The sequence below is a fragment of the Klebsiella sp. GW_Kp182 genome (genome assembly GCF_040062275.1).
Classification (GTDB): domain Bacteria; phylum Pseudomonadota; class Gammaproteobacteria; order Enterobacterales; family Enterobacteriaceae; genus Klebsiella; species Klebsiella michiganensis.
This window is the reverse complement of sequence record NZ_JBEAFQ010000072.1, coordinates 1-56,462: the sequence shown is the minus strand read 5'-3', so window position 1 is coordinate 56,462 and position 56,462 is coordinate 1. Positions and strand designations below refer to the sequence as shown.

At 57.1% G+C, this 56,462-nt stretch carries 57 protein-coding genes and 1 pseudogene (1 of these 58 running past the window's edge); 30 read left to right on the top strand and 28 right to left on the bottom strand.

Features of this window, described 5'->3' with window-relative positions; all coding sequences use genetic code 11:
• From yqaB to ABLU88_RS26835, 5 genes are all read left to right on the top strand, one after another.
• Positions 1-295 carry the 3' portion of a fructose-1-phosphate/6-phosphogluconate phosphatase gene (yqaB, locus tag ABLU88_RS26855; RefSeq protein ID WP_014226508.1) on the top strand. The gene continues 272 nt to the left of window position 1, outside the view, so only the last 295 of its 567 coding nucleotides appear in the window; the start codon falls outside the window, past its left edge; the stop codon is at positions 293-295.
• Positions 292-720, top strand: a complete 429-nt coding sequence (locus tag ABLU88_RS26850) for a YqaA family protein (protein WP_025107289.1) — start codon at positions 292-294, stop codon at positions 718-720. Before yqaB ends, ABLU88_RS26850 begins: the two co-directional genes overlap by 4 nt.
• A gap of 66 nt (positions 721-786) precedes the next feature.
• Positions 787-2,343, top strand: a complete 1,557-nt coding sequence (gshA, locus tag ABLU88_RS26845) for a glutamate--cysteine ligase (protein WP_025107290.1) — start codon at positions 787-789, stop codon at positions 2,341-2,343.
• A gap of 165 nt (positions 2,344-2,508) precedes the next feature.
• Positions 2,509-3,024, top strand: a complete 516-nt coding sequence (gene luxS, locus ABLU88_RS26840; RefSeq protein WP_004104795.1) for an S-ribosylhomocysteine lyase — start codon at positions 2,509-2,511, stop codon at positions 3,022-3,024.
• 54 nt (positions 3,025-3,078) lie between these two features.
• The gene (locus ABLU88_RS26835; RefSeq protein ID WP_014839297.1) at positions 3,079-3,846 is read left to right on the top strand and encodes a helix-turn-helix transcriptional regulator; all 768 of its coding nucleotides are present in this window, start codon (positions 3,079-3,081) and stop codon (positions 3,844-3,846) included.
• On the opposite strand, the gene leuA is transcribed toward ABLU88_RS26835, so the two are convergent.
• The 14 genes from leuA to ABLU88_RS26765 all read right to left on the bottom strand — a co-directional run bounded on the left by leuA (position 3,825) and on the right by ABLU88_RS26765 (position 18,496).
• The gene (leuA, locus tag ABLU88_RS26830; protein WP_025107291.1) at positions 3,825-5,501 is read right to left on the bottom strand and encodes a 2-isopropylmalate synthase; all 1,677 of its coding nucleotides are present in this window, start codon (positions 5,499-5,501) and stop codon (positions 3,825-3,827) included. The genes ABLU88_RS26835 and leuA overlap by 22 nt on opposite strands.
• A gap of 144 nt (positions 5,502-5,645) precedes the next feature.
• Positions 5,646-7,184, bottom strand: coding sequence for a multidrug efflux MFS transporter permease subunit EmrB (gene emrB / locus ABLU88_RS26825; RefSeq protein ID WP_004123984.1), 1,539 nt, complete (start codon positions 7,182-7,184; stop codon positions 5,646-5,648).
• Positions 7,185-7,199: 15 nt separating this feature from the next.
• Positions 7,200-8,372 carry a multidrug efflux MFS transporter periplasmic adaptor subunit EmrA gene (emrA, locus tag ABLU88_RS26820; RefSeq protein ID WP_049082122.1) on the bottom strand — a complete coding sequence of 391 codons (1,173 nt, stop codon included), beginning with the start codon at positions 8,370-8,372 and terminating at the stop codon, positions 7,200-7,202.
• 132 nt (positions 8,373-8,504) lie between these two features.
• A complete protein-coding gene (mprA, locus tag ABLU88_RS26815) occupies positions 8,505-9,035 on the bottom strand; it encodes a transcriptional repressor MprA (protein ID WP_004104785.1) in 531 nt (176 codons plus the stop codon).
• Between the two features lie 91 nt (positions 9,036-9,126).
• Positions 9,127-9,462 (bottom strand): L-valine transporter subunit YgaH, encoded by a 336-nt coding sequence (gene ygaH, locus ABLU88_RS26810; RefSeq protein WP_009652550.1) that lies wholly within the window; start codon positions 9,460-9,462, stop codon positions 9,127-9,129.
• Positions 9,452-10,198: an AzlC family ABC transporter permease gene (locus ABLU88_RS26805; RefSeq protein ID WP_048260163.1), complete on the bottom strand. Its 747-nt coding sequence runs from the start codon at positions 10,196-10,198 to the stop codon at positions 9,452-9,454. Before ABLU88_RS26805 ends, ygaH begins: the two co-directional genes overlap by 11 nt.
• Before the next feature lie 278 nt (positions 10,199-10,476).
• On the bottom strand, positions 10,477-11,472 hold the full coding sequence (proX, locus tag ABLU88_RS26800; RefSeq protein WP_014226500.1) for a glycine betaine/L-proline ABC transporter substrate-binding protein ProX: 996 nt from the start codon (positions 11,470-11,472) through the stop codon (positions 10,477-10,479).
• A gap of 62 nt (positions 11,473-11,534) precedes the next feature.
• Positions 11,535-12,599, bottom strand: a complete 1,065-nt coding sequence (gene proW, locus ABLU88_RS26795) for a glycine betaine/L-proline ABC transporter permease ProW (protein WP_004853456.1) — start codon at positions 12,597-12,599, stop codon at positions 11,535-11,537.
• Positions 12,592-13,794 carry a glycine betaine/L-proline ABC transporter ATP-binding protein ProV gene (gene proV / locus ABLU88_RS26790; RefSeq protein WP_014226499.1) on the bottom strand — a complete coding sequence of 401 codons (1,203 nt, stop codon included), beginning with the start codon at positions 13,792-13,794 and terminating at the stop codon, positions 12,592-12,594. The genes proW and proV overlap by 8 nt, the downstream gene beginning before the upstream one ends.
• A 345-nt stretch (positions 13,795-14,139) precedes the next feature.
• On the bottom strand, positions 14,140-15,102 hold the full coding sequence (gene nrdF, locus ABLU88_RS26785; protein ID WP_014226498.1) for a class 1b ribonucleoside-diphosphate reductase subunit beta: 963 nt from the start codon (positions 15,100-15,102) through the stop codon (positions 14,140-14,142).
• A 10-nt stretch (positions 15,103-15,112) separates the two neighbouring features.
• A complete protein-coding gene (gene nrdE, locus ABLU88_RS26780; RefSeq protein WP_025107292.1) occupies positions 15,113-17,257 on the bottom strand; it encodes a class 1b ribonucleoside-diphosphate reductase subunit alpha in 2,145 nt (714 codons plus the stop codon).
• Entirely contained in the window at positions 17,230-17,640 is a 411-nt protein-coding gene (gene nrdI, locus ABLU88_RS26775) for a class Ib ribonucleoside-diphosphate reductase assembly flavoprotein NrdI (protein ID WP_025107293.1), read from the bottom strand. The genes nrdE and nrdI overlap by 28 nt, the downstream gene beginning before the upstream one ends.
• Positions 17,637-17,882: a glutaredoxin-like protein NrdH gene (gene nrdH / locus ABLU88_RS26770; protein ID WP_004853449.1), complete on the bottom strand. Its 246-nt coding sequence runs from the start codon at positions 17,880-17,882 to the stop codon at positions 17,637-17,639. Before nrdH ends, nrdI begins: the two co-directional genes overlap by 4 nt.
• A gap of 182 nt (positions 17,883-18,064) precedes the next feature.
• Positions 18,065-18,496, bottom strand: coding sequence for a carboxymuconolactone decarboxylase family protein (locus ABLU88_RS26765; protein ID WP_004853446.1), 432 nt, complete (start codon positions 18,494-18,496; stop codon positions 18,065-18,067).
• Positions 18,497-18,583: 87 nt separating this feature from the next.
• Here ABLU88_RS26765 and ABLU88_RS26760 point away from each other — a divergent pair, with 87 nt between their 5' ends.
• Positions 18,584-19,942, top strand: a complete 1,359-nt coding sequence (locus ABLU88_RS26760; RefSeq protein WP_057173705.1) for a PLP-dependent aminotransferase family protein — start codon at positions 18,584-18,586, stop codon at positions 19,940-19,942.
• 63 nt (positions 19,943-20,005) lie between these two features.
• Here the strand turns inward: ABLU88_RS26760 and ABLU88_RS26755 are convergent, their stop codons facing one another.
• The gene (locus ABLU88_RS26755; RefSeq protein WP_004123945.1) at positions 20,006-20,332 is read right to left on the bottom strand and encodes a DUF883 family protein; all 327 of its coding nucleotides are present in this window, start codon (positions 20,330-20,332) and stop codon (positions 20,006-20,008) included.
• 149 nt (positions 20,333-20,481) lie between these two features.
• Here ABLU88_RS26755 and ABLU88_RS26750 point away from each other — a divergent pair, with 149 nt between their 5' ends.
• The gene (locus ABLU88_RS26750) at positions 20,482-20,832 is read left to right on the top strand and encodes a DUF2002 family protein (protein WP_004123942.1); all 351 of its coding nucleotides are present in this window, start codon (positions 20,482-20,484) and stop codon (positions 20,830-20,832) included.
• Between the two features lie 41 nt (positions 20,833-20,873).
• Here ABLU88_RS26750 and alaE read toward each other — a convergent pair whose 3' ends face one another.
• Positions 20,874-21,323, bottom strand: coding sequence for an L-alanine exporter AlaE (gene alaE / locus ABLU88_RS26745; RefSeq protein ID WP_014839290.1), 450 nt, complete (start codon positions 21,321-21,323; stop codon positions 20,874-20,876).
• Positions 21,324-22,028: 705 nt separating this feature from the next.
• Here alaE and stpA point away from each other — a divergent pair.
• Positions 22,029-22,430, top strand: coding sequence for a DNA-binding protein StpA (gene stpA / locus ABLU88_RS26740; RefSeq protein ID WP_014839288.1), 402 nt, complete (start codon positions 22,029-22,031; stop codon positions 22,428-22,430).
• Between the two features lie 46 nt (positions 22,431-22,476).
• Here stpA and ABLU88_RS26735 read toward each other — a convergent pair whose 3' ends face one another.
• From ABLU88_RS26735 to ABLU88_RS26725, 3 genes are all read right to left on the bottom strand, one after another.
• Positions 22,477-22,656 (bottom strand): hypothetical protein, encoded by a 180-nt coding sequence (locus ABLU88_RS26735; RefSeq protein ID WP_014226493.1) that lies wholly within the window; start codon positions 22,654-22,656, stop codon positions 22,477-22,479.
• Between the two features lie 91 nt (positions 22,657-22,747).
• Positions 22,748-23,269 carry a rhodanese family protein gene (locus ABLU88_RS26730; protein ID WP_014226492.1) on the bottom strand — a complete coding sequence of 174 codons (522 nt, stop codon included), beginning with the start codon at positions 23,267-23,269 and terminating at the stop codon, positions 22,748-22,750.
• Between the two features lie 9 nt (positions 23,270-23,278).
• Complete coding sequence (locus tag ABLU88_RS26725) at positions 23,279-23,578, bottom strand: metalloregulator ArsR/SmtB family transcription factor (protein ID WP_014226491.1); 300 nt, start codon at positions 23,576-23,578, stop codon at positions 23,279-23,281.
• A 182-nt stretch (positions 23,579-23,760) separates the two neighbouring features.
• Here ABLU88_RS26725 and ABLU88_RS26720 point away from each other — a divergent pair, with 182 nt between their 5' ends.
• Complete coding sequence (locus ABLU88_RS26720; RefSeq protein WP_025107295.1) at positions 23,761-24,357, top strand: phosphatase PAP2 family protein; 597 nt, start codon at positions 23,761-23,763, stop codon at positions 24,355-24,357.
• Positions 24,358-24,370: 13 nt separating this feature from the next.
• On the opposite strand, the gene ABLU88_RS26715 is transcribed toward ABLU88_RS26720, so the two are convergent.
• Complete coding sequence (locus ABLU88_RS26715) at positions 24,371-26,158, bottom strand: sigma-54-dependent Fis family transcriptional regulator (RefSeq protein ID WP_025107296.1); 1,788 nt, start codon at positions 26,156-26,158, stop codon at positions 24,371-24,373.
• 249 nt (positions 26,159-26,407) lie between these two features.
• On the opposite strand from ABLU88_RS26715, the gene ABLU88_RS26710 reads away from it, so the two are divergent.
• From ABLU88_RS26710 to ABLU88_RS26680, 7 genes are all read left to right on the top strand, one after another.
• On the top strand, positions 26,408-27,928 hold the full coding sequence (locus tag ABLU88_RS26710) for an aldehyde dehydrogenase family protein (protein ID WP_025107297.1): 1,521 nt from the start codon (positions 26,408-26,410) through the stop codon (positions 27,926-27,928).
• A gap of 664 nt (positions 27,929-28,592) precedes the next feature.
• The gene (locus ABLU88_RS26705) at positions 28,593-29,189 is read left to right on the top strand and encodes a fimbrial protein (protein WP_014226488.1); all 597 of its coding nucleotides are present in this window, start codon (positions 28,593-28,595) and stop codon (positions 29,187-29,189) included.
• Between the two features lie 163 nt (positions 29,190-29,352).
• Positions 29,353-30,012, top strand: coding sequence for a molecular chaperone (locus tag ABLU88_RS26700; RefSeq protein WP_033836968.1), 660 nt, complete (start codon positions 29,353-29,355; stop codon positions 30,010-30,012).
• A gap of 28 nt (positions 30,013-30,040) precedes the next feature.
• Complete coding sequence (locus ABLU88_RS26695) at positions 30,041-32,575, top strand: fimbria/pilus outer membrane usher protein (RefSeq protein WP_348838611.1); 2,535 nt, start codon at positions 30,041-30,043, stop codon at positions 32,573-32,575.
• 48 nt (positions 32,576-32,623) lie between these two features.
• The gene (locus tag ABLU88_RS26690) at positions 32,624-33,688 is read left to right on the top strand and encodes a fimbrial protein (protein ID WP_049069001.1); all 1,065 of its coding nucleotides are present in this window, start codon (positions 32,624-32,626) and stop codon (positions 33,686-33,688) included.
• A 135-nt stretch (positions 33,689-33,823) separates the two neighbouring features.
• Positions 33,824-34,618, top strand: coding sequence for a CatB-related O-acetyltransferase (locus ABLU88_RS26685; RefSeq protein WP_014226484.1), 795 nt, complete (start codon positions 33,824-33,826; stop codon positions 34,616-34,618).
• A 35-nt stretch (positions 34,619-34,653) separates the two neighbouring features.
• Complete coding sequence (locus tag ABLU88_RS26680; RefSeq protein ID WP_004853415.1) at positions 34,654-35,427, top strand: transporter substrate-binding domain-containing protein; 774 nt, start codon at positions 34,654-34,656, stop codon at positions 35,425-35,427.
• Positions 35,428-35,466: 39 nt separating this feature from the next.
• On the opposite strand, the gene ABLU88_RS26675 is transcribed toward ABLU88_RS26680, so the two are convergent.
• Positions 35,467-36,387: a LysR substrate-binding domain-containing protein gene (locus ABLU88_RS26675; protein WP_224384776.1), complete on the bottom strand. Its 921-nt coding sequence runs from the start codon at positions 36,385-36,387 to the stop codon at positions 35,467-35,469.
• 145 nt (positions 36,388-36,532) lie between these two features.
• Between ABLU88_RS26675 and ABLU88_RS26670 the strand changes: the two genes are divergently transcribed.
• The 11 genes from ABLU88_RS26670 (at position 36,533) to ABLU88_RS26620 (ending at position 46,725) form a co-directional block, all read left to right on the top strand.
• Positions 36,533-37,309 carry an SDR family oxidoreductase gene (locus ABLU88_RS26670; RefSeq protein WP_025107304.1) on the top strand — a complete coding sequence of 259 codons (777 nt, stop codon included), beginning with the start codon at positions 36,533-36,535 and terminating at the stop codon, positions 37,307-37,309.
• A gap of 63 nt (positions 37,310-37,372) precedes the next feature.
• The gene (locus ABLU88_RS26665) at positions 37,373-38,566 is read left to right on the top strand and encodes an MFS transporter (protein WP_014839275.1); all 1,194 of its coding nucleotides are present in this window, start codon (positions 37,373-37,375) and stop codon (positions 38,564-38,566) included.
• Positions 38,567-38,971: 405 nt separating this feature from the next.
• Complete coding sequence (locus ABLU88_RS26660) at positions 38,972-40,366, top strand: cytochrome c peroxidase (protein ID WP_348838608.1); 1,395 nt, start codon at positions 38,972-38,974, stop codon at positions 40,364-40,366.
• 7 nt (positions 40,367-40,373) lie between these two features.
• Positions 40,374-41,015, top strand: coding sequence for a cytochrome c biogenesis heme-transporting ATPase CcmA (gene ccmA, locus ABLU88_RS26655; protein WP_348838628.1), 642 nt, complete (start codon positions 40,374-40,376; stop codon positions 41,013-41,015).
• Positions 41,015-41,671 carry a heme exporter protein CcmB gene (gene ccmB / locus ABLU88_RS26650; RefSeq protein WP_086074038.1) on the top strand — a complete coding sequence of 219 codons (657 nt, stop codon included), beginning with the start codon at positions 41,015-41,017 and terminating at the stop codon, positions 41,669-41,671. Before ccmA ends, ccmB begins: the two co-directional genes overlap by 1 nt.
• Positions 41,672-41,768: 97 nt before the next feature.
• Entirely contained in the window at positions 41,769-42,506 is a 738-nt protein-coding gene (locus tag ABLU88_RS26645; protein WP_025107308.1) for a heme ABC transporter permease, read from the top strand.
• Positions 42,503-42,706 (top strand): heme exporter protein CcmD, encoded by a 204-nt coding sequence (gene ccmD, locus ABLU88_RS26640; protein WP_032750932.1) that lies wholly within the window; start codon positions 42,503-42,505, stop codon positions 42,704-42,706. The genes ABLU88_RS26645 and ccmD overlap by 4 nt, the downstream gene beginning before the upstream one ends.
• Complete coding sequence (ccmE, locus tag ABLU88_RS26635) at positions 42,703-43,182, top strand: cytochrome c maturation protein CcmE (RefSeq protein ID WP_025107310.1); 480 nt, start codon at positions 42,703-42,705, stop codon at positions 43,180-43,182. The genes ccmD and ccmE overlap by 4 nt, the downstream gene beginning before the upstream one ends.
• A complete protein-coding gene (locus tag ABLU88_RS26630) occupies positions 43,179-45,116 on the top strand; it encodes a heme lyase CcmF/NrfE family subunit (RefSeq protein ID WP_348838604.1) in 1,938 nt (645 codons plus the stop codon). The genes ccmE and ABLU88_RS26630 overlap by 4 nt, the downstream gene beginning before the upstream one ends.
• A complete protein-coding gene (gene dsbE, locus ABLU88_RS26625) occupies positions 45,113-45,670 on the top strand; it encodes a thiol:disulfide interchange protein DsbE (protein WP_014226473.1) in 558 nt (185 codons plus the stop codon). The genes ABLU88_RS26630 and dsbE overlap by 4 nt, the downstream gene beginning before the upstream one ends.
• A complete protein-coding gene (locus ABLU88_RS26620) occupies positions 45,667-46,725 on the top strand; it encodes a cytochrome c-type biogenesis protein CcmH (protein WP_348838601.1) in 1,059 nt (352 codons plus the stop codon). The genes dsbE and ABLU88_RS26620 overlap by 4 nt, the downstream gene beginning before the upstream one ends.
• On the opposite strand, the gene ABLU88_RS26615 is transcribed toward ABLU88_RS26620, so the two are convergent.
• The 7 genes from ABLU88_RS26615 to speB are packed head-to-tail and all read right to left on the bottom strand — an operon-like array spanning position 46,722 to position 53,645.
• Positions 46,722-47,654, bottom strand: a complete 933-nt coding sequence (locus ABLU88_RS26615; RefSeq protein ID WP_014839264.1) for a glyoxylate/hydroxypyruvate reductase A — start codon at positions 47,652-47,654, stop codon at positions 46,722-46,724. The genes ABLU88_RS26620 and ABLU88_RS26615 overlap by 4 nt on opposite strands.
• Before the next feature lie 5 nt (positions 47,655-47,659).
• Complete coding sequence (locus ABLU88_RS26610; RefSeq protein WP_004853394.1) at positions 47,660-48,388, bottom strand: class II aldolase/adducin family protein; 729 nt, start codon at positions 48,386-48,388, stop codon at positions 47,660-47,662.
• Positions 48,389-49,909, bottom strand: coding sequence for an amino acid ABC transporter permease/ATP-binding protein (locus ABLU88_RS26605; RefSeq protein ID WP_348838597.1), 1,521 nt, complete (start codon positions 49,907-49,909; stop codon positions 48,389-48,391). It abuts the gene before it with no gap.
• A 24-nt stretch (positions 49,910-49,933) separates the two neighbouring features.
• A complete protein-coding gene (locus tag ABLU88_RS26600) occupies positions 49,934-50,737 on the bottom strand; it encodes an ABC transporter substrate-binding protein (RefSeq protein WP_348838626.1) in 804 nt (267 codons plus the stop codon).
• A 9-nt stretch (positions 50,738-50,746) separates the two neighbouring features.
• Positions 50,747-51,823: a 2-oxoglutarate and iron-dependent oxygenase domain-containing protein gene (locus tag ABLU88_RS26595; RefSeq protein ID WP_009652534.1), complete on the bottom strand. Its 1,077-nt coding sequence runs from the start codon at positions 51,821-51,823 to the stop codon at positions 50,747-50,749.
• Positions 51,824-51,835: 12 nt separating this feature from the next.
• Positions 51,836-52,684 carry a TIM barrel protein gene (locus ABLU88_RS26590; protein ID WP_348838593.1) on the bottom strand — a complete coding sequence of 283 codons (849 nt, stop codon included), beginning with the start codon at positions 52,682-52,684 and terminating at the stop codon, positions 51,836-51,838.
• A gap of 10 nt (positions 52,685-52,694) precedes the next feature.
• A complete protein-coding gene (gene speB / locus ABLU88_RS26585; RefSeq protein ID WP_014226466.1) occupies positions 52,695-53,645 on the bottom strand; it encodes an agmatinase in 951 nt (316 codons plus the stop codon).
• Positions 53,646-53,761: 116 nt separating this feature from the next.
• On the opposite strand from speB, the gene ABLU88_RS26580 reads away from it, so the two are divergent.
• From ABLU88_RS26580 to ABLU88_RS26570, 3 genes and pseudogenes are all read left to right on the top strand, one after another.
• Positions 53,762-54,673: a LysR family transcriptional regulator gene (locus tag ABLU88_RS26580; protein ID WP_004135102.1), complete on the top strand. Its 912-nt coding sequence runs from the start codon at positions 53,762-53,764 to the stop codon at positions 54,671-54,673.
• 296 nt (positions 54,674-54,969) lie between these two features.
• Positions 54,970-55,374, top strand: a complete 405-nt coding sequence (locus ABLU88_RS26575) for a hypothetical protein (RefSeq protein ID WP_064379418.1) — start codon at positions 54,970-54,972, stop codon at positions 55,372-55,374.
• A pseudogene (locus ABLU88_RS26570) lies at positions 55,371-56,462 on the top strand (cell envelope biogenesis protein TolA); the annotation flags it as partial. The gene ABLU88_RS26575 and the pseudogene ABLU88_RS26570, both read left to right, overlap by 4 nt.

Genomic DNA, 56,462 nt, shown 5'->3' with positions numbered 1-56,462 from the left:
GCTGATTGAAGTGGTTAAAGAGTGGCACGGTCGTCGTCCGATGTCAGTCGGTACCGGCAGCGAGAGCGCCGTTGCTGAAGCGCTGCTGGCCCATCTGGGCCTGCGTCACTACTTCTCGGCGGTGGTTGCCGCCGATCATGTCGCCAACCATAAACCCGCTCCTGATACTTTCTTACTCTGCGCTGAGCGCATGGGCGTTGCGGCGGAAAAATGCGTGGTCTTTGAAGATGCGGACTTCGGTCTGCAGGCGGCGAAGCGCGCCGGAATGGATGCCGTGGACGTGCGATTGTTGTGAGCGACGCGCTGTCGCTGATATCGCTGTTTGCCAGCAGCTTTTTAAGCGCCACGCTGCTTCCCGGTAACTCGGAAGTGGTGTTGATCGCCATGCTTCTGGCGGGAGTGAGTCAGCCGTGGTTACTGGTTTTAATAGCAATAATCGGTAATAGCCTTGGAGGGGTAACTAACGTTATTCTGGGGCGCCTGTTTCCGCTGCGCAAGACATCGCGCTGGCAGGAGAAGGCGACCGGCTGGCTGAGGCGTTACGGCGCGGTCACGCTATTATTAAGCTGGGCGCCTGTTATAGGCGATTTGCTGTGTTTACTGGCGGGATGGATGCGCATTTCCTGGGGACCAGTGCTCTTTTTTTTATGCCTTGGCAAAGCATTACGCTATATCGTCATTGCGGCGATAACGCTTCAGGGCATGACGTGGTGGCACTAATTGGACTGACGGTTCAACCATTACAATTATGCTAATTCAAACGATTTCGACAGGCGGGAGGTCAAATTGATCCCGGACGTATCACAGGCGCTGGCCTGGCTGGAAAAAAATCCGCAGGCGCTGCAGGGTATTCAACGTGGTCTTGAACGCGAAACGCTGCGCGTCAACGCTGACGGCACGCTGGCCACTACCGGTCATCCGCAGGCACTGGGTTCAGCGCTGACTCATAAATGGATTACCACCGATTTTGCCGAAGCTTTGCTGGAATTTATTACGCCGGTTGATGGCGATATCCAGCATATGCTCACCCTCATGCGCGATGTTCATCGCTATACCGCACGCCATATTGGCGACGAGCGGATGTGGCCGCTGAGCATGCCTTGCTATATCGCGCCCGGCCAGGATATTGAACTGGCGCAGTACGGTACCTCTAATATCGGCCGCCTGAAAACGCTGTATCGCGAAGGGCTGAAAAATCGCTACGGCGCGCTGATGCAAACCATCTCCGGCGTGCACTATAACTTCTCGCTGCCGATGGCTTTCTGGCAGGCTAAGTGCGGCGTTGAGGATGCTGAAAGCGGTAAAGAGGCGATTTCCGCGGGCTATTTCCGCTCCATTCGCAACTATTACCGTTTTGGTTGGGTTATTCCATACCTGTTCGGCGCCTCTCCGGCGATCTGCTCATCGTTCCTGCAGGGCAAACCGACGGCGCTGCCGTTTGAGAAAGCCGGCAACGGCATGTACTACCTGCCTTATGCGACCTCGTTGCGTCTGAGCGATCTGGGCTATACCAATAAATCGCAAAGCAATCTCGGAATTACGTTTAACGATCTCTACGAGTATGTGGCAGGATTGAAGCGGGCGATTAAAACGCCTTCCGAAGAGTATGAAAATATCGGGCTGGAGAAAGACGGTAAGCGTCTGCAAATCAACAGCAACGTGCTGCAGATCGAAAACGAGCTGTACGCGCCGATTCGCCCGAAACGCGTGACCCGCAGCGGCGAAACGCCTTCCGACGCGCTGCTGCGCGGCGGTATTGAGTACATTGAAGTTCGCTCCCTGGATATCAATCCGTTCTCACCGATTGGCGTTGATGAGCAGCAGGTGCGTTTCCTCGATCTGTTTATGGTCTGGTGCGTGCTGGCCGATGCGCCGGAGATGAGCAGCGACGAGCTGCTGTGCACGCGCACCAACTGGAATCGGGTGATTCTGGAAGGCCGTAAGCCGGGCCTGACGCTGGGTATTGGCTGCGAAACCGCTCAGTTCCCGCTGGCTCAGGTCGGCAAAGATCTGTTCCGCGATTTACGCCGCGTGGCGCAAACGCTGGATAGCATCCACGGATGCCAGGCCTATCAGCAGGTCTGCGATGAGCTGGTCGCCTGCTTCGATAACCCGGAATTAACCTTCTCGGCGCGCATTCTGCGTTCTATGCTTGAAGAGGGGATTGGCGGTACCGGCAGAGAGCTGGCCGATCGGTATCGGACGATGCTGCGCGAAGAGCCGCTGGAAATTTTAAGCGAAGCGGATTTTGTCGCCGAGCGTGAAGCATCGGTACAGCGTCAGAAGAAGGTGGAGGCGGCGGATAGCGAGCCGTTTGAAGCGCTACTGGCGAGGCACGCGTAGTTTTACGAGCCGTAAAAAAGAAAACGGCCACATCACTGTGGCCAAACTTTCATCTCTGATTCAGGGATGATGATGATAATAAATGCGCGTCTTTCATATACTCAGACTCGCGGCCTCAAAAAGAGTTCATTTTATTTTAAAAAAAATCACTATCGGAGGTGAAGAATGCCGTTGTTAGATAGTTTCACAGTCGACCATACCCGAATGGAAGCGCCTGCGGTGCGTGTCGCGAAGAAAATGAACACGCCTCACGGCGATGAAATCACCGTTTTCGATCTGCGATTCTGCGTGCCAAACCAGGAAGTGATGCCGGAAAGAGGCATTCACACCCTTGAGCACCTGTTTGCCGGCTTCATGCGCGATCACCTGAACGGCAACGGTGTGGAAATTATCGACATCTCTCCGATGGGCTGCCGCACCGGGTTCTATATGAGCCTGATCGGTACGCCGGACGAGCAGCGCGTCGCGGATGCCTGGAAAGCGGCGATGGCCGACGTGCTGAAGGTGAAAGATCAGAATCAGATCCCGGAGCTGAACGTTTATCAGTGCGGAACCTACACCATGCACTCGCTGGAGGAAGCTCAGGAAATCGCTCGCCATATTATTGAGCGCGATGTCCGCGTCAACAGCAACGATGAGCTGGCGCTGCCGAAAGAAAAACTGCAAGAACTGCACATCTAGTGCTTCTGCCACGGCCCGGCGAACCGCGTCGGGCCGCTACTCCCTGACGCCGCGATGTCGACGACTTTAACCTTCAATTTTCAACACCGTTCTCTGGTGCCTTTTGCCCATGATTACGCCCATGGCGATAGCGAACCCTGGCATCAGCACGATTGCGCCCAGCTGCTGCATATCCTCAGCGGCGTGGTGCGGGTGGAAACCGCGCAGGGTTATTGGGTTGTGCCGCCGGGGCGTGGCGTCTGGCTGCCCGCCGGTACGCCGCATACCCTACGGGTGACCGGCGTCGCGGCCGCGCGAACCCTGTTTATCGATCCCCTTGCCCGGGCCGATCTCCCCTCATCCTGCCAGATAGTCCAGGTGACTCCGCTGCTGCGTGAACTGATCGTCGCGTCGCTGACGCTGGCGGAATCCTACGCGCCGGGCAGCCGCGATGAACGCATTTACGAACTGATCCTCGATGAAATTCGCGGCATGGCAGTGCTGCCGTTTGGCCTGCCGGAGCCGCAAAGCGAAGCGCTGCGCCGTTTATGCCAGAAGGTAAGAGAAGCGCCCGGCGAACCCTGGAGCAGCGCCGAGGCGGCGAAGGAGAGCAGCATGAGCGAGCGCACGCTGAATCGTCATTTTCAGCAGCAGACCTCGCTCACCTGGAGCGAGTGGGTGCGCCGGGCGAAGCTGATGGAAGCGCTGGTTCGCCTGGCACAGGGGCATTCGGTACTGCGGGTGGCGCTGGATCTCGGCTACGGCAGCCATAGCGCTTTTAGCGCCATGTTTCGCCGGGTGATAGGCGTTGCCCCCAGCGACTACTTCCGCTCGCCGGCGTAATGGCCTGCGCTCATCGCATTGCACAACGCCTGCAGCGAGGCGCGCGCCACGTCGCTATCAATTCCTACCCCCCAGCGGCTGTCGCCATTCGGGAAGACGCAGCGAATATAGGCCACTGAACGGCTGTCGCTACGTTCGCCGAGGGTGTGTTCATGATAATCTTTAATCACGATGTGTTGGTTTAACAGGCCGCTCAGCCCGCTGGCGGCGGCGGACAGCAGGCCGTTGCCGCGGCTCTGCAGTCGTCGCGTTTCACCGGCGATGCGCAGGGTCGCCTGCAGAGAAAGCTGGCCGTCCTGCTGGCTATCGCTTTGGTAATCCAGCAGCGCAAGCGGCGGCTGGGGCAGAAGTCCGTAGCGGGCGCGAAACAGCTGCCACAGCGCGTTCTGGGTCATCTCTTTACCATGCGTATCGGTTTCGTGCTGAACGTGCAGGCTAAAATCCTGCTGCAGCGCGCGCGGCAGCTTCAGGCCATGATTCTGCTCAATCAGCCACGCGCTGCCGCTTTTACCGGACTGGCTGTTGACGCGGATCACCGCCTCGTAGCTACAGCCGATATCCTGCGGGTCGATGGGCAGATAGGGCATTTCCCAGCGATCGCCGGGCCGGCGGGCATCGAACCCTTTTTTGATCGCATCCTGATGCGAGCCGGAAAAGGCGGTATAGGCGAGGCTTCCCGCCCACGGGTGGCGCGGATGAACCGGGATCTGGTTGCAGCTTTCGACAATTTCGACCACCCGGTTCATCTCGGAGAAGCTGAGCCGGGGATCGACGCCCTGGCTGTAGAGATTCATCGCCAGCGTCACCAGACAGACGTTACCGGTGCGTTCGCCGTTGCCGAACAGGCAGCCTTCGACGCGGTCGGCGCCGGCCATCACCGCCAGCTCCGCGCTGGCGACGCCGGTTCCCCGGTCGTTATGCGGATGGACGCTGATGCACACATCGGCGCGGCGCGAGAAGTGACGACAAAAATACTCAATTTGATCGGCATAAACGTTAGGCGTGCTCACTTCTACCGTCGCGGGCAGATTGATAATCATCGGCCGTTCGGCGCAGGGTTGCCAGATTTCCGCCACCGCTTCGCAAATCTCCAGCGCGAATTCCGGCTCGGTGAAGCAGAAGGTTTCCGGGGAATACTCGTATTGCCAGCGGGTCTGCGGCTGCTGTTCGCACTGCTGGCGGATAAGCCGGGTGGCGCGGGTCGCCAGCTCGACCACCTGCGCTTTGTTCATTCCAAAAACCAGCTCGCGGAACAGCGGAGCGGTGGCGTTATAGAGGTGAACGGTGGCGCGGTGGGCATCGCGCAGCGATTCGAAGGTCCTGAGGATTAAATCTTCCCGCGCCTGGGTCAGCACCTGAATCGTCACATCCTGCGGGATACGCCGTTCTTCAATCAGTTGACGCACAAAGTTGAAATCGGTTTGCGAGGCCGAGGGAAATGCCACCTCGATCTCTTTAAATCCGCACTCCAGCAGCAAGTCCCAGAACTGCAGCTTGCGCGCGCTGTCCATCGGCTCGGCCAGCGCCTGGTTGCCGTCGCGCAGGTCGGTGGAGAGCCAGCGGGGGGCGCGGGCTATTTTTTGCTCCGGCCAGCGGCGGTCGGGCAGGGCAATCGGCGGATAGGGACGGTATTTTTCACCGGGTTGAGTCAGCATGATTTTCTCCTTCTTAGCGGATCTTCATCGTGCATGACAGAGCGAAAAGGCATCTCCAGCGAACTGGACATCAACTAGCGTAAACCGGACAACCTGCGTGTTGGGCAATAAAAAAGGGATCCGCAGATCCCTTCAGGTCAAACCTTAGTGCGCGCCGCCGCCGCCGCCCCCGGCGCTAAACGGCGGCCTGGCAAACCACACCAGCCCGAGCAGAAGGATAAATATCGCCGCCGAGAACCAGAAAATTTCGTTGGCGGAGATAATCAGCCCCTGGTTGGTTATCTGCTGCGCTATCCAGCCGGACGCCTGCTGTTGCGTCATCCCTAATCCCTGCAGCTGATCGTACATCTGCTGGGCGTTGGGATTATACGGCGTCACCGATTCGGTAAGCTGAGCATGGTGCAGCGCCTCGCGGTTCGTCCACATGGTGGTGGTAATCGAGGTGCCGATGGAGCCCGCCAGGGTACGCGTGAAGTTCGACAGGCTCGATGCCGCCGCCAGCCGTTCCGGCGGCAGGCCGGACAGCGTAATGGTCGTCAGCGGCATAAAGAAGCAGGCCACCGCGAAGCCCTGGATAAACTGTGGCCACGCCGAGGCGCCGAAGTCCATACCCGGTTCGAAGGTCCACGCGCGCCAGTAGAAACAGACTGCGTACATAATAAAGCTAAAGGTGACCAGCCGACGCATATCCAGCTTATGCGCGAAGCGGCCGATAATCGGCGACAGGATAACCGGGATCACCCCGACCGGGGCCGAGGCCAGACCGGCCCAGGTGGCGGTATAGCCGTATACCTCCTGCAGTAGCTGCGGCAACAGCACGATAGCGCCGAAGTAGAGCATATAGGCGAGGCTGATACACAGGCAGCCGATGGTGAAGTTTCGCGACTTAAAGAGCGACAGGTCGACTATCGGGTTGTCGTCGGTTAGCTCCCAGACGATCAGGAAGCTTATCGCCACCACCGCGACAATGGTCAGGATGATGATCTCGTTTGAGGCGAACCAGTCCAGCTCTTTACCCCGGTCGAGCATCACCTGCAGGCTACCGATACCAATAATCAGCAGCGCCAGGCCAACGCCGTCAATCCGCCGCTGCTCGGTGCGGGTTTCGCGGTTGCGCAGGGTCTGTAGCGTCATGACCACCACGGCGATGCCAATCGGCACGTTGATAAAGAAGATCCAGCCCCAGTGGTAGTTGTCGCTGATATAGCCGCCGAGGATGGGGCCGCAAATCGGCGCGACGATCACCGTCATTGACCACAGCGCCAGGGCGATAGAGCGCTTGGCGGGCGGATAGTTGCTGAGCAGCAGACTTTGCGACAGCGGGATCAGCGGACCGGCGACGATCCCCTGAATCACGCGGAAGAAAATCAGCATCGTCAGGCTGTTTGACATGCCGCAGGCCCAGGAGGCGATGGCGAACGCCACCGTCGACCAGAGGAACAGCTTCACTTCACCTACGCGTTTTGCCAGCCAGCCGGTAATCGGAATGGAGATAGCGTTCGCCACCCCAAACGAGGTGATAACCCAGGTCCCCTGGCTCAACGATGAGCCAAGGTTACCGGCGATGGTGGGGATGGCCACGTTGGCGATGGTGGAGTCCAGCACCTGCATAAAGGTCGCGAGCGACAGCGCAATGGTCATAATGACCAGCTGCGCGCCTTCCAGCGGTTTTTGCTGTTGCATTACGCTCACCCCGAATTATCCGGCGTTGGCCTGGATGATGTCGTTTATCAGCTTATTGACCGGCTCAAGGCCGATTTCGCGGGCATTACTTTCGTAAACCGGAGAGCTGCGCACCTGGCTTGCCAGCATCTCGCCGCCGCGGTCGGTGGTGTTCACCTCAACCAGGGTCGAAAGGCCGATGCGCAGCGGGTGCTCTGCCAGCTGTTTTTCATCGAGCTCGATACGTACCGGCAGGCGCTGAACCACTTTGATCCAGTTGCCGGTGGCGTTCTGCGCGGGCAGCAGCGAGAAGGCGCTACCGGTGCCCATATCGAGGCCGACCACTTTACCGGTGTATTTCACATCGTCACCGTAAATATCGCTGATCACGGTGGCCGGTTGACCGATACGCATGTGCGCCAGCTGGGTTTCTTTAAAGTTGGCGTCAATCCACAGGTTGGTCGCCGGCACGACGGCCATCAGCGGGGTGGTGCTGCTGATTTGCGCGCCGGGCTGTACGGAGCGACGTGAAACGTAGCCGCTAATCGGGCTGACGATTTTCGTCCGCTGCAGGGCCAGCCAGGCGTTACGCACTTCGGTGGCCGCTTGCAGCACCGCAGGCTGCTGTTCCAGCTTCGTGCCCAGAACGATCGCCTGATTGGCGTTATATTGCTGAATCGCCACGTCCAGTTCGGCCTGCGCGCTGGCAACCGTGTCGCGCGCGTGCTGCAGCTCTTCGCGGCCAATCAGGTTGGCGGCCCCCAGCGGAATACGACGGTTAAGGTCGGTCTGCGCCTGGGAAAGCGCGGTTTTTTTCACGTCGATGCTGGCCTGCAGCTGCTTGCTGTTGATCATCTGCTGGCGCGTTTGACGTACGCTGGCGGCCAGCTGGGTTTGCGCTTTTTCAAACGCCTGCTGGGCATCGGTCTGGTCGAGGGTGACCAGCGGATCGCCTTTTTGCACGTAGTCGGTGTTGTCGGCCCAGACTTTCGTCACGCTGCCGGACACCTGCGCCATAATTTGTACCTGATTCCCTGCCACGTACGCGTCGTCGGTCTCTTCGAAGTGACGCAGTACCAAAAACCAATAAATCCCGTATGCCACGGCAACAATAATAAAGAGCAAGGTCAGCAGCAGGAGGGCGCCTTTACGTTTCCCTTTTTTGTTGCCCGGTTGCTGCGGGGTTTGGCTCTCCGCATTTGCGCTCATGTTATTCTCCACGATCTTATTATTTCACATCGGCTGAGCCGACCTGTTTATCAGAAAGGCCAGCAGAAGATCTGCTGGCCTGTCCGTTTTCCTTGTCAATCCAGAAAAATTGTTGAGCGGTTGGTTCCGCGCTTAGCGCAGAGACTCCGCAAGCACGCCATCCTCTTCCATTTGGTCAAGGCGACCAAGCAGCTTACGGGTGATGTGCTCGAGCTGATCTTTTTCGCTGGTGCTTAAAGAAGACCAGAGTTGATGCAGGCAGTTGTGCTGCGGGGGTAACACTTCGCGCAGGAACTGATGCCCCTTTTCGGTAAGCTGTAAATGCAGGCAGCGACGATCGTTATCGCTTTCGCGGCGCTCAATCCAGCCGCGTTTTTCCAGCTCGTCGGCAATGCGCGTGGCGTTGGTACGCGAAGAGCCCAGCGCGCAGCTCAGCTCGGAAGGCTGAATGCTGTGGTTTTCCTGAGACTCGAGCGTGATCAGCGCCATAAACAATGTCTCGTTAATCCCTTGCGCTTTCAGCATCTTGTTGCGGTTTTCCAGCAATTTTCCCTGCATATGCATGCAAAGACGGGTGAGCAGAATCTCCTGAAAAGGAAAGTCTTCGTGACGGCTGGCGCGGAACTTGAGCATTTGCTCAATGGGAGTAAACGAACTATCCATTTTGGTTATGACCTCATTAATTACAGTCGATATAATAACTATTGTGACAAATAAATCAAATGAATTATTGACAGAAATTGATACTTTAAGCTTATAGCCATGTGCCGATTTTCCAGACAACACCGTAGGTTAGGGCGCTTAATAGTGTAGGCAAAATAATGCTGCGCGTTTTCCAGAAAGCCAGGCCCAGCACGGCGAAGCCAGCCAGCGTGGGCAGCAGGCGGCGGGCATCGTGGAGAATTTCCGGTACGCTGGAGACCACCAGCAGCGCGCAAATAGAGGCGATGCCGATGGTGTCCAGCAGCACGCTGACCGGCCCGCGACGCGTCGGACGCGCGTTCCCGGCGCGCAGGCGCAGCGGCAGATAGCGGAACAGATAATTTACGCAGCCGACCACGACGCCGATAATTAAAACATCACTGTTCATCGGGCATCCCCTCAATGCTGGCCTGCACCAGCGCGGTCAGACAGCCGCAGACGATCCCGGCAAGGATGGCGGCGGGAATGGAAAACAGGATGATCCCCCCCAGCGCCCCTGCCAGCGCGGCGGTTACGCTAAGCGACTGCTTGCGCTGGAAAGAAGCCAGCAAAAAGCTCATAAACAGCGCGGGAAGCATAAAGCCCAGCGCCGCTTCCACCGCCGGAAAGTCGGTCAGCAGGCCGCTGCCCGAATAAGCGCCGATCAGCGTACCGAAGACCCATGACGCCCAGGACATCAAAGCGATACCGATCATCCAGTTTTCGCTCCAGCGTCGATTGTCGCGTACCAGTTTAGCGGTGGCGGCGGCAAAGACCTCATCGGTCAGGCCGAATGCCCATACCGCGGTTTTTTTCTTGCTCATCGCGCGCTGGATGCGGCTGCGCAGGGAAGGGCCGTAGAGAACGTGGCGAACGTCCATCGCCATGACGGTGAGCGCGGCGACCCACAGCGAGCTTCCCGCCGCCAGCATCGCGGTGATCACGAACTGGCTGGCGCCGGCGTAAATAATGCAGGAGAAAAACAGACTTTCCAGCGGAGTGAAGCCGAGCTTAGTGGCGTTGAGGCCGAAGGCGAAGGCCACGGGGATATAGCTGATGACGATCGGCAGGCTGTCTTTCAGGCCTTCAGCCAGCGTGGCCGCGTCAGCGGGAGGAGAGTGCGTCAATGCGTCAGGATTTTCCATAGGAATTGCTTATTGATAACTCACGTGAAAATCACATGATTAAACAGGTGGATTTACCTTAGCAGAGAGCGGTGCGGCTTAACAGTAACGAAAACGTTGATGGCTAAAGTTATGCAGTTTATTTGCATATCAATCCATCATTTAGAACAGGAGATGTCGTGTTGTGCAGGATGCGGTCTTCCCCGGGGGCGGCGCAAAGCGCCTTGCCCGGGCTACGGCTTTTGTAGCCCGGGCAGATGCGTAGCATCGCCTCCGGGAATTGGCTATAAAGTGGGAGACTATTTCTGCGCGGCCAGCGCTTCGTTCACCCAGCCGTCAAACTGCTGCTGGTGGGCTTTGATCCAGCCGTCGACGTGGCCTTGGATATCTGCTTCTGAACCATGTCCCTCGTGCATCATGGCATTCTCGGCGTTGATGTCGGCAATCGGCAGCTTCATGATGCTAAACAGCTTCGCCGCCGCCGGGTTTTTCTCGGCCCAGGCCTTATTGGCGACGATATGCATGGTGCTGACCGGGAAGCCGTAGTTGGCGCCATTAGAGAGCTTCGTGTCGATGTTTTTTTGCACACCCGGCAGGGAGGAGAATGGCACCTGCAGCCAGACGACGTCTTTACCCGGCTTCAGCACATCGCTGACCCAGTAAGGTGTCCAGGTGTAGTAGATGACCGGCTTGCCCTCTTTATAACGGGCAATGGTGTCGGCCATCATGGCGGCATAGTTACCCTGATTGTGGGTGACGGTATTATTCAGGCCATAGGCATCAAGCTGATGGTTGATCACCGCTTCACAGCCCCAGCCCGGGGTGCAGCCGGTCAGGTCGGCTTTGCCGTCGCCGTTGGTGTCAAACAGTTTGGCGATTTTCGGGTCTTTTAACTGATCGATAGATTTAATGTGGTACTGCTCGGCCGTTTTCTTATCAATCAGATAGCCCTGCGCCGCGCCGTTCACAAACACGCCTTCGCGATAGAACTTTTTATCCCCGCCGGCGGCAGCGTACATATCGTCGTGCAGGGGCTGCCAGTTGACGGCGGTAAAAGTGGCGTCGCCGGAGGCGAGCGAAGTATAGCCAACGTTGTAATCCACTTCGCTCGGCTTATCGACGGTATAACCGAGTTTCTCCAGCGCGCGGCTGACCAGCAGGGTCTGGAAGGTCTCTTCCGAAATGGTGCTCTGAATCGGCTTAACGGTAATGCCTTTGCCAGGCAGATCCGCCGCGAAGGCGGTGGTGGAAATGAGGGCGGTTAACGCTGTGGCAAGGATCGCTGTATGTCGCATCGTTGTTCCTTTTACTTATCAGAAGGGAAGTCTATCCCCCCGGCTGTCGGGGGGATGGACTCTTATTTACAGAAAGGGCGAGTTATCAGCCCCAGTGGGCCGGTTGCATACCAGCGGCGGTTGCCGCGGCTGCGCGAGTCCCGTCCTACGGCCTGAGTCAGACGGTCAAGAATAATGGCGAGGATAACAATCCCGACGCCGCCAACGGTGGCCAGGCCCATATCAAGGCGACCGATGCCGCGCAGTACCATCTGGCCGAGACCGCCAACGGCAATCATTGAGGCGATGACCACCATCGACAGGGCCAGCATCAGCGTCTGGTTTACCCCGGCCATAATCGTCGGCATGGCCAGCGGTAGCTGAACCTTAAACAACAGCTGACGCGGGCTGGCGCCGAAGGAGCGCGACGCTTCAATCAGATCCGCCGGCACCTGGTTAATCCCCAGAATGGTCAGACGAACAATCGGCGGCAGGGCGAAGATAATGGTGACCACCACGCCCGGAACGTTGCCGATACCGAACAGCATCACAATGGGCACCAGATAGACAAACGCCGGCGTGGTCTGCATCGCGTCGAGCAGCGGACGGATAATTTTCGCCGCCCGCGGGCTCCGCGCCAGCCATATCCCAAGCGGCAGGCCGATCAGCATACAAAACAGCAGCGCGGTCAGCACCAGCGCCAGGGTCACCATCGCCTGCGACCAGGCGCCGATAGCGCCGATAGCGATCAGCGAAATCAGCGTCGCCGCGCCCATGCCGACGCTGGAAATCTGCCAGGCAATCAGCGAGAAAATAATAATCGCCACCGGCGCCGGCATACCCAGCAGCAGCTGCTGGAAGGCGCTCAGGATGTAATCCACCGGTACGCGTATTCCCTGGAATACCGGACGAAAATGCATCACGACCCAGTCGATACCGTGCGTGACCCAGCTGTCGAGTGGGATCAGCGTTTTATGGAACGGGTCCATAATATTGAAGTGTTCCGGCTGCGGCGCGGGCGCGCTGCTCAGCCAGTCGGCACCTCCGCCATCGGTCGGCGCCGGCGTAGAGGTGCCCCAGGCATCGGCGGATTGCGCTGCGCTATCCGCCGCCGGTGCGGTGTCCCACGGGTTAGATTGATCAGCCATTGTTTGCCCCCTCGCGATCTAAAGCCTGCAGCAGCATCCGTTTGGAAATGATGCCGATGTACTGGTGCCCCTCGTCGACAACCGGCACCGCGCACGGTGCATGGCCGACGTGAGAGAGCAGCTCGCTGAGCGGCGTTTGCGCATCCACCGCCTGCGGTGAGTCGATTAACGCCGCATCAATTCCCTGACCTTCGCTTAGCGCGGCTTTCAGGGAATCAATGGAGACAATGCCAACAAACTTATTCCCGCGTTCAATGACGTAGCCATATTCGCGGTCTTCATCCTGCAGCAATTTCAGCGCGGAACGCGGGCCAAAGCCGGGCGTTTTGCGAATCAGCCCCACCGGGCTACGGCGGGCAATATCTTTGGCGCTGAACACCTGGCTAATATCGACGCCGCGGAAGAAGGTTCGGACATAATCATTGGCCGGATTATTGAGTATTTCATCCGGCGTGCCGACCTGAACCACTTCACCATTTTGCATAATGGCAATCCGATCGCCAATACGCATGGCTTCATCAAGATCGTGGGAAATAAAGACCACGGTACGCTGATGTCTGGCCTGTAATTTAGTGAGCTCATCCTGCATCTCGGTACGAATTAACGGGTCGAGCGCGGAGAAGGCTTCATCCATTAACAGAATATCGGGATTAATCGCCAGCGCGCGGGCGAGACCAACGCGCTGGCGCATGCCGCCGGAGAGTTCGTCCGGGTAGGCATGAGCATAGTTTTCCAGGCCGACCTGGCGCAGCGCCTCCAGCGCTTTCTCCTGGCGTTCCTGAGTCGGCACGCCGGCCAGCTCCATGCCGAAAGCAGCGTTGTCGAGCACGGTCATATGCGGCATAAGCGCAAAGGATTGAAAAACCATCGCAATTTTTTTTCTGCGCACCTCGCGGAGCTCGGCGTCAGAGATTTTAGCGATATCGACGCCGTCGATCAGGACCTGGCCGCGGGTGGGTTCAATCAGGCGATTGAGAAGGCGAACCATGGTAGATTTCCCCGATCCGGAGAGCCCCATGATGACGAATATCTCGCCTTCTTCAATGGTCAGACTGGCGTTCTTTACGCCAAGCGATAACCCCGTCTTTTCCAGTATTTGTTCTTTCGATAGTCCTTTATCGATATATTTGAAAGCCCGCTGCGGGTGCTCGCCAAATATCTTATAGAGATTCTTGATTTCTAATTTAATTGCCATGCAATAGAGTGTTTCCTGTTATTTATTAATATCGATACGGTACCCGGTGATGATAATTGCTTTTTTACACCCTAACATACTGAGAATCTGTGACAACCCTTTATGTGGCGTTGCCAGGGAAATGCGCAAGGGAGAATTCCGGTGCATCCCCCGTGATATAAGGGCTGAGCGCGAATGACTTGTGGTCGATATTTTTTAGTTATGTTGCGTTAATTCAGGCGAAAATCGAGGGCATGCTGTTGAATATGACACGGTGATGACCGAAAGATATTGAGTGAGGCGAAAACAAATAATGTGAAATAAATCACCAGGAAATATGCTGATATATTCCTGGTGAAAGTAAGGCTAAAAGTCCCAATCGCCGTCGACGGTTTCTTCCGCTTTTCCCATCACATACGATGAACCTGAACCGGAAAAGAAGTCGTGGTTTTCGTCGGCATTCGGCGAAAGCGCGGCGAGGATCGCCGGATTGACGGCGGCCATTTCCGCCGGGAACAGCGCCTCGTAGCCGAGGTTCATCAGCGCCTTATTGGCGTTGTAGCAGAGAAAGGCGTTGACCTCCTCAATCCAGCCGCTATCGGCGTACAGTTCGCGGGTGTAGGCCAGTTCGTTGTCATACAGATCCATCAACAGGTCGAGGGCGAAGTTTTTCATCTCCTCGCGCTTCTCGGCGCTGACTATTTCCAGCCCTTTCTGGAATTTGTAGCCAATGTAATAACCGTGTACCGCTTCATCGCGGATGATCAGGCGAATCAGATCGGCGGTGTTGGTCATCTTCCCCCGGCTGGAGAAGTACATCGGCAGCCAGAAGCCGGAGTAGAAGAGGAACGATTCGAGAAAGACGCTGGCGATTTTTTTCTTCAGCGGTTCATCTGCCTGATAGTACTCCAGCATCAGCTGCGCTTTGCGCTGCAGCGGCGCGTTTTGTTCGCTCCAGGCATAGGCGGCATCGACGTCTTTGGTCTGGCAGAGCGTCGAGAAAATGGAGCTGTAGGAGCGGGCGTGCACCGCCTCCATAAAGCTGACGTTCGACAGCACCGCTTCCTCATGCGGGGTGAGGGCGTCGGCCATCAGCGCCGGGGCGCCAACGGTATTCTGGATGGTATCGAGCAGCGTCAGGCCGGTGAAGACGCGAATCGTTAGCTGCTGTTCCGCCGGCGTGAGCGTTTGCCAGGCGGGGATATCGTTAGACAGCGGCACCTTCTCCGGCAACCAGAAGTTGCTGGTCAGCCGATTCCAGACCTCCAGATCCTTATCATCTTCAATTTTGTTCCAGTTGATGGCGCTGATGCGCGATAAATGGGTCATCCTGTTCTCCTTACAGCGCGCAGGACACGCAGCCTTCGATTTCGGTACCTTCCAGCGCCAGCTGGCGCAGACGGATGTAATAGAGCGTTTTGATGCCTTTCTTCCACGCGTAGATTTGCGCTTTATTGATATCGCGCGTGGTGGCGGTATCGGGGAAGAATAGGGTCAGCGACAGCCCCTGATCGACATGGCGCGTCGCCTCGGCGTAGGTGTCGATGATCTTCTGCGGGCCGATTTCGTAAGCGTCCTGATACAGCGCCAGGTTGTCGTTGGTCATAAACGGCGCCGGATAGTAAACGCGTCCGGTTTTCCCCTCCTTGCGGATCTCTATCTTCGACACGATCGGATGGATGCTGGAGGTCGCGTGGTTGATGTACGAAATAGAGCCCGTCGGCGGCACCGCCTGCAGGTTGCGGTTATAAATGCCGTAGCGCATCACGTCATCGCGCAGCTGCCGCCACATATCGCGGTCGGGCAGGACAATACCGGCACGGGCAAACAGCGCGCGGACTTTCGCCGTTTTCGGCTGCCAGTCGCCTTCCAGGTAGGGGCGGAAATAATCACCGCTGGCGTACCGCGACTGCTCGAATCCGGCAAAACGCGTGCCTTTTTCCCGCGCTATCAGCATCGAGGTACGCAGCGCGTGCCAGGTGATGGTATAGAAATAGAAATTGGTGAAATCCAGCCCCGCTTCGCTGCCGTAGGCAATACCTTCGCGCGCCAGATAGCCGTGCAGATTCATCTGCCCAAGGCCGATGGCGTGCGAGGCGGCATTGCCCGCCGCGACCGACGGTACCGAACGGATATCGCTCATTTCGGACACCGCGGTCAGACCGCGCACCGCGACCTCAACCGTGCGGGCGAAATCAGGAGAGTCCATAGTATGGGCGATATTCAGCGAGCCGAGGTTGCAGGAGATATCCTGGCCGATGCTGGCGTAATCCAGGTTTTCGTCAAAGGTAGAAGGCGCGTTAACCTGTAGGATCTCCGAGCACAGGTTGCTCATATTGATGCGCCCGGCAATTGGGTTCGCGCGATTAACCGTGTCTTCAAACATGATGTACGGATAGCCGGATTCAAACTGAATTTCCGCCAGCCGCTGGAACAGATCGCGGGCGCGGATCCAGCGCTTGCTGACCCGCGCGTCGGCCACCAGTTGTGCATACATTTCGCTTACCGCGATATCGCCGAACGGTCTACCGTACAGGCGCTCGACGTCGTAGGGCGAGAAGAGCGCCATCTGCGCATCTTCTTTCGCTAGCTGAAAGGTGATATCCGGAATCACCACCCCGAGCGAGAGCGTTTTAATGCGGATTTTTTCATCGGCGTTCTCGCGTTTGGTATCAAGGAAACGCAGGATATCGGGATGATGGGCGTGCAGATAGACCGCGCCGGCCCCCTGGCGCGCGCCGAGCTGGTTGGCGTAGGAGAAGGCGTCTTCCAGCATTTTCATCACCGGTACCACGCCGGAGGACTGATTCTCGATGCGCTTGATTGGCGCCCCGGCTTCGCGAAGATTGGAGAGCAGAAACGCCACGCCGCCGCCGCGCTTGGATAGCTGTAGCGCCGAGTTCACCGCCCGGCCAATGGATTCCATATTGTCTTCGATGCGCAGCAGAAAGCAGGAGACCAGCTCGCCGCGCTGCTGTTTACCCGCGTTGAGGAACGTCGGCGTGGCGGGCTGAAAACGTCCGGAGAGGATCTCATCGGTTAGCTGCCGGGCCAGCGCCTCGTTACCCTGCGCCAGGGCCAGGGCTACCATGCAGGTGCGGTCGCCAAAGCCTTCAAGGTAGCGCTTACCATCGAAGGTTTTCAGCGCGTAGCTGGTATAGAACTTCCATGCGCCGAGAAACGTCTGGAAGCGAAAACCGTAGTCCTGAGCGTACGCGAACAGCGCATGAATAAACGAGCGATCGTAGCGGGCCAGCACCCTGGCGTCGTAATAGCCTTCGGCGACCAGCCACGTCAGCTTGTCGTCCTGGCTGGTAAAGGGCACGGTATTCGGCTCAACGTGGTTGGCCATAAACGCCGCTACCGCCTGATGGTCTTTGTCAAACGGAATGCGGCCGTTGCTGTCGTAGAGATTCAGCATCGCGTTGAGGGCGTGGAAATCCGGCGCCTCGGTGGTTATACGTTCTGCGGTTGTCGTTGCCAAAATTCGCTTACTCCTTTACGCACGTTGTCGACATCTTGCGGGGTGCCCATCAGCTCAAAGCGATAGAGATACGGTACGCCGCATTTCTGCTTGATGACGTCGCCTGCCCGGCCGTAGGCCTCGCCAAAATTACGATTGCCCGCGGCGATGACGCCGCGAATGAGCTGGCGGTTATGCGGATCGTTGAGGAAACGGATCGCCTGCCGGGGGACCGCGCCCGCCGTGCCGCCGCCGCCATAGCTGGGGACGATAAGAATGTAGGGTTCGTCTACCTGGATGTGCTCGCGTTCGTTAAGCGGTATACGCACGGCGGGCAGCCCCAGACGCTGGACGAACCGGTGCGTATTTTCGGAACTGCTGGAGAAGTAGACGATCAGGCTCATACGCTGGCCGCTGACGCTGTCGGGCGCAGGCGATTGATCATATCGGGACGGAAGCCGGACCAGCGGGTCTCTCCGGCAATCACCACCGGCAGCTGACGGAAACCCTGCTCGCGCAGCATATCGACGGCTTCAGGATGGTGGTCGATGTTGATCATGTCGAATTCAAACCCGCGGGTTTCCATGGCCCGTTTAGTGGCATGGCATTGCACGCAGTCGTTTTTAGTGTAAATAGTAATGCGCATGATTCGTATTTCCATTTAAGATAACAGTACGACGTAAAATTGATGTCGCCTGCTATGGGTTATCGTTGAAGGAAATACTAGATGTAGTTATTTAAAAGTTCAACAACTCAATATATATGGTTTTTGTAAAGGTTAGCCCCCGCGGGAGGATCCGGCGGGGGGCGGGAATTCTTGCCGTGAAATTACAGGCGCATACTCACCGCCAGACGATTAAAGGCGTTCATCAGGCTGATGGCGAAGGTCAGATCGCTGATCTGGCGGGCGCTGAAATGGTCCAGCAGCGGCTGATAAACGGCGTCTTCCGCATGGCTTTCGGCGATATGGGTCACCGATTCCGCCCACGCCAGCGCCGCGCGTTCCGCATCGCTGAAATGGGCGCTCACCCGCCAGCCTGCCAGCGCGTCCAGCTTGTTTTGCGCGACGCCGGATTTACGCAGGGCTTTGCTGTGCATCTCCAGACAGAAGGCGCAGCCGTTGATTTGCGATACCCGCAAATACACCAGCTCGATCAGCGCGCCATCCAGCTCGCTTTTTTCCAGCGCAATTTTGGCCTGAACCAGGGCGTTATAGACTTCCGGGCTCAGTTCATTGTACGGCTGACGTAGTGTGTTCATTTTACTCTCCTCATTAAGACGCGAGGAAAATAGCACTATAATGGACTGCATAAGATAGCCATATTGCGATGAAAAAAGCAGACCATGATGGACGGTAAAAAAATTCCGCACTACCAGCGCATTGCCCGACAGCTTAAGCAGGCGATTGAGCGCGGTGAGCTGGCTCCGGGCAGCAGGCTGCCTGCAAGTCGGGTCTATGCTCAGGAGCTTGGCGTGTCGCGGGCGACGATTGAGAACGCCTGGGGAGATCTGGTGGCGCAGGGATGGCTGGAGCGGCGCGGACAGGCGGGGACCTTTGTCAGCGATCGGCTGCTGCCGCAGCAAAACGCGCCCGTTCAGCCCGTCGAGGGCGATGAACCCGCGGCGCCGCTGCCGTTTCAACTGGGGCTGCCCGCGCTGGATCTGTTTCCACGCGGCCTGTGGGCGCGCGTGATGGGTCGGCGTCTGCGTACACAAACGCGTTTTGACCTCGCGCCAGGCGATCCCAGCGGTGAACCGACGCTTCGCCGGGCGATCGTCGATTATTTGCGTCTGTCGCGCAGTATTGAGTGTCGGTCTGAGCAGGTCTTGATCACCGGTTGCTACGCGGCCTCGATGCGCCTTATTTTGCGCACGCTGGCGCGGCCTGGCCAGCAAATGTGGATGGAAGATCCGGGGTTTCCGCTGATCCGGCCGGTAGTGAACGACGAGGGGGTGGCGATCAATCCCGTTCCGGTCGACGACGACGGGATGGATATTCCCTGGGCGCAGCGGCATTACCCGAGTGCCCATTTCGCGCTGCTGACCCCGGCTCATCAAAGCCCGCTCGGCGTGGCGCTATCGCTGGCCAGGCGCAGACAGCTCCTGCTATGGGCGGCGCAGAATAACGCGTGGATTATCGAAGATGATTACGATAGCGAATTCCGCTATCACGGTAAGCCGCTGCCGCCGCTGAAAAGCCTCGACGCCCCGCAGCGGGTCATCTATGCCGGGGCGTTCAGCAAGTCTTTGTTCCCGGCATTACGCGCGGCCTGGCTGGTGGTGCCTGAGCCGCTGGTGGCGCCGTTTCGTGAACAGGCCGCGCTGATGTGCTGTAGCGTGCCGACGCTGTGGCAGCAGACGCTGGCGGATTTTATTCGCGAAGGCCACTTCTGGCGGCATCTGAAGAAAATGCGCGCCAGCTATGCCCAGCGCCGACTGTGGCTTGAGTCGGCGCTGCGGGCGCAGGGATTCACCGTCGTGCCTCAGGCGGGCGGGATCCAGATGGTGGTCAGGGTTGTCGGAGACGATCGGCCTCTGGCGCAGCGCGCCAGACGGGCCGGTCTGGCCGTACAGGCGCTGAGCGACTGGCGGATGGAGACTCGGGGAGAAGGGGGGCTGATAATGAGCTTCACCAACCTGACGTCGGCAGAAATGGCGAATCAGGCTGTGCGTAAGCTTTATGTCGCGCTTTACCCGCAGAGATAACAAAAACCCCTGCAGTGCAGGGGTAGACGCGTATTTGTTATCTTCATGGGTCTGGCTGTTTTATTATCGACGTAAATTCAGCAATACGCCAATAAATACCCCAACGGCAGCTGCGGCGCCGACGCTTTGCCACGGTTTATCGCGCACGTAGCTGTCTGCGCAGCCCATGGCATCGCACGCCGCCTGCTGAACGCGGTTATTGCCGTTAAGCCGCGCGCGGGTCTCTTTCAGCAGCGCCTGCGCTTTTTTACGCGCGGCCTCCGCTTCGTCCTTGGCGTCGCTGCCCCATGATTTCAGCACCTCTTCCAGCGTATCCGCTAATTGGCTGACATCATTATGGATATCTTCAGCGCTCTCTTCTACGTTGTTGCGGTTTGCTCGGTTGGCCATTGGTTTCTCCCTTAATTCCATTGAGTCTATAAGTGTAGGACAAGTTTTTGAATTATGCTGTAAATAGCCCTTTATGGAATATTCCGAAAGCGTTGCCTTTAATGAATAAGGTAAGGTTAACGTGCGGTAAAAGATAATGAGGAATGAGTATGTATTTAAGACCCGATGAGGTGGCGCGTGTTCTTGAAAAAGCCGGCTTCACCATGGATGTTGTGACGCAAAAAGCGTACGGCTATCGCCGTGGCGATAATTATGTTTATGTGAACCGTGAAGCTCGTATGGGGCGTACCGCGTTAATTATTCATCCGGCTTTAAAAGAGCGCAGCACAACGCTTGCGGAGCCCGCGTCGGATATCAAAACCTGCGATCACTACGAGCAGTTCCCGCTCTATTTAGCGGGCGATGCTCAGCAGCATTATGGTATTCCACACGGGTTCAGTTCGCGCATGGCGCTTGAGCGTTTTCTGAGTGGCCTGTTTGGCGAAACGCAGTATAGCTGACAAAAAGCGGCTGGCTGAACCAGTCGCTTTTTTGTATCAACTCAGGCTTTGGCCTGCTGATAGGGGCTGACGCGAAACAGGCGGCGGCAGTAGTCGAGGAAATAGCCGTACGCTGCGCCCATCATCATCGATACCACGATGTTGGAACTTACCGCCGCGGCGATCTGATGCCAGTCGGCGCCGACAACCAGCAGAATCGCGACGTATACCGGCGACTGGAACGTCACATAGGCCACCACATCCGCAATATTCTTCATCCAGCCGGACGGGCTAATGCGGCGCGCCTGGCGCATCGCGAAATCGCGATAAAAACCGTAAGGCACGGCAATAATAATGTTCACCGGAATCGCCACCAGTCTCGAAGATAACGACTGCTGGAAAGTCATTCCGGAGAGAAAAATTTCGATCATCATGTTCACAACGGTGCAGTACACCACCATCGCAAAGGTGTCTGCTACCGCATGACGCAAGCGGGACTGCGCAGAGAACATTGGTATGCTCCTCGAAAATGAAGTCGATAATGCCAAAAGATTCGCGGTTATTCAGCGTTTTTGGGTGCCTGTTTTGATGTGCGTAGATTATATCTCTGCATTAAAAGAGGCAACTAGCTATAAATTTTTATTTAAAGGCTTTTGGTCGATAAAATACTCTGCGTCAGGCTATTTTTTGTTCGTTACGCTACTTTTGTTCTCTTTACTGATTTTTTTATTGTTTTTCAATTGGTTGTAAAATAAATACGTCATATAGATGAGAGCCAATCCGGGTTGTAAGGGGGGATTTCGCGACAGAATCGCGTAGCGGTGTGAGTTGTGTCACTTTTGGCGTTTTTTACACGTATAAAAGAGGAATGGCAGCATTATATGCTGATTTGTCTGCTGGGTGGACATTCGGATTTTTTGCATGACTATTCTATAAACGCCCGTAGCGCCCTGCGAGGCGCAACCGTAAATATACGGATAACCTGCTGAGCATACAGGTAATAAGATAAAGACGTTGCCTGGCGAATAGTATTATTTGCAAAAGAATTTATTCAGTGTTGATAATTTCGCTTTTATCGATTTGTTTGCCTTATTAATTGCTAAACATTTCTGGTGCTATATCAGGAATTAGTGAAAGGCTGGAAATACATTATCATATCAATTAAACTAGCGCCGTAATCTTTGTTTCATTTGCTATTTGGGAATTTTTTGAATTATATGTCATTACTATTAGAGAAATTGAATAATATCCGTTCACTTCGCGCCATGTCCCGTGAATTCTCCATTGACGTGCTTGAAGATATGCTGGCAAAGCTAAGGACCGTCACTGAAGAAAAACGCGCTGAGGAGCAGGCGGCTCAGGCGCTGCGCGCAGAACATCAGGAAAAAATAAATACCTGGCTGGAATTAATGATGGCTGACGGCATTACCCCTGAACAATTAGCGGGCTACAATAGCGCTTCCCCGAAAGGGAGCAAAAAGCGCCAGCCGCGTCCGGCTAAATATCGTTTTACCGACCATACCGGCGCCGAGAAAACCTGGACCGGGCAGGGACGTATGCCGAAGCCGCTGGCTAAAGCGGTGGCTGAGGGAAAATCCCTCGATAGCTTCCTGATCTAATATTGAAAACGGTGGGGAGACCCACCGTTATCGTTAGCCGGCTTAATCAGCACACGCCAAAATCGCCGTCTTCTTTATAAGCCGTCACATCGGCGGCCTTCAGCGTATATTTCTCACCCTGCTCGTTGCTTGCCTGAACGGCAATAATGCGATCGTCCTGGACTTCAACGACTTTAAGTTTTGGCCCACCCGCGCGCGGTTGTACCAGGTCACCGACTGAAAACATACTGCTTCTCCTGTGTGCTGATGAATCTTTTCGCTGACATAACCATAGCTCAGCAAAAGCGTTACCAACAGTCTCTCAAAAGAGGTAGAGGCTAGCGACGGTTCCAGGGCATCAAAGCCAAAAGACGCGCCATACCGCAAAACCCGGTAATACCGGCAAAGGTTAAGCCGGCGCCGACGAAGGCGCTAAGCAGAAAAAAGCCGCTGCTGAAAGCATAACCTAAAGCGACGCCAAGCAAAATCAGGGCGCCGGCGACGATCTGTACCTGACGCATAAGCGGCAGCGGCTGTGATTTATCCTCTTTCACCGGCAGACCGGCCGCTTTCCACGCCTGAATTCCGCCAGCCAGCAGCTTTACCTGCGCCGGTGCGGCGGCCTGCGCCAGACGGGCCGCGTTATTTTGGGTGCGCGATCCCGCCTGACAGTGAAAAATAATCGTCTCTTCGGGACTGGCGTGCAGCGCTGCGCCATTCGTCAGCGTCGCCAGCGGCACGAGCTCCGCTCCGGGAATATGCTCGCGGGCGTATTCATCGGCATCGCGGATATCGATCAGCCGGCCGCCCCGGGCGACGAGCGCCTGGGCTTCGGCAGGCGAAAGAGTAGCAATAGGCATAAAGGCTCCTTAAGGACAATAGATTGACTTCAGCGCGGCGACGATTTGCTGAACCGCTGGCCGGGTAATGAAGTAGTGAATGCGCTGCGCCTGACGTTCGCAGCCGATCAGGCCTTCATCACGCATCCGCGCCAGATGCTGGGAAGTTGCGGAGGGGCTCAGCCCGGTTATCCGCGCCAGTTCGCCGGCGCTGGTGCCCGGCGCATCGCATAGCATGCACAGAATCAATAGCCTGCTGGGATGGCTCATGGCTTTCAGCAGCGCGGCGGCTTCACCGGCGCTGGCCTGTAGCTGTTCGGGTGTATTCATTTATTTTAGTCTTTTCTAAATTTAGTAAAGTCTAAAATAAAAAAGCGTATTACGCCAGCAATGGCTGCCGCTGTGGCTAAGCAGCGTGGCCAAAACCAGGACGATTCTTGAGCGCCGGGTTAAGCGTAACTTAAGCCAGGGTGGCGATAATGACGGAAATAAGACTGTCGCGAGCTACCGCCATGAACGCACTGGAAACCCTTAATCAAAGCGCCTTTTTAGCGCTGAACGCATCGCCCGGCACGCCGGAGGCGATCCTGGCACTGGCACGTTTTTCAGCGAGCGGGATCATCTTTGTGGTTCCGGCCATTCTGCTCTGGCTGTGGTTTTCCGGCGGGCGGCAGGGTCATCGGCAGGCGCTGTTTTGTACCTTGAGTATTCTGATCGCGCTGGGATTGGGATCGATCTGCGGAATGCTGCTGTTTCATCCGCGGCCGTTTATGATCCCGCTCGGCCATACCTGGATAAATCATCCGGCGGATAACTCTTTCCCGAGCGACCACGGCACGGTGATGTTTAGCGCCGCGTTTGCACTGCTCTCGCTGCGCTCACGCGCCGCGGGGCTCTTTCTGCTGCTGGCGGCGCTGCCCGTGGCCTGGTCGCGGATCTTTCTTGGGGTTCACTTTCCGCTGGACATGGTGGGGGCGGCGTTGGTTTCAGCCTGCGGCGTCTGCGTCGCGAAGCTTATCTGGTCGGGCATTGGGCACCGCTTAACCTCCCTGTGTGAAGCGATAAGCAGACGCCTGTTCGCCTGGCTACCGCCGCGCTTCACGCCCTGAGCGAATCAGAAGGCTATGCGCTATGGCTTCCGCGACGGGCCGCACGGCGATACAGCGTACTGCGCGCGACGCCTAACGCCTGCGCGGCCTTACTGATGTTGCCGTTATAGCTTGCCAGCGTGTCGGCAATCAGCTGCGCATCGTGCTGCTGAAGCCCGCGCAGCGGGCGGGCGGCGGGCGGGCTTCGATACTCCTGGGGCAAATCATCTATCCCCAGCGTTTCACCCTCTTCGGCGAGGGCCAGCAGTACCCTCAACACACTTTGCAGCTGGCGGACGTTGCCCGGCCAGGGATGAGACGTCAGGTGTTGCACAACTTCCGGGGCCAGCGCGATGCGACGCTTTTCTCCGCCCAGCTCGCGCCACAATCGTTGGATAAACCCGGATAGTTCAGGCCATTCGCGCAAGGGCGGCAGCGTTAAAGCAAACTCACGCAGGCGGTAGAGCAGGTCTTCGCGGAAGGTCCCTTCCGCGACGCGCTGCGCCAGATTGCGGTGGGTGGCGCAAATCACCGCGAAATTAACCGGCGAGCTCTGGCTGGCGCCAAGCGGCGTGACCTCTTTCTCCTGTAAGATCCTCAGCAGCCGGGTCTGAAGCGTTAACGGCATATCGCCAATCTCATCAAGAAACAGTACGCCGCCGTCGGCTTCGCGAATCTTGCCGATGTAGCCGTTTTTGTTTGCGCCGGTAAACGCCCCGGGCTGGTAGCCAAACAGCTCGGATTCAATCAGTGATTCCGGCAGCGCGGCGCAGTTGATGGCGACGAATTTGCCGCCGCTCCAGCGGCTGTGCCGATGCAGGGTACGGCTGACGTACTCTTTGCCGCAGCCGGTTTCGCCTTCGATACACAACCCAATCCCGGCGTTAAGCAGGCGCAGCAGCTTTTCGCCTTCGCGCTGGCTGGAGAAAGGCAGCTCGAGGGTGGGGCGCGCGGTCACTGCCACGCCAGCGGTCACGGGAGCGCGTAGACGGTAATAGTAGTTTCGATCTCCGGCGACGAGCGGCAGCGGTACGCTGACGGCGGTTTGCCGCAGCTGCGGAAAAAGCTGCTGGAACGTGAGGTGGCCGAACCGATCTGCGTTAAGTGAGAACTCGCGCATCGCCAGCCGGTTAGCCGCCATCAGCACATTGTCGGTAAAGACCAGCAGACATTCGTCGACGCCGTCGAGCTTTTCCAGCTGAGGATGCAGGCTCATCAGCCACTGTTGCGGATGCAGACTCTGTTTAACCCACAGATATTCTATCTGCTTCGCGGCGCCTTTTACCCACGCCAGCGTGCGGGCGTGCGGGTACCGGGCCGGGCCGGAGATATCCAGCACCCCGGCTATTTTGCCATCGGGACTTTGCAGCGGCACGGCGGCGCAATAAAGACCCTGGTTACTGGTCAGAAAATGCTGGCGGCCATCGATTTCGCAGCTGTCGTCAATCGCCAGCGCGGTGCCAATGGCGTTGGTTCCGCGTCCGCTTTCGCTCCACAGGTTGCCCGGCGCTAAAGCGAAGCGCTGCGCTTTCTGCATGGCGTGCGTATCGCCAAAGGTTTGCAAAACCAGACCGCTGGCGTCAGAGAGAACCACGACGGATTGCAGAGCGTTGACTTTGCGGGATAGCTCATTAACGACCGGCTGGGCCAGCGTTTGCAGGCGGCTGTGTCTGGCGAGCCTGTCGGCCAGTTCGCTGGCGTGCAGGCGAGGGAAGTCATCCGTGGCGGGGTCGAGGCCATAGCGCTGGCTACGGCACCAGGAGTCGCTGAGCAGCGGGTTCGCTTCGATCTCTGGCGTCAGGGCAAACGGATTTCCTGGCACGGGACACCTCGTCGTTTAATTTGTGTTGCAATATTGTAGCTATATGGTTTTCGTGGTGTTGCGATTTGCGACACATAAGAGAGATTCTGTGCGACAGAAAGTGACGTGACCTATCTAATTTATTGAAAATTAATTTCTTTTTTAAAATATAAAAAATGGCATAACCCCTGCAATAGACGAGAGACGCAGCGAGCCGCCGTACAAAACTAATATGCCGCTGCCCTCAACCCTACATGAAGGAGATTCGCGATGCGTTATGCTCATCCTGACACACCGGGCGCTTTGGTTTCACTGAAGTCAGCCTACGGTAACTTTATTGACGGTAAATTTGTTGAACCCATCGGTGGAGAATTCTTTATGAATACCTCCCCGGTCGACGGTAGCAACATCGGGCAGTTTCCGCGTTCTGATGCCAAAGATATCGACTTCGCCCTTGATGCGGCGCACCGGGCCGCCGACGCCTGGGGCAAAACGTCGGCTCAGCACCGCGCTAATCTGCTGCTGCAGGTTGCCGACCGTATTGAGGCCAATCTGGAATATCTGGCGGTAGCGGAGAGCTGGGATAACGGTAAGCCGATCCGCGAAACCCTCAACGCCGACCTGCCGCTGGCGGTCGATCACTTCCGCTATTTCGCCGGCTGCCTGCGCGCGCAGGAGGGAAGCACGGCGGAGATTGATGAAACGACGGTGGCTTATCACTTCCATGAGCCTCTCGGCGTGGTCGGACAAATTATTCCGTGGAACTTCCCGCTGCTGATGGCCGCCTGGAAGCTCGCTCCGGCGCTGGCTGCGGGCAACTGCGTGGTGCTGAAACCGGCAGAGCAGACGCCGCTCAGCATTACATTGCTGCTGGAGATTATTGGCGATCTGTTCCCGGCGGGCGTCCTTAACGTGGTTCAGGGATTTGGCAAAGAGGCGGGCGAAGCGCTGGCAACCAGTAAACGCATCGCCAAAATCGCCTTTACCGGCTCAACGCCGGTAGGCCGCCATATCATGGCCTGCGCGGCGGAAAACATTATCCCCTGTACCGTTGAGCTGGGCGGTAAATCGCCGAACATCTACTTTGCCGACGTGATGGAAGGCGAAGAAGAGTATATCGAGAAGGCGGTTGAAGGCCTGGTTCTGGGCTTCTTTAATCAGGGCGAGGTCTGCACCTGCCCGTCCCGCGCGCTGATTCAGGAGTCTATTTACGAGCCCTTTATGGCGCGGGTCATGGAGAAGGTGGCGCAAATTCGCCGCGGCGACCCCTTTGATACCGATACGATGATCGGCGCGCAGGCGTCGCGTCAGCAGTTCGATAAGATCCTTTCCTATATTAAGATCGCTCGCGATGAAGGCGGAAAGATCCTGACCGGCGGCGAACGCGCCAGCATCTCTGCCGAACTGGATAACGGTTTCTATATTCAGCCGACGCTGATTCAGGGCCGCAACGATATGCGCAGCTTCCAGGAGGAGATCTTTGGCCCGGTTATCGGCGTCACCACCTTTAAAGATGAAGCCGAGGCGCTGGCTATTGCAAACCAAACCCAGTTTGGCCTTGGGGCCGGGGTGTGGACGCGGGATACCAACCTGGCTTATCGCATGGGGCGCGGCATTAAGGCCGGTCGGGTGTGGACCAACTGCTATCACATCTACCCTGCGCACGCCGCGTTCGGCGGCTACAAACAGTCCGGCGTAGGGCGCGAAACCCATAAGATGGCGCTCAATGCCTATCAGCAGACGAAGAACCTGCTGGTGAGCTACGGTACCGCGCCGCTGGGCCTGTTCTGATCGTCCCTGTCAGCTATTTATTTTAGGATAACCCGCAATCTTCAGCATCGATTGCGGGTTTATTATTCCACAAAGAAAGTATTGTTATTCATCTTTCCTCTCCGGCTTTCAGATGAAATACACTTGTCATCAATATCTCCTGCTTATAATGACTCGCGTGATTATTGTTTATTCGACAACGAAAATAAGATAAAAGCCAATCTAAGATTTATCCTAATATTCTATAAAAACCCAGTCCGCTCACAGAATTATTGCCGAAAAATCGCGGTGAAATTAGGGGTGATTGTTAAATTACACCGCCTGATGTTGCTTTTTGATGTTATTGCATCGTGATTTTTGGTTGCATTAATTAACAATGCGCATAATGTTTTTAATATTATCTTTATATGTAAAATAAAACAGCATTTCATTAACATAACAAAATATTGCGATTTGTAATCGGTAGGGATAGTATTTATTTGTTACCTTAATAAAGGGTTTATCAATTTCGCCGAAGAACTTCTTTTTATCAAAATAGCCAATTAAGCAGCTTATTTTTGCTGCCTGATGTCCTGCGGACGGAACGCGAATATTATTAACATGGAGGATCTGCACGCAGATTTGCCCGGGGCTTAATCCCTCGCGCGCAATCTGTCGAAAATATAAGTTAGAGATGAGATGAATAATGAAAACGCAATTTCGTATTATGGCAATGTTTGTCGGTGCTCTGGTGTCCGCTAGCGCATTATCCTCGCCTTCACAACCCGCCAGATCGGCAATGACCGTTAACCCCGGTTCTAATGCGGGCACGCAGGGGACGGGTGGGCAGGTCGAATTTACCGGATCGATTACCGATTCCTCCTGTAATGTTGATAGCACCAGCGCAAATCAGAGCGTCGATCTGGGGAAATGGGCGAGCAGCTATTTTACCGGCGCAGGTTCTGAAACGACCAAAACCGCCTTCCATATCAAAGTGAAAGATTGTCCTTCTACCGTTACCACCGTCTCGGTGCTGTTTGACGGTACCCGCGATACCAACAATAGCGATCTGCTGGCGATTAACGGTACCGCAAGTGGGGTAGCGATAAAGCTGTATGAAGATGATAAGTCGACGCCGGTTGATCTCGGCGCCGTCTCACGCGGCCACAGCGTTACCGCTGGCGCGAGCGGCGCGGCAACGGGTACCGCCGATCTGGAATTCTTTGCTGACTATGTCTCAACCAGCGCGGTTTCCGCCGGTTCTGCCAACGGTACGGCCAACTTCAATATGGTTTACAACTAATACCCTGGAAGCGGGTAAAGCTGCGGTTATTCATGGCTTCCCACGCCGGGTAAGCCGCCAGCCGCCGCCGCCCGGCTGAAATAGGGTCGGCATAATTAATGCAGATTATTTATCAGCTTCAGGCAGTGATACCCGCTTTTATTATTCCCGGACGGTAGTCATTATGAAACGAACGATCGCCGCGATAGCCTTTTTATTGCTATCAACTGCGGCACAGGCCGGTATTGTCATGGGAGGAACCCGTGTTGTTTATCAGGAAGGGAAACGTGAAGCCGCAATATCGGTCACCAACGCTGATACTCATTCACCTTATCTGGTGCAATCGTGGGTAGAAAACTATACGGAAAACAATAAAAGCCGGGTGCCTTTTATTGTGACGCCGCCGCTTTTCCGTCTCGATCCTGAACAGCAGAACGTATTGCGTATTAACTATATTGGTGGAACGCTGCCCACCGATCGCGAATCCGTTTTTTGGCTCAATGTGAAAAGTATTGCACCAACGAAACAAGATGAAGTGAACAAGCTTCAGGTCAATATTAAATCAAAGTTTAAGATCTTCTATCGCCCGAATGGTCTGGCGGGCGAGCCTGACGATGCATGGCGCAAGCTGACGTTTAACATTGAAGGTTCCAGGCTGGTTGCCCAAAACCCGACGCCCTATTTTGTCTCCTTTTTTGTTATTTCGGTTGGCGGTACAGATATTCCGCAACCCGGCATGATTGGCCCCTTTGATCATAAAGCGTGGCCGATTACTCATTCCGGGGTAGTTAAATGGCGCGCCATTAATGACTTCGGTGGTATTACGGATTACGCGCAACAGTAATTAATTTGCTTCGCCTGGTCAGGATATTGTGAAAAATAACACTTCGGATATGACTTCCGTTTATTCGGCGATCGCGGCGCCAACCGGCGGGATTTTATTATTGCCGACGGCGCTTTTTCTGCTGTACCAAAGCGGTATCGCGCGGGCGGAGGACTACTTTGATCCGGCGGCATTAGAATTTACCAATCCGCAGCAAAAGACCGCTGATTTACACTATTTTGCTAAAGCAGGCGGCCAGCAGCCCGGGACATACCCGGTCAGCATTTGGGTGAATAACCAGGAGATAGCCCAAGGTGAGGTGACATTTGTCGACAGCAACGGCGAACTGCGGCCGCAGTTAACCCCGGCGCAGCTGGCGGAATATGGCGTCAACGTCAGCGCTTTCCCGGCGTTTAATACCCTGCATGAGGGAGAAACGTTTACTCGCATCGAGCGCTACATCCCCGATGCCAGCAGCCGTTTTGATTTCGCCACTCAGCGTCTGAACTTAAGTATTCCCCAGGCGGCCATGAACGCCCAAAGCCGCGGATACGTGGATCCGGCACGCTGGGATGATGGTATCCCGGCGGCGTTTGTTAACTATAACCTGACCGGGTCGCAAACCCGGCAGACGGATGACAGCAGCCGCTCCAGCTACCTGAATCTACGCAGCGGGGTTAACCTCGGCGCCTGGCGCCTGCGTAACGTCTCGTCGATGGAGTATGACCGGACCCGGCGCTGGAATTCACAGAGTACCTGGCTACAGCGCGACCTGAAGTCACTCAAAAGCCTGCTGCGGATGGGCGATACCTTTACGACCGGCGACGTTTTCGACAGCGTGCAGTTTCGCGGCGTTCAGCTGATGTCCGATGATGAAATGCTGCCGGATAGCCAGCGCGGCTTCGCCCCGACGATCCGCGGAATGGCGCACAGCAACGCCAAAGTCACCATCTCCCAGCATGGCTACGTTATCTATGAAACGTTCGTCTCGCCGGGAGCGTTTGCGATAAACGACCTCTATCCAACGGCGCAAAGCGGCGATCTCGAGGTGCAGGTAAAAGAGAGCGATGGTTCGGTGCGGACCTTTACCCAGCCCTTTTCAGCCGTCCCGTTTATGCTGCGGGAAGGACGCGTGAAATTCAGCCTGAGCGCCGGACGCTACCATTCGGAGCAGAGCCAGGCGCGCTCGCCGACGTTTTTGCAGGGTACGCTCTTTTATGGGCTACCGGCTGAATTCACGCTCTACGGCGGTAGCCAGCTGGCGCAGGATTACCAGTCGTGGGCGCTCGGCGTCGGGCGCGGTTTTGGCGAGCTCGGATCGCTTGGAGGCGATGCGACATGGGCGAACACCACGACGCCGTCGGGAAAGCGCTCGGCCGGCCATTCGGTACGGGTGCAGTACCAGAAGGATTTTGCCGGCACCGGCACCTCATTTAGCCTCGCCAGCTATCGCTACTCCTCAGGCGGTTATTACGACTTCAGCGAAGCCAGCGCGCTTGAGAGCCGCAATGGCCTGCTGGATAACAAGCGCAGCCGCGAAGAGGTCTCCCTTTCTCAGGCGTTTGGCGGTATGAGCAGCCTGGCGATTTCCGCCTGGTCGCAGGAGTACTGGCACCGCCAGAGCCGCGATGAAACGATCCATCTCGGTTTTTACAGCGCCTGGCGAGGCGTTTCGTGGGGCGTGGGTTATTACTACACCCAGTCATCCGATCGCCAAAAAGACGATCGCTCGTGGTCCTTGAACCTGAGCATTCCGCTTGGCGGCCCGCTGTCCGAGAGCGCGGTTAGCTACAGCACCACCTCCGACAATAACGGACGCACCTCGCAGCAGGCGTCGCTGTACGGTTCGCTTCCGCGCAATCCCAATCTCTACTACTCCCTTCAGCAGGGCTACGTTAACGGCGGCCAGGGCAGCAACAGCAGCGCATCGCTCGATTACCACGGCGGCTATGGAACCGCGCAGCTCGGCTATCGCCGCGATAGCGCAAGCCATCAGCTGACCTGGGGCGCATCGGGGTCCATCGTCGCCCATCCTCATGGCGTGACGCTGGGTCAGACCGTCGGCGAAAGCTTTGCCATCGTACGCGCGCCGGGTGCCGCCGACGTGGCGATTCAGAACGGCAGCAACGTGCATACCGACTGGCGGGGCTATGCGGTGGTGCCCTCGCTGACGGCGTATCGCAAAAACACCATTACGCTCGATACCGAATCGCTGGCCGACGATGCCGATGTTGAACTTGAAGGACAGACGGTGAGCCCCGGCGGCGGGGCGGTGGTGCAGGCAAACTATCAGACCCACATCGGCAGCCGCGTGCTGTTTACCCTTCGCGATAGCCACGGCCCGCTGCCGTTCGGCGCCAGCGTTCGCCTGCGTAAAGCAGAAGACGATCGGGGCGCGGCGCCGGGCGGCATGGTGGCGGATGGCGGGCAGGTCTATCTGAGCGGTATTCCGCAAGAAGGGACGCTCGATGCCGCCTGGAACGCCGACAATCTCTCACGGAGATGCGCGCTGCATTTCCATCTTACCGATACCGTACAGCAGGGGCAGAGTCCGGTTAAAATCGTCTCTGGCCTCTGCCAGTAGGTCTGCACAGAGGTGATTTTGCGCATAGTATCGTTTTTATTCCTGCTGATGGCGGGGATTTATAGCCACAGCGGCTGGGCGGAAACCTGCAGAGGAGATATCGGCCAGATGACCGTGAACGTCCAGAATATCAAGTACCTGCCCACGCTGCCGTTGAATACCCAGATGACCGACATGATGGCGGATAACGGCAGCGGGATTCATTTCTCCTGCGATCTTCAGGTGCCGAAAGCGGCGGCAAAGCGTCTGGTTTATCGGCAGCTAAAAACGGCCTCAACGCCGCTGTCAATCGGCGGTCAGCACGTGTTCCCCTCAGCGCTGGACGGCATAGGATACTCGCTGGGCTTCCAGTGCAGCGGCGGCGCCGTTCGCTTTATTGATGGCAGCCATGCGGCCGGTAATGGGGAATCCGTGACGGTTTGCGACAGCAATGAGATGGCTAATCTGCTGAACCAGCAGCAGATTGTGGTGAAAGTCTTTGTGACATTTTATAAGACCGGTAATGTCGCCCTGGTCAGCGGCAACCACGCAAACGTTCCGGCGCAGCCGCAGATTGGCGAACTCACTATCCAGCAGCAGGCCGACAGCCGCAGCGGTTTTGTCGCCAGCTCGCCGGTCACGCTCGATATGGCGGCGCTGAATGTCGATATCGGCAGCAGCGGCAGCTGTCAGGTTTCAACCGCGAATATTCACGTTAGCCTCGGCACGGTAAATAAAGCGGAGTTTAAGGGCAAAAACACCACCGGCGGCGTCGCGAAGCGCTTCTCCATACCGGTCTTCTGCTCCACGCCAACCGATATCCGCATCGGCTTTTTTGGCGTCACCTCGCCATCCGGGGGAACGGATACTCTGGCGCTAAGTAAAGCAAACGCCTCCGCGAGCGGTGTGGGCGTCAGGCTCACCTACGGCAATAACAGTGCCCCAGCGCCCGCCGCCGGAACCGGCGTCAAAATCAATGAGGCCAGTAACTTACCTGTACTCAAGCGGATTACCGCCAGCAGCGCGGGGGCGGCGGAAAATATCAACTTTAACGCCCAGTACGTACAGACGGATGACGCGGTAACCGCCGGTACCGCCAATAGCATGGTGACGTTTGCGCTGGAGTATAACTGACCGTCGCTTTCGCGCTGTCGCTCACAAAAAAGAGAAGTCATAACGATTTTTCGCACGGCGAGCGGATCGGTACGCTATCAATGATCGAGAGATTAAGCGGCTGTCCGGGAATACTTTTGTGCGGGAAAATCGATAATGAAAATCGCCTTTGGGGAGCTTAAGCCACTATTGCAGGCGCAGCGGATTTTTGTCGGCGGGCAGACGCTGGCCTGTAGCCACGCCTTTTACCGTGACGACCTGTCGATTGAGATACCGGAAAACTTAGCCACCGAGGCCTATACCACCTACTGGGGGCGCTGCGGCGAACGGCTGGCCTCGCTGGGCGCCTTTAGCTATACGCGAACCCTGCTGCCGGCGCTGATTAACGTGGGGCGCTACACGTCGATTGCCGATCGGTTACAGGTGCTCGGCGACCGACATCCCCTGGAGTGGGCCAGCGCCAGCCCGGTGTTTTATGCCCATCATTCCGGCGTGATGGCGACGCTGGCTGCCGATAGCGGCAGGACCAACCAGTTTTATCCTTTTGCAAAAACCCCCCGGCCGATAACCATCGGCAACGATGTGTGGATTGGCCAGAATGTCACCCTGGCGCAGGGGATTACTATTGGCGATGGGGCTGTCATTGCCGCCAACGCGCTGGTGGTCAAAGACGTCGCACCGTACGCCATCGTCGGCGGTAATCCCGCGAAGATCATCCGCATGCGCTTCAGCGAGGCGATTATTGAGCAGCTGATGGCGCTACGATGGTGGCGTTACTCCGCCCAGGATATTGCCGGGTATCCGGTTAATCAGGTTGAGCGCTTTTGCGAGCAGCTCGCCGGGCGGGTGGCCGAAGGAACGATGCCGCCTTTCTCGCCGCCGGTATTGACGGTCTCCATGATTAAAGATTTTATAAACAATAAACAGCATCCGCTGCGCAGCGCGGTGTAATCATAAACGGTTCACATTTGAACAAGGATATAACGATGAAGTTGAAGTCAGGTCTTGTTTTCGTCATCGCTGCCGTCGCCTTTGGCGCCCAGGCGCGCGACATGAACAGCATTCAACAAAGCGGCGAACTGAAAGTCGGCGTCCCGGGGGATTACGCGCCGCTGGCGTTTCATAATAAAGCCGGGGAGCTGGTGGGCTACGATGTTGATATGGCGAAAGATCTCGGCAAGCGGCTTGGGCTAAAGGTGAGCTTTGTGACGACCAGCTGGCCCACGCTCTCCGCCGACCTGAAGGCCGATAAGTTTGATATCGCCATGGGCGGGGTGACGGAAACCGCAGCGCGGGCGAAAGATTTCGCGTTAAGCCAGCCGGTGGTGCCGAACGGCAAGATTGCGCTGGCTAACTGCGCGGCGGCGCCGGCGCTCGGTAGCCTGGAAAAAATCGACCAGCCAAACGTGAAGGTGGTGGTGAATCCGGGCGGCACCAACCAAAGCTTTGTCGATGAACATATCAAGCAGGCGCAGATTATTCGGGTGAAAAACAATATCGATAACCTTGAAGCGCTGCGGCAGAAAACGGCGGATATGATGGTGACCGACCTGATTGAGGGCGTCTATTACCAGAGCAATGAACCGGGCGTGTTTTGCGTGGCCAATGAGCAGCCGTTCCCGGGCACCGCCAGCTTCAAAGTCTATATGATGAATAAAGATAACCCGCAGCTGCTGGACAAGGTTAACCAGTGGCTGGCCAGCCAGGACAAAAACGTGCTGAAACAGAAGTGGCGCATTCATGACCAGCTAAAACCATAAAGCAATAAAGGTTTTCTATGCAGGTGTGGCGGAAGATATTCAGCGTATCGGGTTTTCCGCCAGCACATCGTGAAGCAGCCAGTCATAAAACACCTTCACTTCCGGGCGCATGACCGCATGCTGGGGCGTCACAATATAGTAGGACCAGGTGAGCGGCCAGCGGCGGGCCGGGTGTAGCTGAACGAGCTGGCCGGTGGCGAGGAGCTTTTGTACCAGCGTCCGGCGAACAATAGCGACGCCGCGCCCGCTGAGCGCGGCCAAGATGACCGCCGACGTTGAGTTAATATGCAACCCGCTATCGCGCGCCGTTGGCGCCTGAGCGGCCTCCAGCACTTCCGCCCATGATGGAAAGCTGGCGCCGGGATAGGGCGTATCATCATGAATCAGCTTTTGCGCCGCCAGCCACTCGCCGCAGGCGGTTTTGTCTGCCGGGACGATTCGCGGGCTGCACACCAGCACCGCTTCTTCATCCATCAGCCAGGTTTTATCGACCCCGGGCCAGTCGCCGCGACCGCAGCGTACCGCCAAATCCGCTTCGCCGTGGGCCACATCCATCAGCTTTTCCGTAACGTTGAGACGCAGGTCGATATTATCATGGACTTCAGAGAAGCGGTTTAAGCGCTCCATCAGCCAGTTCATCATCAGAACCTGCGAGGCGGTAATCACCACCACGGAACGCGCCCGGCGGCCGCGAAGCTTATTCAGTCCGCTCTCCAGCTTATCCAGCCCCTGAGTAATATCCTGCAGCGCCGCCTGCGCTTCGCTCACCAGGGTGAGACGCTCTTTACCGCTACGGGTACGGTGCAGCAGCGGATGGCCGACCCACTCTTCCAGCGCCCTGACCAGCTGCCCGACGGCGGCGGGCGTCACGCCCAGCTCGCGCGCCGCACCGGTAAAGCTGCCGTGGCGGGCGGTGGCTTCAAACGCGTGAAGCCATTTCAGTCGGTTAAGCGAACGCATGGTGAATATCCCTCAGTGAATTTGCGTCTCAGTATAGGTCATCAAGATAGATTTTCTTTGTCGTTGGGCTATTTCTTCTCATTCGTCAGCGCGCTGCAGGAAAGGCATGCTTAGGCTACACAAATCAAGCGTGAAGAGGTGAATGATGAATACGGCGTTTATGGGAAAAAAACTGTTAGTGGTTGGCGGGACCAGCGGTATGGGGCTGGCGACGGCCAAACGGGTGGTGGAGAATGGCGGCAGCGTGGTGCTGGTGGGCAATCGTCGGCAGAAGGCCGAACAGGCGCGTCAGGCGCTGGCGGCAGCGGGGAAGGTGGATGTTATCGTCGCTGACCTGACGAGCGAAAGCGGTATGCAGCAGGTTATGGCCGCTATTAACGCGGAACATCAGGATATCAGCCTGCTGGTCAACGCCGCCGGCGTTTTCTTCCCGAAGCCGTTTATCGAACATGAAATGGCTGACTACGATCGGTATATGCATCTCAACCGCGCGACGTTTTTTATCACCCGCGAGGTGGTGCGCAATATGCTGGCTAATGGCATCAAAGGTTCGATTGTGAATATCGGCTCGATGTGGGCGCAGCAGGCCATCGGCGCAACGCCGTCGTCAGCCTACTCCATGGCGAAAGCGGGTCTGCATGCGCTGACCAAAAATCTGGCGATTGAGCTGGGCGGCAGCGGGATTCGGGTCAATGCGGTATCGCCGGCGGTGGTGCATACGCCGATATATGAAGGGTTTATCCCTAAAGAGGATGTGAAGGATGTGATGAACAGCTTTGACGGCTTCCATCCCATTGGCCGCGTCGGCACGCCTGATGATATCGCGCAAACCGTGGCGTTTCTGCTCAGCGATAGCACCCGCTGGGTGACCGGCGCGGTTTGGGATATTGATGGCGGCGTGATGGCTGGTCGTCATGCCTGATTACGTTCATTATGTCAGTCAGGGTATTGGCATAACGCAAACGAATTCAGGATAAAGAGAGTCATGAGCGCTGAGATAACGCTGCCCGTCGGACAGCAAAACCAAAATATTGTTCGCCTGGCGACGGCGCAGGCGCTCGCAGGGGCAAACTCGGTGGTGTTTTACGCCACAGGGGCGATTGTGGGCAATGCCATCGCGCCCTCGCCGACGCTGGCCACGCTGCCCATTACCATTTTTGTGCTGGGGATGGCGGCCTGTATTTTGCCGTTTGGCGCGCTGGCCAGAAGACGCGGGCGCAAAACGGTCTTTATGGTCGGTACCGGCGCCGGCGTGTTGACGGGAGCGCTGGCGGCGCTGGCGGTCGCGATCGCTTCGTTCGGACTGTTCTGTCTCGCGGCCTTTTTCGGCGGCGCCTATGCGGCGGTGGCGGTGTCCTTCCGCTTTGCCGCTACCGACGGCGTCAGCGGCGAGCGGCGCGCGCGGGCGCTCTCGCTGGTCATGGGCGGCGGCGTGGCGGCGGGGATCATCGGCCCGATGCTGGTGACCGCGACCATGAATTTGTGGCCGCCGCACACCTTTGCGATGACCTTTATCGCTCAGGGGCTGGTGGCGGCGGTATCCGCGCTGGTCTTGCTGGGGGTAAAAACCCCCGAGCCGGCGGCGCAGGCCAAATCGGGCGGGCGCCCGCTGGGCGAAATCGTGCGCCAGCCGGGGTTTTCACGGACGGTTTTTAGCGGCGCTATATCCTATATGGTGATGAACTTCCTGATGACCGCGGCGCCGCTTTCCATGCATATGCACGGGATCTCCCAGCAGGCGTCGAATCTGGGCATTCAGTGGCACGTGATCGCCATGTACGGTCCCGGATTTTTTACCGGCAAGCTGATTAATCGCTTCGGCGCCCGGCGTATTAACGCGGCCGGTTTAGTTCTGCTGCTGCTGTCGGTGATGGTTGGCCTCGCCGGTATCGACGTGATGCACTACTGGCTGTCGCTGATCCTGCTGGGTATCGGCTGGAACTTCGGCTTTACCGGCGCGTCGGCGCAGATCATGGATTTCCACCGGCCGGAAGAGAAAACTCAGGTGCAATCGCTGAATGATTTTATTGTCTTCGGCGTCATGATGATTGGCTCATTTTCCTCGGGCGCGTTGATGAACCTCTTCGGCTGGAATGCCGTGCTGTGGGGTTCGCTGGTGCCGGTTGCGGTTGCGCTGATCGCATTGTTGGCAGGCCGACGCCCAACGCTAAGGGGTTAATCCTCTTAGCTTTTCAAACGCAGGCGGAATTATTTTTCCGCTTTTTATTTCTTCCGCGAGAGCAAATTTAAAATATGAATTGGTAGGGTGAGATAAAATTCATCTCTCTTTTTTACTGCTTAATGGAAACACGCTAATGTGAATCCTCTTATTAATGTTTTACCCGTTTATATAATAAGAGTGAATACATGGAGGATTGAGCAAGGGAGTGAGGTTTTTAGCCGCCGCGCGCAGCGCAGAATAATATAGTGATGATAGGGTGTGGTTATTATATCTATAGGCCCTGCCTGTCATCGGCTTTGACGCTAATCAATATCCACGGCGCCGTCACCGCTATGATGTTACGTGAAACTATAAATATAAAACGTCATTATCTCAGCTGCAATGCCTCAAAGGAATGATCTTATGAAGAAAATTGCGACCATTACAGCCTCGGTCATTACCGCAGGCGTGTTATGTTATTTAGGGTTGTCAGGCTATATCTGGTATTACGACAGTCAGCGTATTAAAAAAAACGACGTCCGGCTCTCGGCGGTTGCCGAGAATAATAAAGTCCTCTCTTTTTTTAGTGAAAAAGGTTGCGACTATTGCCATACGCCCTCGGCGGAGTTGCCCTTTTACGCCGCTTTTCCCGTTGCCAAACAGCTGATGGATTATGACGTACAGCTGGGATACAAATCCTTTAACCTTCAATCCGTGCGTACGTCACTGATTGACGATAAACCCGTTTCACAAAGTGAATTAAACAAGATTGAGTGGGTTATGCAGCATCAAACGATGCCGCCTACGCGATACGTCGCGCTGCACTGGGCCGGCGGCGTTAGCGACAGCGAACGTATTGAGATACTCAACTGGATTAAGCACCAGCGCGAGCGCTACTACGCCAGCGCTGATACCGCCGCGCAGCATCGCAATGAACCTCTCCAGCCGATCCCTAAAAAGCTGCCCGTTGATGAGCGGAAAGTTGCGCTGGGTTTTCGTCTTTATCACGACGCGCGAATGTCCGGGGATAGCACCATTTCTTGCGCACACTGTCATGCGTTAAACGCGGGCGGGGTCGATGGCAGAAAAACGTCTATCGGCGTGGGGGGCGCTGTTGGGCCAATTAACGCGCCAACGGTATTTAACGCCGTCTTTAATATTGAGCAATTCTGGGACGGACGGGCATCAACGCTGCAAGAACAGGCCGGTGGCCCGCCGTTAAACCCCATTGAGATGGCATCAAAATCCTGGGGAGACATTATTAATAAACTGGATAAAGATCCCGTATTGAAAAAGGATTTTTTAGCCGTTTATCCGCAAGGTTTTAGCGGTGAGCGCATCACTGACGCTATCGCTGAATTTGAAAAAACATTAATTACCCCCGACGCGCCATTTGATAATTGGCTGCGCGGTGATGAAGACGCGCTGACCGCGCAACAAAAACATGGCTATCAGCTATTTAAAGATAATAAATGTGCTACCTGTCACGGCGGTATTATTCTCGGCGGCCGCTCTTTTGAACCGCTGGGGCTGAAGCGTGATTTTAATTTTGGTGAAATCACGGCTGCTGATATTGGCCGAATGAATGTGACGAAAGAGGTACGGGATAAATTACGCCAAAAAGTGCCGGGGCTACGCAACGTGGCGCTCACCGCGCCCTATTTTCATCGCGGTGATGTTCCGACGCTTGATGGCGCAGTAAAACTGATGCTGCGCTATCAGGTCGGTACGGATTTAGCGCAAAAAGATATCGATGATATTGTCGCTTTTCTGCATAGCCTGACCGGTGTTTATACGCCGTATCAGCCGGGGCAATAACGGGATGATGAGCGAAAGTTCCCGGAGCTGGCTCAGGACCATTAAACTGCACTGCGAACGCGATGGTCGGACGCTGCTGAAAGATTTTTCATTCAGCGTTTCGGCGGGCGATTGGGTGCAGATAGCCGGAGGCAACGGTGCGGGGAAAACCACTCTCCTGCGCCTGCTTACCGGGCTGGCCCGCGCTGATGCCGGAGAAATCTACTGGCAGGGCCGCCCTCTGCATCGCGTGCGCGATAGCTACCAGCAAAACCTGCTGTGGATTGGCCATAAGCCGGGAATCAAAGCCAGGCTGACCGCCATGGAAAACCTGCGTTTTCTCCATCAACACGATGATATCGCCCAGTGCCGGGAGGCCCTTAAGAAGGCCGGGCTTGCCGGCTTCGACGATATTCCTGTTAACCAGCTCTCCGCCGGTCAGCAGCAGCGCGTGGCGCTGTCGCGCCTCTGGCTGACCCGCGCCCGCCTGTGGATCCTCGACGAACCTTTTACCGCCGTCGATACGGAGGGCGTCGAACGCCTGATTCAGCGCATGGCGCAGCACACGGAGCAAGGCGGCATCGTCATTTTCACTGCCCATCAATCAATTAGCGCGGCATCCGACAGGATTCGACGCATTGCGCTGTGCGGCGAGAGGGCGGAACCGTGATGTGGCGGATTTTTTGCCTTGAACTGCGGGTCGCGTTTCGCCATCGCGCGGAAATCGCCAATCCGCTGTGGTTTTTTCTGATTGTCATTACGCTGTTTCCGCTTGCCGTTGGTCCGGAGCCGCAGCTGCTGGCGCGGCTGACGCCCGGCATTATTTGGGTCGCTGCGCTGCTCTCCTCGCTGCTGGCGCTCGAGCGCTTGTTTCGCGACGACTTACAGGACGGCAGCCTTGAACAGCTGATGCTGCTGCCTTTACCGCTGCCGGCGGTGGTCGTGGCTAAAGTGATGGCTCACTGGGTGGTCACCGGTGTGCCCCTGCTGATCCTGTCGCCGCTGGTGGCTCTGCTGCTGGGCATGGACGTCTATGGCTGGAAAATTATGGCGCTGACCCTGCTATTAGGGACGCCGACGCTGGGGTTCCTCGGCGCGCCGGGCGTGGGGCTCACCGTCGGACTTAAGCGCGGCGGCGCGCTGTTAAGCATTCTGGTTCTGCCGCTGACTATTCCCTTACTTATTTTTGCTACCGCCGCGATGGATGCGGCCTCCATGCATCTGCCCGTGGCGGGGTATATGGCGATACTGGGCGCGCTGCTGGCGGGCAGCGCAACGTTAAGCCCCTTTGCGACGGCGGCGGCGCTACGCGTCAGTCTGCACTAGCGCGGTTTTTGATGGATGGCGCTTATCAGGTTTGCGGCGCCGGGGCTCCAGGCCCGGGCTTATCAATGGATTTATCTTTATTTCTGGTGACTGAAATATGAGGAAAACAGGGATTCAACTGACGAATCCGCCGCGGCTTTATCAGCTCTGCGGCAGGGTCGCTCCGTGGCTGGGCGGCGCCAGCGCGCTGGTACTGATCGCAGGCTGGGTCTGGGGATTTGGCTTTGCGCCCGCGGACTATCAGCAGGGCGAGAGCTATCGCATTATCTATCTGCATGTTCCGGCGGCAATGTGGTCTATGGGCATTTATGCCCTGATGGCGGCCGCGGCGTTCATCGGCGTGGTCTGGCAGATGAAAATGGCCAATCTGGCGCTGGCGGCGATGGCGCCCGTGGGGGCGGTGTTTACTTTTGTGGCGCTGGTGACCGGTTCCGCGTGGGGTAAGCCAATGTGGGGAACCTGGTGGGTTTGGGATGCCAGATTAACCTCTGAGCTGGTGCTGCTGTTTCTCTACGTCGGCGCGATAGCGCTGTGGCACGCTTTTGACGATCGCCGTCTGGCCGGGCGCGCGGCGGCTATTCTGGTGCTGATTGGCGTGGTGAATTTACCGATCGTTCACTACTCGGTTGAGTGGTGGAACACCCTGCATCAGGGCTCAACGAATATGCAGCAAAGCATCGCCCCGGCGATGCGCGCGCCGCTGCGGCTGGCGATTATCGGCTACCTGCTGCTGTTTATCACGCTGGCGCTAATGCGCATGCGGAATCTGATTTTGCTCATGGAAAAACGTCGCCCGTGGGTCAGTGAACTGATTTTAAAAAGAGGTCGTCGATGAGCAGCGCATTTACAAGCTGGAGTGATTTCCTGGCCATGGGCGGCTATGCCTTTTACGTCTGGCTGGCGGTGGCGTTGACCATTCTCCCGCTGGCGGCGCTGGTCGCGCACAGCGCGATCCTGCATCGTGTCATTCTGCGCGATATCGCCCGGCAGCGCGCCCGTGAAGCCCGCAGGCGCGCGGCGCGGGAGGCGATATGAATATTCGCCGCAAAAACCGCCTGTGGGTCGCCCTCGCGGTGATCGCCGGGCTAACGCTGACCACCGCGCTGGTGCTCTATGCGCTGCGTTCCAGTATCGACCTGTTCTATACGCCTGGCGAAATCCTCTACGGCAAGCGCGAAACGCAGCAGCGGCCCGAGCGGGGTCAGCGTCTGCGCGTCGGCGGGATGGTCGCGCCCGGCAGCGTGAAGCGGGATGCGAATTCGCTGCAGGTGAGTTTTAGCATCTATGACGCCGAAGGTTCGGTGGACGTCAGCTACGAAGGCATTCTGCCGGACCTGTTCCGCGAAGGGCAGGGCGTGGTGGTTCAGGGCGAGCTTGATGCGCACAACCGGATACAGGCGAAAGAAGTGCTCGCCAAACACGATGAGAACTACACTCCGCCAGACGTGGAAAAAGCGATGGAGAGCAACCATCGTCGCCCGGATAGCGCCTACAGGGACACATCCTTATGATGCCTGAAGTCGGCAACGGGCTGCTGTGCCTGGCGCTTGGCGTCGCGCTACTGCTTTCCGTCTATCCGCTGTGGGGCGCGGCGCGGGGGGACAGGCGAATGATGGCCTCTTCCCGGGTATTTGCCGTTCTGCTGTTCATCCTCATTATGGGCGCCTTTATGGTGCTGATTAACGCCTTCATTACCAACGATTTTACGTTGAGCTACGTGGCCAGTAACGCCAATACTCAGCTGCCGGTCCGGTACCGCGTGGCCGCAGCCTGGGGCGCACATGAAGGTTCGCTGCTGCTATGGGTGCTGCTGATGAGCGGCTGGACAGTGGCGGTAGCGCTGCGCAGCAGGCGAATGCCGCTTGATATTGTCGCCCGGGTGCTGGCGGTGATGGGAACGATCAGCGTTGGCTTTCTGCTGTTTATTCTGTTCACCTCCAACCCGTTTGCCCGTACGCTGCCGGAATTTGCCATTGGAGGGCGCGACCTGAACCCGCTGTTGCAGGACCCCGGGCTCATTTTCCATCCGCCGCTGCTGTATATGGGCTATGTGGGCTTCTCGGTGAGTTTTGCCCTGGCGATAGCCGCGCTGTTGAGCGGGCGGCTGGATAGCACCTTTGCGCGCTTCTCTCGCCCGTGGACGCTGGCGGCGTGGGCCTTCCTGACGCTCGGTATTGTGCTGGGCTCCGCGTGGGCTTACTACGAGCTCGGATGGGGAGGCTGGTGGTTCTGGGATCCGGTGGAAAACGCGTCGCTGATGCCATGGCTGGCCGGCACCGCGCTGCTGCATTCGCTGGCGGTCACTGAACAGCGCGCCAGCTTCAAGGCGTGGACGCTTCTGCTCGCTATCTGCGCATTTTCGCTCTGTCTGCTGGGGACCTTTCTGGTGCGTTCCGGCGTGCTGGTCTCGGTTCACGCTTTTACCTCCGACCCGGCGCGCGGCATGTTTATTCTAGCCTTTATGGTGCTGGTCATTGGCGGCTCTTTACTGCTGTTCGCCATGCGTGGCTATAAAGTCCGCTCTCGGGTAAATAATGCGCTCTGGTCGCGCGAGTCGCTGCTGCTCGGCAACAACGTTCTGCTGATGGCCGCTATGCTCACGGTGCTGCTGGGTACGCTGCTGCCGCTGGTGCATAAACAGCTGGGCCTCGGCAGTATTTCGATTGGCGAGCCGTTCTTTAATACGATGTTTAGCTGGCTGATGGCGCCGTTTGCGCTCCTGATGGGCATCGGCCCGCTGGTGCGCTGGGGGCGCGATCGCCCGCGTAAGCTCAGGGGGCTGCTGGTTATTGCCTGCGCAAGCACGCTGGCGCTGTCGCTTCTGTTGCCGTGGTGGTTGGGCGATAAGATTGTCGCCATGACGGTGGTCGGGCTGGCGATGGCCTGTTGGGTCTTTGTGCTGGCGGGAGTAGAGATCGCTTTGCGGGTTTCACGCGGCGCCAGGATGACCCTCAGCTACTGGGGAATGGTCGCAGGCCACCTCGGGCTGGCGGTCACCATCGTGGGTATCGCCTTTAGTCAAAATTACAGCGTGGAGCGCGACGTGCGCATGCGGGTGGGCGACAGCGTCGATGTCCATGAATATCGTTTTTCTTTCCGTGAGGTCAAAGAGGCGATCGGCCCAAACTATCGCTCCGCCGTCGCGGTGATTGGCGTCATGCGACGCGGCGAACCGCAGGCGATACTGAATGCGGAAAAGCGCTTTTACCACAGCAGCAGCGCCATGATGACCGAAGCGGCGGTTGACGGCGGATTTACCCGCGATCTCTATGCCGCGCTGGGCGAAGAGCTGGGCAACGGCGCCTGGGCCGTACGCCTTTATTATAAACCGTTCGTACGCTGGATTTGGGCCGGGGGAGTGCTGATGGCGCTGGGCGGGCTGTTGTGCCTGTGCGATCCGCGCTATCGCCCGCGCCGCGGATATCCTGGCGCGGAGGCCAGATGAAGCGCTGTACGTTGTTGATGCCGCTGGTCATTTTTATGGCTATCGCGATGCTGCTGCTGTGGCAGCTGGCGCGTAATGTGGAAGGGGACGATCCCAATAGCCTGGAGTCGGCGCTGATCGGAAAACCGGTACCGATTTTCCGTCTTGAGGCGCTGGAAGATCCCGGGCAGTATTTTCAGTCGGATGCGCTGGCGCAGGGCAAACCGCTGCTGCTTAACGTCTGGGCGACCTGGTGCCCGACCTGTCGCGCAGAGCATCAGTATTTGAATCAGCTTTCCGCGCGGGGGATCCGCGTGGTGGGTCTGAACTACAAAGACGATCGGCAGAAAGCAATTGGCTGGCTGAACACGCTGGGCAATCCCTACGCGCTGAGCCTGTTTGACGGCGACGGGATGCTCGGGCTGGATCTCGGAGTCTACGGCGCGCCGGAGACGTTTTTGATCGATGGACAGGGGATCATTCGCTACCGCCACGCGGGGGATCTTAACGATCGGGTGTGGGAGCGCGAATTCAGGCCGCTGTGGGAGAAGTTTAGCCGGGAGGCTGCGCCATGAGATTATTACTGAGCGCGCTGATGCTGCTGCTTTGCGCAAACGCGCTGGCCGCTATTGATGTCATGCCGTTTAAGGACGAGGAGCAGGAACAGCGGTTTCGCCTGCTCACGGAGCAGCTTCGGTGCCCGAAATGCCAGAACAATAGCATTGCGGATTCCAGTTCCGCGATCGCGGCCGACCTGCGGCAGAAAGTTTTTACGCTTATGCAGGAAGGAAAAAGCGACAGCGATATTGTGGACTACATGGTGGCGCGCTACGGCAACTTCGTTACCTACGATCCGCCATTAACCCCGCTGACGATGCTCCTGTGGGTCGTGCCGGCTGCTGCGATCGCCATGGGCGGTTGGGCTATAGTGGCCCGCTCCCGCCGCCGCGTCAGGCCAGGGCAGGAGACGTTTTCTGACGGCCGGGCGCCGGAGGATAAATCCGCCGGGCCGTGGATTTTTATACCTGGCGCGGTGCTTGCGCTGGCGGTAGGTGCGGTCAGCTATAGCCAGACCGGCCACTATCAGCAGGTGCAACGCTGGCAGCAGGCGGTGGCTCAGACGCCGGCACTGTTGGCGCGGGTGCAGGATCCAAAGGCGCAGCCGCTTGATGAAGACGAGCTGCGGCGTCTGGCCCTCGGGCTACGCACGACGCTGTGGCAAAATCCGGACGCTTCTATTGAGGACTGGCTTATGCTCGGGCATCTCGGCAGGGTCCTGGACAACGCCGCTATGGCGACTCAGGCCTATGCTCGCGCTTACGCGCTGGCTCCGGAGAACGATCGTGCGGCATTTGGCTATGCGGAGGCGCTGCTGCGGGTATCTGACCCGCGGGGCGATGCGCTGGTGCGCCAGCTGATGGAGAGCCAGCGCGTTAACGACCGCCTGCTTAATCTGTACGCGCTCAGTGCATCAGAGCAGGCGCATTTCAGCGAGGCGCTGACGGCATGGCGGTTGCTGCTAAAACGATTACCGCCGGACGATACGCGCCGGGCGGTCATTGAGCATCATATCAACCAGACGGAGCAACGGTTAACCCCCGGACATCCCGCCGTTGACGCGCAAGGTTAATAACCGCTCCGTTTGTTCACCAGGTTTTTCAGCGGCAGCGCCTGCTGCTGCCGCCGGATGTTATCCAGCAGCTGGCGGGCAATCACCTCCGTCTGCGCGATGGAGGCCATATGCGGCGTGATCGCCACCTGCGGGTGTTGCCACAGCGGGTCTTCCTGGGGCAGGGGCTCGACGGGGAAGACGTCCAGCACCGCGCCGGACAGCTTGCCGCTATCCAACGCCTCGAGCACGTCCTGATTCACCATATGCTCGCCGCGGCCGCAGTTAATCAGCGACGCGCCGTCGGGCAGCTGCTGCAATAAAGGATGGGCCAGGATACCTCGCGTCTGCCCGGTTAACGGCAGGACGTTGATCAGCGCATCCAGCTGGCCAAGGAATTCGCCAGCCTGCGCCTCTCCGTGGTAGCAGCGCACGCCGGCAAGGGATTTTTCGCTACGCGCCCAGCCGGAAACCCGATACCCCAGCGCGGCCAGCTGCGAGGCGATATAGCCGCCAATTTCGCCGAGGCCCATGACGCCAACGTGATAATCGGCCGCCGCTCGCTGCGGATACATCTTCCAGACGCGCTCGCGCTGGTGGGCCAGCGCCCGGTCAAAGCGACGCTGAAACCACAGCACGCCCCACAGCGCGTATTCAAACATACCGTGACGAAAATCTTCATCCACCACCCGGCAGAGCGGAACGTCGCTGGCGAAAACGCTGGCGGGCAAATGGTCTACGCCGGCAGACGCGGCCTGGATCAGCTTCAGCTGAGGCGAGCGCGCCAGCAGCTGCGGGTCGGGAAACCAGCAGCAGGCGTATTGCGCCTCGCGGGCGGCGGGGTCCTCGGGCAGAACCGCTTTCACTTCCGGGAATAGCGCGAACGCGGCGCAAAGCTCCCGGGTGTACTGAGGATCGTTACAATCCACGACGATGGTGAACTGAGTCATAGGCATTAGCTCTTATAAGAAGTATCAAGACGGTCGAGGCGCCGCAGCCACGCCTGCCACACCAGCTGGCGTTCATGTTCAACCCCCATCAGCTGCTCACAGGCGTGCCGGCTCAGCGGTTCAGGTATCGTATGGATGGGGCCGAGCGGCGCCAGCTGCGCGGCGGCCATCTGGATCTCGCAGGCGCGGTTCAGGTAGTACATGATGTAAAACGCATCGGCGACGGTGCGCCCGACCGACAGCAGCCCGTGGCTTTGCAGGATCAGGGCGATATTCTCGCCGAGCGAGCGCTGGATCCGCACGCGTTCATCGAGATCGAATGCGACGCCTTCATAAGGATGGTAGCCGACGCGTTGATAAAATTCGGTGCTGATTTGGTTAAGCTGCAGCAGCCCGTCTGCGCAGGCGGCAACGGCCATCCCCGGCAGCGTGTGGGTGTGGATCACGCAGTGGGCGTCTTCCCGGGCCATATGGACCGCGCTATGAATGGTAAATCCCGCCGAGTTTGCCGGGGCGCTGCCCTCGACGACCTTACCCTGCATATCGACCACGATTAAGTTGCTGGCGGTGACTTCGTCAAACATCATGCCAAAGGGGTTAATCAAAAACCGCGGCTCGCCGTCGCCGGGAAGGCGCACGGAGAAGTGGGTATACAGCGTGTCTTCCCAGCCGAAGAGCGCCGCCAGACGATAGGCGGCGGCCAGCTGCTGGCGTAGTTCCCGTTCAGTTGCCATTTATTGCACTCCCATAAATTCACGAATGCGGGTGAGGGACGGATCGGCGGCATCGCTGCGAATGCGCTGCGGCGGCATATCGCTCTGCACGACGCCGTTTTCCATCATCACCACCCGGTCAGAAATTGATAAGGCGAAGTCCATCTCGTGGGTCACGATAATCATCGTCATGCCTTCGCGGGCGAGGGACTGAATGACCTTCAGCACTTCGCCAACCAGTTCAGGGTCCAGCGCCGACGTGGGTTCATCAAACAGCATGATGTCCGGTTTCAGCGCCAGGGCGCGGGCGATGGCCACGCGCTGCTGCTGACCGCCGGAGAGCTGGTACGGGTACTTTTCGGCGTGCGCCAGCAGACCGACGCGATCCAGCAGCCACAGCGCCTGCTCTCTGGCGGCGGCGCGGTCGAGCAGCTTGTGATAGAGCGGGGCGAGCATCACGTTATCCAGCACCGTGCGGTGGGGAAACAGGTTGAAGCCCTGGAACACCATGCCGATGCGGCGCACGCCCGCGCGCATTTGCTGTTTATCCACAACGGAGGCGCCCTTCAGGTAATCCTCGCCGTAAAGAATGATCTCCCCGCCGTCGATGCTTTCAAGGGCGTTAATGGTGCGGATCAGGGTGGTCTTGCCGGAGCCGGACGGGCCGATGATGCTGATTACCTCGCCGTTTTCCACTTTCAGGTCGATGCCTTTCAGTACGTGGTGCTGGCCCCAGGATTTTTCGATGGCGTGCAGATCCAGCGCCGGCGGGTTGCCGCTGGCGGCCTGCGCTTTTTGCGTCTGTACCGGCGGCTTCAGGTTCTGGCGCAGGGTTTCGCATTCATGCTCGTTGAGCGTTTGCGGGCGCTTACGCTGAAAATCCAGCAGGTTTTCCAGCGCCCGGAACAGCCAGCTAAACACCGTGACGACCATAACGTAGTAAATGGCGACCGCCAGCAGCGTCTCCATGACGAGAAAATTCTGCGCGTACAGGCGCTGGCCGGTCAGCAGCAGCTCCGGCAGCGAAATAACCGACAGAATCGAGCTGAGCTTGATGATGGTGATGTATTCGTTAATCAGCGTGGGCAGGGAAATACGAAACGCCTGCGGGATAATAATTAAGCGCTGAATCCCGATAAAGCTAAAGCTTAAGGCATGCCCGGCTTCGCTTTGCCCCCTGGCGACCGAAAGCAGGCCGCCGCGATGGATTTCCGCCATGTAGGCCGCTTCGGTCACCGTCATCGAGACCAGCCCGGCAATAAACGGAACGCCGAGCAGCGGTTGGGTGGCCGGAAACAGCTGCGGCAGGTTATAGACAAAGACCAGCAGGACCATCAGCGGTACGCTGCGGAAAAACCAAATATAGAGTTCGACGGGAACCTTCAGCCAGCGCGGGCCGGAGAGCTTCGCGCAGGCTAAAAGAAAACCTAATATCAGGCCAATAAACCAGGACAATGAACTGACGACAACCACGGTGACACACGCCTGCCAGAATGCCCCAACGCTAAATAATGAAAAAAAGTATCCCCAATCGAACTCCATACCGACTCCCGTTTAATTATTGTATTAATTGATGCTTTCTAAGTTGTATTTCTTGATGATGGCGTCATATTTGCCGTTGGCTTTAAGGGTGGCTAACGTTGATTTAATGGCCTCGGCCAGCTCGGTGTTGTCTTTGGCGACGTAAATTCCCAGCGGCAGCGGATAGACCAGACGGTTCGAGCTAATGGCCAGGCGGCCGCGGCTTTTCTCGACGATAATTTGCGCCGCCGGGGCGATTTCTAACTGGGCGTTGATGTTTTTCGACAGCAGGGCCTGGGAGGCTTCCGGCGCTGTCGGGAATTCCTGAATACTAATGGCCGGTTTGCCGTTTTTCAGGCAGTACTCGTCGGAGTGCGTTTTCAGGCTGGAAACCCAGGCGGTACCCGCCTGCAGACCTACCTTCACGCCGCACAGTTCGTCTTCCGTTTTTGGCTGAATGGCGCTGCTTTTCAGCGCAATAATGGACGCGCCGGAGAGGGCGTAAGGGATGGCGTCCGCCTGCTTCTGGCGCTCGGGCGTCACGTACATCCCGGAGATCACCGCATCGTATTTTTTACCGATACCTAAGATCAGGCTGGTGAATTTCGTGTCGATAAGCTGCGGTTTGGCCTTCAGCTGTTCGGCGATCAGCGCCGCGAACTCCGGGTCGATGCCGACAATATTGTTATTGCTGTCATAGGATTCAAAAGGCGGATAGGTCACCTCCATCCCGACTTTAAAGACGCCCTCGGTCAGCAGCTCAGCGGCCTGAGCCAGCGGGGAAAAACAAGCGGTGACGGCGATGGATAAAGCCACACGGCGCGAGAGTTTTTTTAGCGTTTTGTTCATCATTTATCCTCACGGGTTATTTACGGTTTTTTGCTGTGCTTGTTTTTTCAGATGGCCAAAGGTGTTAGTGCCGCGGGCGCGTTCGGGGAGCTGGAGCTCGCCTCGGGTGACTTTCTCGCGCAGGTAGCGATAGGTCTGTAACGCCTGGCTCCACATATGCTCACCAATGCTCAGTTCTTGATACTCGCTGGCTTCGCCTGCCTCAAGGAAGCCCGGCAGCGGGCGAATCAGCGTGTGGTAGTCGCAGGCGAAAAACAGCGGGAAGGAGTAGCGTTCCTGCGGCACCTTGCGTACGCGGTGTGCGGTTGCAACAAATGTGCCAGCGCTCAGGACTTCCAGCATGTCGCCGATATTAATCACGAAAGCCTCTTCTCCGGTCGCGTTCTTCAGCGGCGGGGCGTCGATCCAGTCGCTATCTTCATTCAGCACTTCAAGACCCGGCTGGTCGGCGAGTAGCAGGGTGAAGCATTCATAGTCGGTGTGTGCACCAATACCGGGAACATCTTCGGCGCTGGCGTCAAAGGGGTAGTGGATCAGCCGCAGCTTTGACGGCGGGCAGGTAACCATCGACCTGAAATAGCCCTCCGGCAGGCCAAGGGCGAGAGCGAAGGCGTCAAACAGGCGATGCCCAAGGGCGAAGACCGCGTCATAGTAGGCCAGCACGCGGGATTGAAATTCCGGCACGTCCGGCCACTCGTTGGCGCCAATCAGCGGCGTTTTCGCCACAACGAACGGGTGGTCGTCGGCGGCCTGAAAGCCGATATCAAACGCCTCTTTGTGATCCGGCTTGCCGGAGCCGTAAATCTCTTCCCCTTCGGGAACGTAGCCCTTATGGCTTTTCGACTGTCCGATGTAGTACGCCATCTTGCGCTCCATCGGCAGGGCGAAAATCTCTTTGGCCGCCGCGCGGATCCCGGCAATCAGTTCGGGCGCGATGCCGTGGCCGGTAACGTAGAAAAAGCCGACTTCGCGGGCCGCCTGGCCGATGGCGTCGGCCACCGCCTGGCGTCGGACGAGATCGTCGCAGGCCAGGTCGCTGATATCGATGGTCGGTAATTCAGTAAACGAACTTTTTGCAGCGGTCATTTCTTCCGTTCCTTATTCAGTTTGCGAGGTGAATTCAACAAAATGCTGCTGTTCACGCTGGGCCATCCAGGCGTTCAGCGACCACAGGTCGGCGACCGGAACGTTGGTAAACGGCAGGTGATGCAGGTAGCCATCGGGGCCAAATTCCGGCGTAAGCGTGGTGTGCTGGTAGCCGCGCCGGCGCTGCGATTGCCAGATCTGTTCCCAGAAGCGCTGCTGAAACCGCAGGGCCGCCCGATATTCCGGCGCGGCGGGGTGCGGCACCTGCGGCCCCTGGTCGTACCCGGCGCGGGCCTGAATATGGTGGACCCGTTCGATAAAGGCGCTGAAGTCATCGCAGGGGTCATCCAGCAGGCGTTCGCTTACCACGATCCAGTGGCTGATATCGGCGGTAAAGCGCAGCTGCGGCAGCTGTTGAATTATCTCCAGCGTCAGCCACGGGCTATACAGCGACGTGGCGCGATGGGTTTCAAAGCTGCAGAACAGTTCATATTCGGCGGCGAGCTCATGCGCTCTGCCGAGAAAATCCACCTGCTGCGCCAGCGGCCAGCGGTCGTTACCGGCCAGCAGATTGACGAAGCGCGGATTAAGCGCTTTTGCCGCCGCAAAACGTTCTTTTAAGCGCTCCAGATGCTGCGCGGGCGTCTCGGCCTGGGCCGGAATAACTCCGCCGCCGCTGAACACAATGGCGATATACTCAAGCGCGGACGCTTCGATGCGTTGGGCCAGCGTCCGCTGCTCTTCTGGCGTCAGCGGAACCCGCGCTTCAATACCGCAGCAGCCGACGCTCCGGAGTTCGCTGACCGTTTGCCGCCACGGGGTGGTGACGCCCCACAGCGTGCGAAAGACGTTAAGCTGCATGGTTTTTCCTCTATGGATATTTCACGCCCGGGAGAACGCAGAGCATTTCATACAGCAGGTTGGCGGCCAGCTGGGACGTGTTGCCGCTGACGTCATAGGGGGGCGAGACCTCGACCAGGTCGCAGCCAATCAGGTTCAGGCCGCGGCAGCCGCGCACGATTTCCAGCGCCTGAATCGACGTCAGTCCGCCCACTTCCGGGGTTCCGGTGCCGGGGGCCCAGATCGGGTCGAGGCTATCAATATCGAAGCTGAGATAAACCGGGCCAGCCCCCATTTGCTGGCGCACTTCGGCCATTAGCGGGGTCAAAGATTTGTGCCAGCACTGCTCGGCCTGAACCAGACGAAAACCGCGATCGACACCCCACTGGAAGTCACCGGCGGCGTAGCCCTGCGCGCGTTGGCCAATCTGGACGACGCGTTTAAGATCCAGCAGCCCCTCTTCGACGGCGCGGCGGAAGGTGGTGCCGTGGGCAATCTTTTCGCCGAACATCTCATCGTTGGTATCGGTGTGGGCATCGACGTGAATCAGCCCAACCGGACCGTGCTTTTTGGTCAGCGCGCGCAGGATCGGCAGGGTAATGGTGTGATCGCCCCCCAGCGTCAGGGGGATAAGCGGAAAACTATTTAAACCGGTGTAGTAATCCTCGATAATCTGCACCGATTTGAGCAGGTTGTAGGTATTGATCGGTACATCACCGATATCTGCCACCGACAGTGAATCAAAAGGCGCGGCGCCGGTGGCCATGTTGTACGGGCGAATCATTACCGATTCGGTACGAATATAGCGCGGTCCGTAGCGCGTTCCGGAACGCTGTGAGGTTCCGATATCCAGCGGGATGCCGACAAACGCTGCATCAAGTCCCTGTAAATCTTCGATAAATGGCAGGCGCATCATCGTGGCGCGGCCACCAAAACGCGGCATCTCGTTGCCACCCTGCGGTTGATGAAAGACGTTATCCATTTCAGCTCCTGAATCTGACAAACAAAACTCAACAGCAGGGATAGTGCGAAAGATGTGCTGGACTTTAAATCGTCTGCCGCAAATACTTAGTTCATTTATTAGTGAACTAAGACGCCATGCTTAACGACGCGACGCTTAACATTCGACAGCTCCAGGTTTTTGAGGCGGTGGCCCGTCTTGAGAGCTATGGCCGGGCCCAGCAGGAGCTGGGGATTTCCGTTTCCGCGATCAGCAATGCGATGTCGCAGCTGGAAGGCCAGCTTGGCTTTAGCCTGTGTCAGCGCGGGCGCGGCGGTTTTGCGTTGACCGAAAAAGGGCAGCATTTTTTACAGCAGGCGATCCGCGTGCTGAGCGAACTGAATGAACTGGAGCGCCAGTCGGCGCTGCTGAAAGGCGAGCATAGCGGCACGATTTGTATCTCAACGCTCGATTCCATCGAGACGGAAACCGCGCTGTCGCTGCCGGTCGTGCTGCGCAGCTTTAGCGATAAGTTTCCTAATGTGCATATCAAGCTGATTATCCGTACCCCGGCGGAACAGCTTAACGGCGTATTGAATAACCATATCGATCTCGCCATCGGCAGCTACAACTCGCGGGTGCATAACATCATCAGCGAACCGCTCTACCGCGAGCAGCACTGGCTCTACTGCAGCGACCTGCATCCCATGTTCTTCAGTCGACAGCTCGATAAAGAGCTGATCAGCCAGTGTCCGCTGGTGACGCGCAGCTACTGGAATACCAGCGATCTGCGGCGGCGCGGGTTCAGCAAGGGCAGCGCGACCGTTGAAACCGTCGATGCGCAGCTGCTGCTCATCCTCTCCGGGAAATACATCGGCTACCTTCCCGAGCACTACGCCTGGCCGTGGATTAAGGAGAATCGCCTGCGCGTACTGCTGCCCAATGAGTTTGGTTTTCAATCTCCCTTCTCGGCGATATGCAAGCGCGGGCGCAGCAACGAACCCTATCTGAAGGAGTTTCGCAATCTACTCAAGAAGAATACGGTGGCCAGACCGAAGTGGAGCGAATGAGATTCGTATTGAATGAGTAACAGCTTATGCCTGATTTAAATTGTAAAAAGACCGCTCAATATCAGGCATATAAAAGGTAATGTGCCATTAATCATATGTGGCTAAGAAAAAGCTTAGATAAAAATATCGTCCTGCACCTGGATAATTCCCATTCCCGGGTTGGTTAAAAAATGACCTTTTTGTGTGTTTTTTCTGAATTAATGTTAAATCCAACGCCTGACGTTGTTTGTTAAAAATTTTTCTGCTGCAATCGGCAAATATATTTTTGACATATTTTTTTTCTAATGGATGGGAAGATGATAAGAAATAGCTTATTGGCATTGGTGTGCATTTCTGTAGGTTTATTACAGGGATGTACTAATGGTAAAAAACCGCAGAGCGTACTCATAAAAAAAGATGCCATTCAAAATGAACAGCCCGCGCAGGTTCCTGCTTTACAGCAGTGTATTCAGGATGCCGACGCTTTAGTTAAGCTCGATAAAAAGTTTCAGCAGGACTCAAACGAGCTGTATGGTTTAATCAATGATGCTAAGTTTTATGCTTCTGTTTCAGACCAAACCTCCGCCAGCGTAAAATCAACGATTACACCGCTTTTTGAATACAAGATAAACGATAAGTGTAATAGCATTTCGCAGAAATTAATCAAAGAGTTTGAAAGCCGGGCAAGAAAAGCTGAACTCAAGGATGGGCTGGCCAGATGATGGACGCTAAGGGGAAACTGAATATATGCAATCTACGAGGTCCTGCGATTGTATTTGCTCTTTTTACCCTTATTGTTGTGTTTCCTGCTCGTGCTGAGCCGGGAGACTTCCTTGATAATATATCGAAACTCGAAATAAACAATCCGCCGGCCTCAGGCGCCGCCAGCGGGGAGTCGGTCTCGTCTAAGCAAAATAACGATAGCCCTGATAAAAAAACGCCTCAGAAGCAGGGCGTCGTCAGAAAAAAAAGTCATCAGAATAAAACAGAGAGTACGATTAACGCTCTGCGAAAACAGAATGCGGAGCTGAGCGCTGCCGCCAAAGCGGCGGAGAAAAAGCGCGCTGAAACGACGCGCGAACTGTCGGCGCAGATCGCCGCGCTGAAGGCTCAGGGTGAACAGCGTGTACAGAAAGAGAGCGGCGAAACTGCCGCCGTGAGCGCGCTGAGCAAAAAGAACGCCGAGCTGGCCGCCGCTGCCGAAGCGGCGCAGAAAAAACTGGATGAGACCACCCGCTCGCTGACGGCGCAGATCGCCGCATTGACGGCACAGCGTGCACAGAACGAAAGCGGGCAGACCACCGCGCTTGATGCGCTGAGCAAAAAGAACGCCGAGCTGGCCGCCGCTGTCGAAGCGGCGCAGAAAAAACTGGATGAGACCACCCGCACGCTATCGGTGCAGATTGCCGCGCTGAAAACGCAGAAGGAGCAGAGTGAGAACCTGCAGAAATCGACGATCGATACGCTGACGGGAAAGAATCTGGAACTGCGCGCCGCTGCCGAATCTGCACAGAAAAAGCAGGATGAGACCTCCCGTGCGCTGTCGGCGCAGATTGCCGCGCTGAACAAGCAGCGTGCGGAGAGTGAAGAGCAGCAGAAAACCGCGCTTGATGCGCTGACCAAAAAGAACGCCGAGCTGGCCGCTGCCGCCGAAGCGGCGCAGAAAAAGCAGGATGAGACCTCCCGCGCGCTGTCGGCGCAGATTGCCGCGCTGAACAAGCAGCGCGCGGAGATAAAAGGTAAGCAGAAAACCGAGCTTGATGCGCTGACCAAAAAGAACGCCGAGCTGGCCGCTGCCGCCGAAGCGGCG

Coding starts and splice junctions, on each gene's coding strand:
- luxS (WP_004104795.1), top strand. CDS start 2,509: ATGCCGTTGTTAGATAGTTTCACAGTCGACCATACCCGAATGGAAGCG.
- ABLU88_RS26835 (WP_014839297.1), top strand. CDS start 3,079: ATGTCGACGACTTTAACCTTCAATTTTCAACACCGTTCTCTGGTGCCT.
- leuA (WP_025107291.1), bottom strand. CDS start 5,501: ATGCTGACTCAACCCGGTGAAAAATACCGTCCCTATCCGCCGATTGCC.
- emrB (WP_004123984.1), bottom strand. CDS start 7,184: ATGCAACAGCAAAAACCGCTGGAAGGCGCGCAGCTGGTCATTATGACC.
- emrA (WP_049082122.1), bottom strand. CDS start 8,372: ATGAGCGCAAATGCGGAGAGCCAAACCCCGCAGCAACCGGGCAACAAA.
- mprA (WP_004104785.1), bottom strand. CDS start 9,035: ATGGATAGTTCGTTTACTCCCATTGAGCAAATGCTCAAGTTCCGCGCC.
- ygaH (WP_009652550.1), bottom strand. CDS start 9,462: ATGAACAGTGATGTTTTAATTATCGGCGTCGTGGTCGGCTGCGTAAAT.
- ABLU88_RS26805 (WP_048260163.1), bottom strand. CDS start 10,198: ATGGAAAATCCTGACGCATTGACGCACTCTCCTCCCGCTGACGCGGCC.
- proX (WP_014226500.1), bottom strand. CDS start 11,472: ATGCGACATACAGCGATCCTTGCCACAGCGTTAACCGCCCTCATTTCC.
- proW (WP_004853456.1), bottom strand. CDS start 12,599: ATGGCTGATCAATCTAACCCGTGGGACACCGCACCGGCGGCGGATAGC.
- proV (WP_014226499.1), bottom strand. CDS start 13,794: ATGGCAATTAAATTAGAAATCAAGAATCTCTATAAGATATTTGGCGAG.
- nrdF (WP_014226498.1), bottom strand. CDS start 15,102: ATGACCCATTTATCGCGCATCAGCGCCATCAACTGGAACAAAATTGAA.
- nrdI (WP_025107293.1), bottom strand. CDS start 17,640: ATGAGCCTGATCGTCTACTTCTCCAGCAGTTCCGAAAATACGCACCGG.
- nrdH (WP_004853449.1), bottom strand. CDS start 17,882: ATGCGCATTACTATTTACACTAAAAACGACTGCGTGCAATGCCATGCC.
- ABLU88_RS26765 (WP_004853446.1), bottom strand. CDS start 18,496: ATGAACACACTACGTCAGCCGTACAATGAACTGAGCCCGGAAGTCTAT.
- ABLU88_RS26760 (WP_057173705.1), top strand. CDS start 18,584: ATGGACGGTAAAAAAATTCCGCACTACCAGCGCATTGCCCGACAGCTT.
- ABLU88_RS26755 (WP_004123945.1), bottom strand. CDS start 20,332: ATGGCCAACCGAGCAAACCGCAACAACGTAGAAGAGAGCGCTGAAGAT.
- ABLU88_RS26750 (WP_004123942.1), top strand. CDS start 20,482: ATGTATTTAAGACCCGATGAGGTGGCGCGTGTTCTTGAAAAAGCCGGC.
- alaE (WP_014839290.1), bottom strand. CDS start 21,323: ATGTTCTCTGCGCAGTCCCGCTTGCGTCATGCGGTAGCAGACACCTTT.
- stpA (WP_014839288.1), top strand. CDS start 22,029: ATGTCATTACTATTAGAGAAATTGAATAATATCCGTTCACTTCGCGCC.
- ABLU88_RS26735 (WP_014226493.1), bottom strand. CDS start 22,656: ATGTTTTCAGTCGGTGACCTGGTACAACCGCGCGCGGGTGGGCCAAAA.
- ABLU88_RS26730 (WP_014226492.1), bottom strand. CDS start 23,269: ATGCCTATTGCTACTCTTTCGCCTGCCGAAGCCCAGGCGCTCGTCGCC.
- ABLU88_RS26725 (WP_014226491.1), bottom strand. CDS start 23,578: ATGAATACACCCGAACAGCTACAGGCCAGCGCCGGTGAAGCCGCCGCG.
- ABLU88_RS26720 (WP_025107295.1), top strand. CDS start 23,761: ATGAACGCACTGGAAACCCTTAATCAAAGCGCCTTTTTAGCGCTGAAC.
- ABLU88_RS26710 (WP_025107297.1), top strand. CDS start 26,408: ATGCGTTATGCTCATCCTGACACACCGGGCGCTTTGGTTTCACTGAAG.
- ABLU88_RS26705 (WP_014226488.1), top strand. CDS start 28,593: ATGAAAACGCAATTTCGTATTATGGCAATGTTTGTCGGTGCTCTGGTG.
- ABLU88_RS26700 (WP_033836968.1), top strand. CDS start 29,353: ATGAAACGAACGATCGCCGCGATAGCCTTTTTATTGCTATCAACTGCG.
- ABLU88_RS26690 (WP_049069001.1), top strand. CDS start 32,624: ATGGCGGGGATTTATAGCCACAGCGGCTGGGCGGAAACCTGCAGAGGA.
- ABLU88_RS26685 (WP_014226484.1), top strand. CDS start 33,824: ATGAAAATCGCCTTTGGGGAGCTTAAGCCACTATTGCAGGCGCAGCGG.
- ABLU88_RS26680 (WP_004853415.1), top strand. CDS start 34,654: ATGAAGTTGAAGTCAGGTCTTGTTTTCGTCATCGCTGCCGTCGCCTTT.
- ABLU88_RS26675 (WP_224384776.1), bottom strand. CDS start 36,387: ATGCGTTCGCTTAACCGACTGAAATGGCTTCACGCGTTTGAAGCCACC.
- ABLU88_RS26670 (WP_025107304.1), top strand. CDS start 36,533: ATGAATACGGCGTTTATGGGAAAAAAACTGTTAGTGGTTGGCGGGACC.
- ABLU88_RS26665 (WP_014839275.1), top strand. CDS start 37,373: ATGAGCGCTGAGATAACGCTGCCCGTCGGACAGCAAAACCAAAATATT.
- ABLU88_RS26660 (WP_348838608.1), top strand. CDS start 38,972: ATGAAGAAAATTGCGACCATTACAGCCTCGGTCATTACCGCAGGCGTG.
- ccmA (WP_348838628.1), top strand. CDS start 40,374: ATGAGCGAAAGTTCCCGGAGCTGGCTCAGGACCATTAAACTGCACTGC.
- ccmB (WP_086074038.1), top strand. CDS start 41,015: ATGTGGCGGATTTTTTGCCTTGAACTGCGGGTCGCGTTTCGCCATCGC.
- ABLU88_RS26645 (WP_025107308.1), top strand. CDS start 41,769: ATGAGGAAAACAGGGATTCAACTGACGAATCCGCCGCGGCTTTATCAG.
- ccmD (WP_032750932.1), top strand. CDS start 42,503: ATGAGCAGCGCATTTACAAGCTGGAGTGATTTCCTGGCCATGGGCGGC.
- ccmE (WP_025107310.1), top strand. CDS start 42,703: ATGAATATTCGCCGCAAAAACCGCCTGTGGGTCGCCCTCGCGGTGATC.
- ABLU88_RS26630 (WP_348838604.1), top strand. CDS start 43,179: ATGATGCCTGAAGTCGGCAACGGGCTGCTGTGCCTGGCGCTTGGCGTC.
- dsbE (WP_014226473.1), top strand. CDS start 45,113: ATGAAGCGCTGTACGTTGTTGATGCCGCTGGTCATTTTTATGGCTATC.
- ABLU88_RS26620 (WP_348838601.1), top strand. CDS start 45,667: ATGAGATTATTACTGAGCGCGCTGATGCTGCTGCTTTGCGCAAACGCG.
- ABLU88_RS26615 (WP_014839264.1), bottom strand. CDS start 47,654: ATGACTCAGTTCACCATCGTCGTGGATTGTAACGATCCTCAGTACACC.
- ABLU88_RS26610 (WP_004853394.1), bottom strand. CDS start 48,388: ATGGCAACTGAACGGGAACTACGCCAGCAGCTGGCCGCCGCCTATCGT.
- ABLU88_RS26605 (WP_348838597.1), bottom strand. CDS start 49,909: ATGGAGTTCGATTGGGGATACTTTTTTTCATTATTTAGCGTTGGGGCA.
- ABLU88_RS26600 (WP_348838626.1), bottom strand. CDS start 50,737: ATGAACAAAACGCTAAAAAAACTCTCGCGCCGTGTGGCTTTATCCATC.
- ABLU88_RS26595 (WP_009652534.1), bottom strand. CDS start 51,823: ATGACCGCTGCAAAAAGTTCGTTTACTGAATTACCGACCATCGATATC.
- ABLU88_RS26590 (WP_348838593.1), bottom strand. CDS start 52,684: ATGCAGCTTAACGTCTTTCGCACGCTGTGGGGCGTCACCACCCCGTGG.
- speB (WP_014226466.1), bottom strand. CDS start 53,645: ATGGATAACGTCTTTCATCAACCGCAGGGTGGCAACGAGATGCCGCGT.
- ABLU88_RS26580 (WP_004135102.1), top strand. CDS start 53,762: ATGCTTAACGACGCGACGCTTAACATTCGACAGCTCCAGGTTTTTGAG.
- ABLU88_RS26575 (WP_064379418.1), top strand. CDS start 54,970: ATGATAAGAAATAGCTTATTGGCATTGGTGTGCATTTCTGTAGGTTTA.